Below are 54075 nucleotides of genomic sequence, written 5' to 3' on the forward strand. Positions count from 1 at the left end.
GCCACGCCGATCCACCGGTCGACGAAGGTCAGCCCAACGGCCGCTATGTAGACGGCGAGCGAAATCCTTCCCTTGCGATCGCGGCCGATTGCCTTGGCGAATGCGGTGTCCGGCCCATGCAGCCGATGCAGCGCAATGACCAGGATGCTGTAGGCGGTCGCACACATTACAAGGTCAAAACCATAGACCGCGACCGGAACCGCGGCGAAATGGTTCTCGCCCATGAAGGCGGTCGTCACCGGCATCAGGGACAACCAGAACAGCAGATGCAGGTTCGCCCACAGCACGCGGCCGTCGACACGCTGCACGGTATGGAACATGTTGTGCAGATTGTTCCAGTAGATGCCGACATTGATGAACGAAAGCACGTAGCACAGGAAGACCGGCCACTGCGGCAGCAGCGCCGAAAAATCCTCGCCTTCCGGTACCTTCAAGTCCAGCACCATGATGGTGATGATGATCGCCACCACGCCGTCGGTGAATGCCTCGACCCTGCCCTTGCCCATGATCACCACCTCGGTCCGCGACGAATTGCCGAAAGATAGTAAATCGTTAGCGGATGTTGGCATGCCGATAAACGGCGTACGCAAAATTCCTCAACCATATCAGGGGAAACTTCCACCCGGATCGGTGATCGTGGTGATTGGCCTTGGTAACTTGTTGACTTTTCCCTGCCCTGCCTCTCCCCTTGCGATGCAGTCCCGGCCGAAGCAGTCGAACGGCCGGCGCTCGAATGGAGGGACTGATGAGATTTCGATTTCTGCTTGCGATAGCGACCATTCTGGCCGCCGTCTTCGGGACGTCCGCCGCGGCCTTCGCCTACGGCGTCCACACCACGACGAGCCTCAACGTGCGTACCGGACCTGGCGCGGGATACGCCAAGGTCGGGACGTTGCCGGCCGGTCTCAGGGTCGACGTGACCGGCTGTCAGCCGGGCTGGTGCAGGATCCATGGCGGCGGTGTCAGCGGCTGGGCCAGTTCCGGCTATCTCTCGCGGACCCAAGTCGTGCATCCGCCGGTTATCATCGTGCGCCCGCCGCATCGGCCGCCGCACTGGCATCATCGGCCCCATCACCGTCCTCCCCACCACCGCCCGCCGCACAAGCCGCGTCCCGGCAAGTGCAAGATCGCACCTGGTTTCTCCTGCAAGTAGGCCCGGTTTTTTCTGCAAACAGGACTGATTGCGCCTAGTACGGCAAGGATGCCGTGATGGATCGGGGCCGCTGGCCCCGAGCCATTTTTTGCGATCATCGGCTTGCCGGCCGGGCAATGCCCACCGTGGTGTCAGGAGCCTGGCCGTCCACCGGAACGTCGGCGGTGAGGACGCGTTAACGTCGCGACCCCTGAACCTGGTGACGAGGTTGGCCATGGCCTTTCGCGATCTGACGCAAACTCAGAACGAAGCCGGCAGCGACGTCCTCGCGATCCCGACTGTCGCGGCGATGATCGCGGTGCTGTTTGCCGGCAGCACGGTGCTGACGCCTCTCTATATCGTCTACAAGCAGCAATTCGGCTTTTCGCAAATCACCTTGACGCTGATCTACGCGGTCTATGTCGTCGGCAATCTCGGCGCCCTGCTGGTGTTCGGCAGCGTTTCGGATGTCGTCGGGCGCCGGCCGGCGGCGCTTGCAGCCATGATCGTCGCCGTCATCAGCGCGGTTGTGTTCCTGTTTGCCGGCAATGTCGCGTCGCTCGATGTTGCGCGGATACTGAGCGGACTTGGCATCGGCGTGGGCGCCGGGACGGGAACCGCGTGGATCGCCGAGCTTCTTCCAGAGGCCGGCAGGTCGCGCGCCAGCGTCATCGCCACCAGCACCAACTTTCTCGGCCTCGGTTTCGGGGCGCTTGTTTCGGGGCTGCTGGCCCAATACGAGCCGTGGCCATTGCGTCTGGTCTTCATTGTCTACCTGGCGACGCTCGCGGTGGTGACGATCATGGTCTGGCGCACGCGCGAAACGGTGATGAAGCCAGGCGGCCTTGGCAAGGTCTCCATGCGGCCGCGGCTTTCCGTGCCGGCGCAGATCCGTTCGCGCTTCGTGGCGCCGGCGGTGACCGGCTTTGGCGCGATGGCGTTGGTCGGCTTCTATGCGGCGGTGGCGCCGAGCATTCTGGCGCAGCAACTGCATGAGGCCAACCACGCCGTGGCCGGTGCGCTGTTCTTCGAACTGGCGATGGTCGCGGCAATCAGCATCGTGGCGCTGGCGCGGATGGGGAGCAGCAAGGCGATGCTGGCCGCGCTGGCCTTGATGATCCCAAGCGCCGTGCTTGTGGTGGCGGCGCAGATGCTGGCCTCGATGGCGCTGATGATCGCGGCGACCGCCTGCTGCGGCGTGGCGGCAGCGCTCGGCTATCGCGGCGGCCTGCAAGTGGTGAACGAGATCGCGCCGCGGGATCGCCGCGCCGAGGTCGTGTCCAGTTTCTTCATCTGCTGCTTTGTCGGCAACGCCTTGCCTGTCATCGGCATCGGCGTCGTGTCGACTTATGCCAGTGCTGTCGTCGCGAGCCTGGCCTTCGCGGCCATGATCATCGCGTTCGCGCTGGTGGCGCTCGCCTTCGGGCTCGGACAGAGGCGCTGAGACCGCCGCGCCAGCCCGGCAAGGCACGCCGGCAAGGCGGGCCGGCATCAGCCGTTCGGCGTTTCAGGCGCCATGTTCGCGCGCTGGCGCGGCACGCCAAGCCCGGTGTCGGGCGGCTCGCCGGCAGCCGGCCTGTTCTCGATCATGTGCAAGCTGCGCCAGCCGCCGAAGCGGTAATAGATCGCGGCCAGGATCAGAGACGTGATCGAACCGGCCGGAAAACTCCACCACAGCGCTTCCTCGCCGATCACGCCGCGCATGTAATAGGCAAAGCCGGTGCGCACGACGAGCACCGAGATCACCAGGATGATCAGCGGCGGCATCACGGCACCCGTGGCGCGCACCGTGGCGAACAGCACGATGGTGATGCCGAACAGGATGAACGACCAGGACGCGGCCGTGTTGATATGCGCGGCGATATCGATCGCCGCGCTGTCGCTGCTCAGGAACAGGCTCAGGATCGAACGGTCGAAGACCCATAGCAGCGCGACGAGGGCGCCGGTCAGGACAAGGTTGAAACCGACGCCGGAGGCGGCGATGCGGCCGATCCGGTCCCAGCGACCGGCGCCGACATTCTGCGCCGCCATGGAAGAGACCGCGGCGCCAATGGCGAGCGCTGGCATCTGGATGTAGGTCCAGAGCTGCGCGGCGATGCCGTAGGCGGCGGCGACCTGCGAACCGTAGGAATTGACGATGCCCATCACCGTCAGGGCCGCCGCCGAGATGACGATCATCTGCAGGCCCATCGGCACGCCCTTGAAGACGACGATGCGCAGCAGCGCCGGATCCGGGCGCAGCAGGACGAGATTGGCGCCGGCCAGCCGCAACGGATGCTTGCGCGCGTAGAGCACGATGAGGATGGCGACGACGCTCACGGTCTGGCCGATCAGGGTCGAGGTGGCGGAACCGGCGATGCCGAGTTCAGGAAACGGGCCGATGCCGCGGATGAGCAGGGGATTGAGCACGATGTCGAGCACGACCGCCAATGCCATGAAGATGAAGGGGGTGCGTGAATCGCCCGCACCGCGCAGCACGGTCATGACGAAGGACAGAAGGTTCATCATCGGCACGGCGACGAAGATGATGCGCAGGTAGGAGCGTGCGAGCGGCAAGGCGTCGGCCGGCGTGCCGAGCGCGCCCAGGATGGCATCGACCCAGATCCAGCCGCAGACCGCGAACACCACTGAAACGAGGAAGAAGAAGGTGGCGCTGGTGCCGACGATGCGGCGCGCCTCGGGCAGGTCGCGGGCGCCGACCGACTGCGCCACCAGGATTGTGGCCGCCATGCCGATGCCGAACACCGTGCCGAGGATCAGGAACAGGACGAGGTTGGCGTTGGACGTCGCGGTCAGCGCCGACTCGCCGAGGAAGCGGCCCACCCAGACGGCGTTGACCGAGCCGTTCAGCGATTGCAGCACGTTGGAGCCGAGCACCGGCAAGGCGAAGAGCAGCAGCGTGCGCGGGATCGGGCCGCTGGTCAGGTCGCCGGTACGCCGGCGTGCGGGCATTTTTTCGTCCATGGCGGGCAACCTGGCAAATGTGACTCTGGCCCGCCACGATATCGCAGGCCGGACCGAGATGCACCCTGCGCCGAGGCGCAGTGACCGTCGATCGGTCAGGCTCGCCGGAATGGAATTCGATCGGCAAGAACGCGTCGTCCGGCTGCGTGCGCTTATGAACCAGGACATCATCGACCTCCCGCTCATGTCTTCGTGCGGCCCAACCTGTCGGCAGCCGGCAAGATCATGGCCGTGTCGAGCAGGACGGCCGAGCCGATCGATGCCGGCGTGCCGAAGGACGCGGAATTCCTGAAGTAGGGCTTCGCGACCTGCTCAAGCGGACGCGCCAGGCGCGCCCGCTTGAGCAGTGGTCGTTACTTCTTGCCGAGACCTGGCAGCGTGACCTGATAGACCAGGAACATGGTGTCGACATCGGCGCCGTCGTCGGCCTTGTAAGGCGCGCCGACCTGGAAGCCGTCCTGGGCGAGGAAGTCATTGTCGTTGCCGACGAACAGGAAATAGTCGTCGGGCAGCTTGGGATCGAGGACGCTGACCAACGACATCGCTTCCCACTTCTCCGAAAGCTCGTTGTGGTCCTTCGCGCCGCCATTGTGCAGGCCGAAGTGGCCAAGCGCGGTGGCGTCGTTGATGTCTATGAACGGCGTCAGCTTGGCCGGCGTCACCGAGGGATCAAGCACGCCCTTGGGCGCGACCGGCTTGTCGGCCGCATCGAAGGCGCCGCCCGCGATGTCGGTCGCGCCGGAGACGTCGACGATGTTGATCTGGCGGTAGAGCGAAGCGTCACCCTTCTTCAGGCCCTGGCCGTTGCCGCTGTCGCGCGCCAGCATCAGGAAGGACGTGGCCGAAAGCGCCACGATCTCGCTCTGCGCGGCGATTTTGGTCTTGCCCTTGGCATCCTTGAACACCGGCAGCGGCACGACATATTCATGCGCGAGCTTCAGATGGGCGAGGTCGGAGGCATCATAGACCAGCGCCCGCGTGTTCTGCCGTGTCGAGGGTGAATCGCCGCCATCCTGCCTCGGAGCCGACTGCAGCACAGCGATCAGGAACTTGCCGTCCGGCGTGATCCCCATGCCTTCGAGGCCCTGATTGTTTTGGCGCCCGGTTTCGGGATCCTTCGGATCAGGGTCGGCGGCGCCCGGCCCGGGATTGTCGGAGGAGAAGTTCGGCGCTCCCTTGCGCATCGGCACGAGGGCCGCAGGCGGCTGGGTCGCCGACATCAGGCGGCCTTGCGCGGAGAACCTGTAGATGTTGGGGCCGTACTCGTCGGAGATGAACATCGAGCCGTCCGGCAGCCGTACGATGGCTTCATTGTCGAGCGCGAGCTTGCCATTGGTGGCGACGGGCAGCATCGGCATGTCGCCGGCCGCGGCGCGTACGTCCGACAGCGGATCGAGGCCGGTGGCATCGGCGCCCGTGTCGTCTGTGAGAAGCATGGTGTCGGCAAGCGTCGCCTTGACGCCCGTCTGCTCCTGGCCGGCGGCGGGAGCAGCGCCCGGCGCGACAGGCGTGAACTCGATGGTGATGGTGTTGAGGCGCGGCCGGTAGTCGGTGGTGCCGGCGACATTGTAGCCACGGTCGGGCAGTAGCCAGAGCGATCCCTTGTAGGTGCCGGCATCATGTGTCCAGCCCGAAATGTCGATCGCCATGCCCGAGCCCGAGCCGAAGGTCTCGCCGAACTTGTCGCGCTGGTCGGCCGGGATGCGGCCGACGCCGACGAGGCCCTTGTTGATGTAGGCCACGCCATCGGCAAGCGCCGGGGTGAGGGCGGTGAACAAGGCCAGCGCGACGCCGAGCGAGGCGGTTCGGTGCAGGTGTTTCATGGACAATCCTCTTTATGACGAAGCACGCCGGAGCGGCCGAAGGAAAAATCAAAAAGAGGTGCCGCATCGATGATGCCGCGCGTGCCTCCTCGAAAGCGATCTAAGGCGTCAACATGATGCTTGCGTGACAGTGGGGCGACACGGGTCAGCCGGTATCTCCATGTGCTGATAAAAAACGCTGGAGAGCGGGAATTGGTGACCTCCCATGGAGCGTCCCTGGCATAATAGGCACTTATGTCTAGTACGGATATGATGCCGGCTTCGAACTGACCGGGAGGGGAAGTCTTGAAGCCGCACTGTCGCGCCGTGGTCATCGGGGGCGGCGTTGTCGGCGCCTCGGGCGGCTACACGATCGGCAAGAGCGTCGCGCTGGCGTTGGTGGACGACGATTTCGCCGGGGAGGGGATGGCGCTTTGCGTGCACATTGTCGGCGTCGAACGGACGGCGCGGGTCATCGCGGCTTCGCCCTACGGTCCCCAGGGCAGGGCGATGCGGCAATGAGGAGGAGTTTCTGATGGTCGATGACGCTGCACGGGATACGAGGCGCGAACGCCGGCGCGGACGCATGGGCGAGGCAGGCAGCGAATCAAGCCGTAAGCCCAATTACCGGTCGCTGAAGAACCCATTCCTGCCGCAGCCGATCTTTTCCGACGACCAGGTGGCGTCGATCCACGGCACGGCGCTGCGCGTGCTGGAAGAACTGGGCATCAAGGTGCTGCTGCCCGAGGCGCGCGAGGTGCTCGCCCGCGCCGGCGCCCTGGTCGACCCCGACACCGACATGGTGCGTATAGGCCGCGACATGGTGGCGGCAGCCTTAGCCTCGGCGCCGCGATCGATCCACGCTTATGCCGGAGCGCGCGATCGCGACCTGTTGCTCGAACTGGGCTCGATGACATTCCTGGCCGGCTCCGGCGCGCCCAATGTCACCGACCTCGAGCGCGGCCGGCGGCCCGGAACGCTGGTCGCCTTCGAGGAGTTGATCAAGCTGGTGCAGCATTTCGACGTCTTGCACATGCTGGGGCCGTGCATCGAACCGCAGGACATCGACAATCGTTTCCGCCACTATGCCGTCAACCGGGCGCAGCTGACCCTGTCGGACAAATTCCCGTTCGTGTTCGCGCGTGGCACGCCGCAGGTCGATGATAGTTTCGAGATGATCAGGCTGGCGCGCGGGCTGTCCGAGGACGAGTTCCGCTCGGGCGCGCATTGCTACACCGTCATCAACACCAACTCGCCGCGCCAGCTCGACATTCCGATGGCGCAAGGCATCATCGATTTCGCCAAGGCCGGCCAGGTCCTGATCATCACGCCGTTCTGCCTGGCCGGTGCGATGGCGCCGATCACCGTGGCCGGCGCGCTGACCTTGCAGCATGCCGAAGCGCTGGCCGGGCTGACGCTGGCGCAGATCGTGCGGCCGGGCGCGCCGGTGGTCTATGGTTCCTTCTCCTCCAATGTCGACATGAAATCGGGCGCACCGGCCTTCGGCACGCCGGAGCACGTCAAAGCCACACTGGGCGCAGGCCAATTGGCGCGCTTCACCGGTCTGCCCTGGCGCTCGGGGGGCGGCAGCGCGGCCAACATTTCGGACGCGCAGGCCGCGCACGAGACGCAGTTCGCGCTATGGGGCTCGGTGCTGTCGGGCGCCACCGTCTGCATCCACGCGGCCGGCTGGCTGGAAGGGGGCTTGAGCGTTTCCCTGGAAAAGCTGGTCACCGACATCGAGGCGCTGCAGACGGTCGCGGAACTTTGTGCGGCGACCCCCGGCGACGACGACGCAATAGGCTTCGAGGCGATCGCCGAAGTGCAGCCGGGCGGCCACTTCTTCTCGGCCGGCCACACCATGGTGCGCTACCGCACCGCCTTCTACGAGCCACTGGTGGCCGACTGGTCGAATTTCGGCAACTGGACGCAAAGCGGCTCGAAGACCGCCACCGAACGCGCCACCGGCATCTGGAAGCGCACCCTTGCCGATTTTGAGCCGCCGGCCGCGGCGGCCGCCACGTCAGGCGTGCTCGACGCGTTCATCGCGCGGCGCACGGAAGAGGGCGGCGCTGCGCCAGTGTCGTGAGATAGTTCGCGGATCCATCATCCCGAATTGTGGCCGTGATCCCGGAACCCGCGGCGCGTCCCGCGCATTCATGGATGCGGGCCAATGCCTGGCTCCATCCGTGAGCCGTTGAGGGAGGACGACATGGGTTTCGACCAGTACCACGAACCGCCGGAAGAATTGTCGCAGGAAGTGCGGACCTTTGCCCGCATGATCACCTCGCTGATCGAGGAGGCGGAAGCGATCAGCTGGTACGAACAGCGCATGTCGGTCGAGAAGAACCCGCAGGCCAAGGCGATCATGAAGAACGCGCAGAGCGAGGAGTTCAAGCATTTCGGCATGGACCTCGAATTCCTGCTGCGCCAGAAGACGGACTGGCGCGTGGAACTGAAGGAAATCCTGTTTACGACGGGCGATATCGTGAAGGCCGGGGAGCGGGGCGAGAAGAAGGTGGATTGAGGCGGGACGTTAGCCTTCGAGGCTGGCAGCCTCACACTGGCAGCACAAACCCGTCCAGCACGCGCTTCTGGCCGGCCTTGTCGAAGTCGATGGTCAGCTTGTTGCCCTCGATGGCTGAAATGTTGCCGTTGCCGAATTTCTGGTGGAAGACGCGGTCGCCGACGCTGAAGGCGGACGGCGTGTCGGACACGGATTTGGCGACCAGTTCACCGTCTATGGTGCGGCCTTTGACGCTGGTGCGGCCGGCGCCGTAGCCGGAGTCTGTTTCACCATAGCCGATGCGTTCGACCTGATGGCCCGAACGCGTGCCCCAGTTGCGGTCGGTCGCCTCGGTGCGGTTGGCCTGCGCACGCTGCCAACCCGGCGTCGAATAGGTGTTAGAGAAGGCGCCGGATTTTTCCCCGCCGCCCGAAGTGCCGCCGATATTGTCGAAGCGCGAAGCGCCATAGGGGTTCTGTCTTCCTGCCCCCTGGCCGCCGCCGCGGCCGGATGCGAACGAGCCGCCGCCATAGGGATTGCCGTAGCCGCCATAGGAGTTGCCGGCTTCGGCGACCTCGACATGGGCTTCCGGCAGTTCCTCGAGAAAGCGCGACGGGATGGTCGATTGCCAGAGCCCGTGGATGAGGCGGTTGGAGACGAACCAGATATGCAGGTTCTTCTTGGCCCGCGTCAGCCCGACATAGGCGAGCCGCCGCTCTTCCTCGAGCCCGGAGCGGCCGCCTTCGTCGAGTGCGCGCTGATGGGGAAAGAGGCCTTCTTCCCAGCCGGGCAGGAAGACGGTCTCGAATTCGAGGCCCTTGGCCGAATGCAGCGTCATGATGGAGACGGCATCGAGCCCGGCATTCTGCTCGGCATCCATGACCAGCGCGACATGTTCGAGGAAGGAGCGCAGCGATTCGTACTCCTCCATCGAACGGATCAGTTCCTTCAGGTTCTCAAGCCGCCCGGGGGCTTCCGCCGAGCGGTCGTTCTTCCACATGTCGGTGTAGCCGCTCTCCTCGAGAATGGTCTCGGCAAGTTCGGTGTGCGGCGTGGTTTCCAGCGCCTTTTGCCAGCGTTCGAAATTGGCAGCGACCTCGCGCAGCGCGGCGCGCGGTTTCGGCTTCAGCTCGTCGCTTTCCGCCAGTGTACCCGCCGCCTCCAGCATCGGGATGCGCAAGGCGCGCGCGGTGTCGTGGATCTGGCGGATGGTCGCTTCGCCCAAGCCGCGCTTGGGCACATTGACGATGCGCTCGAAGGCGAGGTCGTCGGTGCTGTTGGCGACGACGCGGAAGAAGGCCAGCGCGTCGCGGATTTCCATGCGCTCGTAAAAACGCGGACCGCCGATGACGCGGTAGTTAAGGCCGAGCGTGATGAAGCGGTCCTCGAAGGCGCGCATCTGGAAGGACGCGCGGACCAGGATCGCCATGTCGTTCAAATTGTGCTTCTGGCGCTGGTAGGCCTCGATGGTCTCGCCGATGGCGCGGGCTTCCTCCTCCGAATCCCAGGCGGCGTGGACGTTGACCTTGCCGTCCTCCGGATCGTTGCGGTCGGTGAACAGCGTTTTGCCGAAACGGCCCTCATTGTAGGCGATGAGATGGGAGGCGGCGCCCAGTATGTGCGCGGTCGAGCGGTAGTTGCGCTCCAGCCGGATGATGGTGGCGCCCGGAAAATCCTTGTCGAAGCGCAGGATGTTGTCGACCTCGGCACCGCGCCAGCCATAGATCGACTGGTCGTCATCGCCGACGCAGCAGATATTGACTTTGTTTTCGCTCACGGGCTGTTCCGCGCCTGCCGGCGCGGGCCCTCCGCGGGGGCCTCGCAACGGCTCGGACGCCCGGTCGGGCTTGCGGCCTTCGGCCGAAACTGTTGATTCGTCCTCTGGAGTTGCGGGTCTATAGCTAGCCGCTTCCGTTCTATCCGAAACACCGGAAAAACTTGGAACGCGCCCACCCGGAGAACCACTTCGCGCTGGTTGTGATCCGCTCGGCCTCTGCGCCAGAAGCCGCAGCCACATGTACTGGGCGGTGTTGGTGTCCTGGTACTCGTCGACGAGGATGTATTTGAACCGCCGGTGATAGTCCTTCAGCACATCGGGATTGGCGCGGAAGATGCGGATCGGGTGGCAGAGCAGATCGCCGAAATCGCAGGCGTTCAGCGTCTGCAGCCGCTCCTGATAGGCCTTGTAGAGCTCGCGGCCCTTGCCGTTGGCGAAGCTGCGCGCATCGCCCTCGGCGATATCGGCCGGACCCTGGCCCTTGTTCTTCCAGCCGTCGATCATCTGGGCGAACTGTTTCGCGGGCCAGCGCTTGTCGTCCAGGCCCTCGGCCTGGATCAGCTGCTTGATCAAGCGCACGACGTCGTCGGTGTCGAGGATGGTGAAGTCGGACCTCAGGCCGGCAAGCTCGGCGTGGCGGCGCAGCAGCTTCACGCCGATCGAGTGGAAGGTGCCGAGCCACGGCATGCCCTCGACATTGCCTTCGCCGATCAGGATGCCGATGCGCTGTTTCATCTCGCGCGCGGCCTTGTTGGTGAAGGTGACGGCCAGGATCTGCGAGGGGAAGGCCCTGCCGGTGGCAAGGATGTGGGCGATGCGGGTGGTCAGCACGCGCGTCTTGCCCGTGCCGGCGCCGGCCAGCACCAGAACCGGGCCTTCGGTGGTCTCCACGGCCAGCCGCTGCTCGGGATTCAAGCCCCTGAGATAGTCGGGCGCATTGTTTTGGCCGCCGCGGGCAGCCATGGCGCGCGCGGCAATGCCCGACGGGGCCGTGGGCCGCGCATTGGGTTCGTCGAAAAAGGGCATGTCTTCGGAAAAGCCGGACATCTCCCCCGAATGTAGTGATTCGGGAGGGAAAGACCAGAACTGTCTACGTTTTGTTCCGGTAAAGTGCCCGATACGGCGGCTTCACCGATATGGGAACCGCCGTTGTGGAACAATCCCAGGCGGAACGAGGTTGCTGCCCGCGGGCTCGCGACCTACGCTTGACAGGCGCCGCGGTCGGGAGAAAGTTGCCGGGGCAACACGCAATGCGGGTTGCCCTAGGCCGCCCCACGCGCGCAACAGTCGAAGGAGTATCATCTTGGCTGTCACCATCACCTCCCTCATTCTCTTCCTCCTAGGCCTGGCGCTTGGCGCCGGCGGCATCTGGTTGGCTTCGCTGGGCGGCAGTTGGTACTACATCATCGTCGGTCTCGCCTTCCTGGTCGCCGCCTGGCTGCTCTACCGGCGCCGTTCGACGGCGCTCTGGCTCTACGCGGCGATCGTGCTCGGCACGCTGGCCTGGGCGGTCTGGGAAACCGGCTTCGACTGGTGGGAGCTCGGCCCGCGCGGCGGCATCATCGTGCTGGTGGCGTTGTGGCTGCTGACGCCGTGGGCGCGGCGCGGCCTTGCCGGTCCGGACGGGCGAGCACCTTTGATCCTTGCCGTGCTGGCATCGCTGGCGGTGGCCGGCTATTCGATGACCACGGACCCGAAGGACATCGGCGGCGCGCTCGACACCGACAAGGTGATCCCCAACGCCAATCTCGGCGGCGATGTGCCGGCGGGCGAATGGCACTATTACGGGCGCACGCAGTTCGGCCAGCGGTATTCGCCGCTCGACCAGATCACGCCGGAAAACGTCGCCAACCTGAAGCCGGCCTGGACCTATCGCACCGGCGACGTCAAGGGCCCCGACGATGTCGGCGAGACCACCTATCAGGTGACACCGCTCAAAGTGGGCGACACGCTCTATATCTGCACGCCGCACAACTTCGCCATCGCCGTCGATGCGGCGACCGGCAAGGAGAAGTGGCGCTACGATCCCAAGATCAAGCTCGACAAGGACCGCCAGCACCAGACCTGCCGGGGCGTCTCCTATTATGCCGACGCAGCGGGCGCCGCCGGCCAGCCCTGCGCGGCGCGCGTCTACCTGCCGACCTCGGATGCGCGGCTGATCGCGCTCGACGCCGCCAACGGGCAGGTTTGCCCGGCCTTCGCCGAGGGCGGCACGCTCAATCTGTTGACGGGCATGCCGTATCCGAAGTCGGGCTATTACTACTCGACCTCGGCGCCGCTGATTGCCGGCGGCAAGATCATCGTCGGCGGGGCGGTCAATGACAATTATTCGACGCAGGAGCCGTCCGGCGTCATCCGCGCTTATGATGCGAGCAGCGGCAAATTGCTGTGGAACTGGGATTCCGGCAATCCGGACCAGACGACGCCGCTGCCGGCCGGCCAGACCTACACCGCCAACTCGCCCAACATGTGGTCGACGCCGAGCGCCGACGAGAAGCTCGGCCTGCTCTACGTGCCGCTCGGCAACCAGACGCCGGACCAGCTCGGCATGGGCCGCAGCGCCAATGTGGAGAAATTCTCCTCCTCGATCACCGCGCTGGACCTCAACACCGGGCAGTTGAAATGGGTGCGCCAGACCGTGCACCATGACCTCTGGGACATGGACGTGCCGGCGCAGCCGAGCCTGATCGACATCACCAAGGCCGACGGCTCCGTGGTGCCCGTGCTGGTCGGGCCGACCAAGCAGGGCGACCTCTATGTGCTCGACCGGCGCACCGGCGAGCCGGTCATCCCTGTCAAGGAAGTGCCGGCGCCCGGCGGCGCCATCGAGGGCGACCACACATCGCCGACGCAGCCCGCGTCCGATCTTTCCTTCAACCCGCCGCCGCTGACCGAGCACGATATGTGGGGCATCACCATGTTCGACCAGCTGGCGTGCCGCATCGCGCTTCACAAATTGCGCTATGAAGGCCGCTACACGCCGCCCTCGCTGCAGGGATCGCTGGTTTATCCCGGCAATTTCGGCACGTTCAACTGGGGTGGCGTGGCGGTCGATCCGGTGCGGCAAGTGATGTTCGGGATGCCGACCTATCTTGCCTTCACGTCGCGGCTGGTGCCGCGCGCCGACGTGCCGCCGCCGGGCGACACCAAGGGCAGCGAGCAGGGGCTGAACCGCAATGACGGAGCGCCCTATGCGGTGGTGATGGGACCGTTCCTGTCGCCACTCGGCATTCCGTGCCAGGCGCCGCCCTGGGGCTACGTCGCGGGCGTCGATCTTCGCACCGGCGCGATTGCCTACAAGCACCGCAACGGCACCGTCTACGACATGACGCCGCTGCCGTTGCCGTTCAAGGTCGGGGTGCCCGGCATTGGCGGGCCGATGATCACCGCCGGCGGTGTCGCCTTCCTGGGTGCCGCGGTCGACGACTATCTGCGCGCCTACGAGCTGACGTCAGGCAAGCAGCTCTGGCAGGCGCGGCTGCCGGCCGGAGGGCAATCGACGCCGATGACCTACACCGTCGCGGACGGACGCCAGTTCGTGGTCATCGTCGCCGGCGGCCACGGCTCGGTGGGCACCAAGCCGGGCGATTACGTGATGGCCTACGCGCTGCCGAAGTAGGCAGGCGGGGTTACCGGGTCCGGCGAGCCGACGATCAGCCGAGCCCCAGATGGCTCTTTAGGCTCGGCACCGAGCCAAGCACTTGGTTGGTCAGATCGGGGCCTGCGGCCGCCTCGGCCTGCTGGACAAGCGTCTCGCCAGCCTTCTGGATCTGCGCCAAGTCGAGGCCGGAGGCCTTGAGCGCGGCGAGGCCGTTGACCAGCGCGCCGGCCTTCTCGCCGAGAACGCCGCCAAGCGCGCCCTGCAGCGACGACAGGAAGCCGCCACCGCCGCCGGCCGGGGCGGCCATGACGTCATATTTCTGCGCCAGCGCATCGGCGCCCGGAATCTTGGCGAAGAAGGAGGAGGCGCTGGTGCCTTCGGCCTCGTGCTCGAGCACCGAGAAAATGGTGCCGACGACCTTTTCGGTCGTGGCCTGGTCGAGACCGGCCTTCTGCGAGACGGTGTTCACGATGTCCTGAACGTCCATGACTTCACCTCAACCTTGGGTTTTCGTGTTCGCGGGCTGGCGCTTGCGGCTGCGGACCCTGACCATGGACTTGCGGCTTGCCGCGACAACAGCCGCGCGCATCGCCAGAACGGCCGCCACGGCTGCCACGAAGGCGGTTGCCAGGATCGGCGAGGGCATGGTCATCGGCATTGTTCCTTTCAGATCGGGCCTATAGGACCGTGACCGCCGAGGGCGGCCGGCCAGCCAGTTTCCCCCACTATTGTGGCAGCGCCATCAAGATTTGTCACCGATGACAAAAACGTGATGATCTTCAGCCGACTGACCGGCGGCCGCCAAGGCAGCGAGATGTCACGCTCCGGTGACTGGACGATGAGAGGCTCGCCCCTATCTTGCGACCGGCAAGGACACCGCAGTCGCGACGAGATCGAGGAAGCCCATGGCCGACGTCACCACCAAACCCGTCATCACCCAGGCGATGATCGATGCCTATGACGAATACACGCATCTGACGCTGGATCGCCGCCGCTTCATGGAGCAACTGACCAGGCTTGCCGGATCGGGCGCGGCGGCGGCCGCGATCGCGCCGATGCTGGCGGCGAACTCGGCCCAAGCGGCGATCGTCGCCGACAACGATGCCCGCGTGAAGGGCGAGGATATCACCTATCCCGGCAGCGGCGGCGAGATGAAGGGCTATCTGGTCAAACCCGCAAACCAGGCCGGCAAGCTCGGCACGGTCATCGTCATCCATGAAAACAGGGGGCTCAACCCGCATATCCGCGACGTCGCCCGGCGCGTGGCGCTGGAAGGGTTCGTGGCGCTCGCGCCGGATTTCCTGTCGCCGCTCGGCGGCACGCCCACTGACGAGGACAAGGCGCGCGACATGTTCGGGAAACTCGACCCGGCGCAGACCGTGGCCAATGGCGTGGCGACGGTCGCCTTCCTCAAGGCCGACGGGGACGGCAATGGCAAGGTCGGCGCCATCGGCTTCTGCTGGGGCGGCGGTACGGCCAACATGCTGGCCGTCAATGCGCCCGACCTTGCGGCGAGCGTCGCCTATTACGGCATGCAGCCGAAGGCCGCCGACGTCTCGAAGATCAAGGCCGCGTTGCTGCTGCACTATGCCGGCCTCGACGAGCGCACCAATGCCGGCATCGATGCGTTCACGAAGGAACTCGACGCCGCCCATGTCGAATACACGGTCTATGTCTATGAAGGCGCCAACCATGCCTTCAACAACGACACCTCGGCGGCGCGCTACGACAAGAAGGCGGCCGACCTCGCCTGGGGCAGGACGATCGCCTTCCTCAGGCAGAAGCTGGCATGACCATCGCCTTCAGGCCGCCGGCGCCCAGATCGTCTTGAAGGCCGGCGACAGGGTGAAGCCCGCCGGGCGCTCCGATTTCGGCGGCGGGCGCCGCACGCCTTCCTGCAAATAGCGCAGGGCAGAGGTCAGCCCGTTCATCGTGTAGGGCTTGGCGATGACGCCGATCGCACCGGCGAAGTGGTCGGGGATGCGCTTCGGGTTGGCGGTCATGAAAATGACCATCGAGTTCTTTCTGTCGCCAATATATTCGGCGACGTCGATGCCGGTCGGGCCGTCGGTGAGATGGATGTCGACAAAGGCGATATCGGCCTGCGTGGTATCGACCATGTCCTTTGCTTCGGCGAGCGATGTTGCCCAGCCGACGACGCTGTGCCCGGCGTCCTCGACCAGGCTCTCCAACTCCATGGCCAGCAGCGCCTCGTCCTCGACGATCAGGACCTTGAGCGGTTCAATCATGACAGGTTCCCTTTGTGCTGTGGTCCATTGGGCATCGAGATGACAACGCGAGTGCCGGGACCGGCATCGCGCCACTCGATGTCGGCACGCAATTGGCGGGCAAGCGACTTGATCAGCCGCATGCCGAAGGAGGCGTCGCCATTGGCGCCCGCCATGCCGACGCCGTCATCCGAGACCTCGATGTTCAAATGGCCGTCCGGCTGGCTCATCTTGATGCCGATGCTGCCCGATCTCGTGCCGTCGGGCCTTTCCTTGAAGGCATGCTTGAGCGCGTTGGTGACGAGTTCGTTGACCATCAGCGCTACCGGCGTCGCCTTCTCGGCCGGGACGACGACGGGCTCGAGATCGAGTGTCGGATTGATTTCCGAACGTCCCGAAGCCGTGAGCAGGTCGGAGATGAGATCCTTGGCGAAGTCGGAAACATCGAACTTGCTGACATCCTTGGACTGGTAGAGCCGGCGGTGCACGGTGCTGAGCGCCTCTATGCGCTCCAACATCGTGCCAAGCGAGCGCTTGAGGTTCGCGTCGGAGACGGTGCGGCTCTGCATGAGGATAAGCGAGGAGATCATCTGCAGATTGTTCTTCACCCGATGATCGACCTCATGCAGCAGCGTGGTCTGCGCCTCAAGTGCCGCTTCGAGCTCAGCCGTGCGTTCCTTGACGGCCTTTTCGAAACGTTCCTTGTCCGCGGTGATGCGATTTTCCCAGAGCTTCCGGTCGGAAACATCGAGTTGCGAGGCGAAGAAGAACTGCATTTCGCCTTTGTCGTTGGAGACGGGGCTTATGTAGAGCGCGTTCCAGAAGGTCGATCCGTCCTTGCGGTAATTCAGGATATCGACACTGATGTCGGTTTCATCGGCGATCGCGGCGCGTATCTGAGCGATCGCTTCCTTGTCGCTCTCCGGCCCCTGCAGGAAGCGGCAGTTCCTGCCGAGAACCTCGTCGCGCTCATAACCCGTCAGGCGCAGGAAGGCGTCGTTTGCAAAGACGATCGGATTGTCCTGCCGGCGCGGATCGGTAATGATCATCGACATGCGCGTGGCGCGGATGGCCGCCGCGAAGGGGTCGCCCTTGCCGTGCTCGACATGAAGGTCGTCGGTCATGTGCCATGCGTCCGCCGGCTCCCTGGTCCGTTTCCGTTCCATAGCGTCGCTCCAAGCCATTTTCGCGGGAGACAACGGCTCAAAGTAGAATTTGGTTTCAATCTCGGCTGGCCTGTCGCAGTTCGTCGCAGGCGGGAACCGATGGAGGCTTTCCGCAACCGACCGCGAGGAAGGGGTTTCCCAGCTAGCCAGCCGAGGCCGGCCTGTGAAGCGCGACGCCGGCCACGACCAGCGCGATGCCGAGGCAATCGGACGGACCGGGTACCTGACGCAGCACGACGACGCCGATCAGCGTTGCGGTGACCGGCAGCAGCGACAGCATCAGCGCGAAACTCGCGCGCGGCAACCGCGCCATGGCGAGCTGGTCGCATACGTATGGAATGACCGACGAGCAGATGCCGACGCCGATGGCGGCGACGAGCAGCGGCGGCGACAAAAAGGCGGACAGGGCGTCGGCGAAGCCAACGGGCAGCACGACGACGAAAGCGACCGCCATGGCCGCACCCAGGCCGGCGATGCCGTCGCCGGCGCCCGCGCGGGCGACACGGTGTCCAAGCACGATGTAGCCGACAAAGAGCGCGCCGTTGAGGAAAGCCCAGACCAGCCCGACCGGGTCGCTTGCCCATTTGACATCGATCAGCAGCAAGGTGCCGGTCACGGCGATGGCAAGAGCGGCCAGATTGCGGGTGCTCCCGAGGCCGGCGAGCGCGACGCCGATGGTGCCGACGAATTCGATCGCCGCAACCAGCGAGATCGGCAGGCGGTCGAGCGCCAGGTAGAACGAACAGTTCATCACCGCCAGGCAAGCACCGAAGGCAACGAGCAGGAGCCGCGTCGGGAGATCGGCGCTGGCGAAGGTTCGCCATGGGCGGGTCAATGGCGCGAAGACCAGCGCCGCGGTGGCTATGCGCAGCCAGGCCATGCCGAGCACGCCGACTTGCGCAAAAAGCAGCACGGCGAAGGCCGGGCCGAGATAATGAAAGACAGCGCTGACAGCGAACCAGATATGAGGCGGCAATCTTGTCGCGAGCCCGGCGAGTGCGGGGCCGGCAAAGGCCGGGGTGGCAGCGGCAGGGCTGGTATACGGGGCTTGCCTCTGGTCATCCATGGGATCAGTATCGTAGCCAATCCTCCCTATTCATATGGATGATGACCAGCGTGACCAATAATTCGTTTCCCGGAAGCAAGGAGTTTTCCATGAAACGCCTTCGAAACGAAAATGCCGACATCGACGCGGCCGACATGAAGATCCTGCGCCTGCTGGAAGAGGACGCGCGCATCAGCACCGCGGAGCTGGCCCGTTCCGTCGGCCTGTCTGCGCCGAGCGTGGCGGAGCGCATCAAGCGGCTGCAGGAGAACGGCGTGATCGAGGCCTATTGCGTCAGGATCAACCCGGCGGCGCTTGGCCTGAAACTGTCGGCGTGGCTGCGCATCCGGCCGGTGCCTGGGCAATTGTCAGTCGTGGCCGAGATCATCCGTGAGTTGCCGGAGATCGCACAATGCGACCGGGTGACCGGAGAGGACTGTTTCATCGCGCTGGCGCATGTCGGCTCGGTCGCCGAACTCGAACGGGTGATCGACCGCATCATTCCCCATGCGATGACCAACACGGCGATCATCCAGTCGTCGCCAGTGATCGCGCGCTCACCGCTGGCGGCGATCAGGCAACGGCGCTAAGCGTGGCCGCGCTTCAGGCGGGCGCGCTTCAGGATGCTGCGCCAGCGGATCATGTCGAACGGGATCGGTTCGTTGTTGTTGGCGATGTGAAAGATCTCGTTGTCGACATTCTTGAGCGAACGCCAGAAATCGTAGTCCGATATGCGCGGATCGGCCGCCAGCCTGTCCACCTCGACCTTGATGTCGGTTTTCATGCACGTTCCTCGAACCGGCTTCGCCGCGCCGCCCGCTAAAACAACCCTGTGCGGACGTTTTCGACCGCTCCGCTGAGTCGTTCAACGGCTCAGATGGCTTGTTCCCGTTAAATCCTCAGTAAGGTTAATGCGGGTGCGAGGTGGCTTCAAGCACGCGTGCCAGCCGATTTGAGGAACCCGGCGATTTTGGATCGCGGGTGTGGCTTTGAGGCCAGACCCGGTCGCCTGGGCTTCGCCCTATTTGCGCTTGATGCCGATCGAACGGCCGGCGCGCTCGGGCATCGGGAGCACGGAGTGGGCGGCGCGCATGGCTTCGATCCTGGCCAGTACATCGGCCGGAAAGGGCGCCACCTTCGGCCCCGACATGTCGACATGCAGCGACAGGGTCTCGGACGTGGCGGCGAGCCAGCCGTCGACATGGCGGATTTCCTGATAGGCCCGCAGCCGCTTCTCGTCATGGTCGATGAGCTGGAAGGAGACCGCGACCTTGTGGTCGAGATGCAGTTCCCTGACGTAGCAGACATGGGCTTCGGCGGTGTAGATGGTGAGCCGCCGCTCTTTCACATAGTCCAGACCCATGCCCATCGCCTCGAAGGCCTCGTCCGAGCAGCGGTCGAACAGCACGTTGTAATAGGCCATGTTGAGATGGCCGTTATAGTCGATCCAGTCCTTCTCGATGCCCATGGGCCTGGAGACGAAGGGGGCGGGAATGGACATCGAAACTTCCTTGTTCTGGTGCTGGACAGAGTAGCCGGTGAGTGTCTTTACATTCTGACGCAATTTCGGATGGAAACCGCTTCACACTTTTCCTGAAATTGCTTTAGGCATCCATACTCGCATAACAAGCGTGGGCGCTGGTCCATTCGCGGAGGAATTCATGGCTCTGAGCGACCTCAATCCGGTCGAACGCAACGAGGAAGGCATCGCGGCGGTGCTCGGCATCCTCAAGCAGCGGCTGGGCGAGCGCTTCCAGACCGGACAGGCCATCCGCTCGCAGCACGCGCATACGACCACCTATATTCCGACGCAGGCGCCCGACGGCGTCGCTTTCCCGGAGACGACGGCCGAGGTGCAGGAAATCGTGCGTGCCTGTGCAGCGCATCGCGTGCCGGTGATCGCGTTTGGCGTCGGCTCGTCGCTCGAAGGCCACACCAATGCGCCGGGTGGGGGCATTTCGGTCGATACGTCGCGGATGAACCGCATTCTCTCGGTCAATCCGCAGGATCTCGACTGCACGGTGGAGCCGGGCGTCACGCGCGAGGATTTGAACCGGCATCTGCGCGACACCGGCCTGTTCTTCCCGATCGATCCGGGCGCCAATGCCTCGCTCGGCGGCATGGCGGCGACGCGGGCGTCCGGCACCAATGCGGTGCGCTACGGCACGATGCGCGAGAACGTGCTGTCGCTGACCGCCGTCATGGCCGACGGCGAGATGGTGACGACCGGCAAGCGGGCGAAAAAGAGCTCGGCCGGTTATGATTTGACCCGGCTGCTGGTCGGCTCCGAGGGCACGCTGGGCATCATCACCGCGCTGACCCTAAAGCTGCAAGGCATTCCGCAGGCGATCTCGGGCGGCGTCTGTCCCTTCCCGAGCGTCGAAGCGGCCTGCAACGCCGTGATAGCGACGATCCAGATGGGCATTCCGGTGGCGCGCATCGAACTGGTCAACGCGCTGCAGATGCGGGCGATGAAGACCTATTCCAAGCTCGATTATCCCGAGAGCCCGTGCCTGTTCGTCGAGTTTCATGGCAGCGACGCCGGCGTTGCCGAACAGGCCGAGACCTTCGGGGCGATCGCGGAAGACAATGGCGGCGGGCCGTTCCTGTGGACCAGCGTTGCCGAGGAGCGCACCAAATTGTGGAAGGCCAGGCACGACGCCTACTGGGCGTCGCTGACCTTGCGGCCGGGCGCCAAGGGGCTGTCGACCGATGTCTGCGTACCGATCTCGCGCTTTGCCGAATGCGTCATGGAAACCGAGGCCGACATTGCCGAGATGGGACTTATCGCGCCCATCGTCGGCCATGCCGGAGACGGCAATTTCCACGTGCTGGTGCTGATGGATGTCAACGATCCCAAGGAAATCGCGCTGTCGGAAAAATTCGTGGCACGGCTCAACATGCGGGCGATCGCCATGGAGGGTACCTGCACCGGCGAGCACGGCATCGGGCAAGGCAAGATCGGGTTCCTGCGCCACGAACTCGGCCATGGCGTCGACATCATGCGCACGATCAAGCAGGCGCTCGATCCGCAAAACATCATGAATCCGGGCAAGATATTGCCTGACGCGGGCTAAGGGCATCGCGAACAGCGCGTCTTGACCGCGCCGCCATTCGGGTCGAGGCTCCTCAAGTGGCAAACCTGGAAAGACAGGCGTGCCGGCTGAGGAGAATTTTTATGGCCATTTCACGCAAGGAAGAAGCACGCGCGCTGAGCGCCGATGAAAAGGAATTGGTGGGGAAATCGCACCATCCGGCGGTGCAGGAGCTTTCCGACTCCGACCTTTCCGGCCTGGTCAAGCTGTTGCGGGAACGGCGTGACAAGGCGCAGACCGAAGCACATCGCCGGCGGCGCGAAATACGCGGCAAAGGCGCGGCGAAAGGTACGGCACCCTCGAAGGCCGACGGCGGTTCACAAATTAAGCTCGCGGTGCTGGCCATGGCGATGCGGCGGCTGAACGGCGAGGCCGAACGGCGCCGCCAACTGGCGGCTCGCATTTCGCTGGTCGACAATGCGCGCAAGGCGCTGGCCTTGAAGCAGAAAGCTCCGGAGGGTCCCACGCACAATTCGCGCACCGCCCACGAGGGCATGCGGGCCGTGGCCAACCAGAAGGTTCCAAATCTTGTTCGGCCGGCCGAATTCGGCCGCCAGCGCAAGGCGGCCAAGGTGGCGCAGGCGAAACGCGACGCACGCTAAGGGAGCGGTTAGGCCCGCCAACCGCCGCTCTATCCTACAGTGGGAAGCTGCTCCCGGGCGTCCTGCGCAAGCGTCTGCAGCATGGGGCGGGTCGGGGCGAAGAAGGTCGTGCCGGTGTGCGGCGTGGAGACATCGAGCAGCCGGTCGTATGCACCCGGCGGGTCGCCGACATACATGCGCTGCAGCATTTTCTCGGTGACCCAGAGATATCTGCTGTAGCCGATGAAGTAGGTGCCGAATTCGTTCTGCCCGGGCCTGCCGAACGGCATGTTGTCGCGCAATATGTCGTGTTCGTTGCCGTCGGCATCGACCACGGTGGCCAGCGACTTGTGCGATTTGCGCGGCGCGTCGTCATCATCGATTTCGATGTTGTCGATCTTGGTGCGGCCGATGATCGCCTCCTGCTCGGGCGTGGGAATGCGCGCCCAGGCCTGCATGTCGTGCAGATATTTCTGGACCACGACATAGCTGCCGCCGGCGAAATCGGCATCCTCGTCACCGACCAGCGCCGAGGCGGGCAAATCGAGGCCGGCCGGGTTGGCGGTGCCGTCGACGAAGCCGAGCAGGTCGCGGGCGTCGAAATAGCGAAAGCCGATCACTTCGTCGACGACGCTGACGCCGGGACCAAGCCTGTCGAGCAGGATACGCCCGAATTCGAAGCACATGTCGGGCCGCTCGGCGCGGATGTGAAAGAGCAGGTCGCCCGGTGTCGTTGGCGCCGAATGGACCGCGCCCTTGATCGGCGCGAACGGCTTCAGTTCCAGCGGCCGCCGGCCGGGGCTGAGCCGGTCCCAGAGATCGCGGCCGATGCCGGCGATGCAGGACAGGCGCCCGCCGAGATCGCGGAATCCGACAGTCTTGACCAGATCGTCGAGTTCGCCGAGCACGGAACAAACCCTGGCCAGAGCCGGCTGATCGCCGGCGACGGTGCCGACAAGGAAAATCGCCGACTGCGATAGCGGGGCATCGACACTCTGCGCATCGATCGGCACGCGATCCCAGTTCTTGCCCGACATCCGAGAATCTCCGCTTTTCCCGGATTTGTTTCAGATCGTCCGACATGACGCAACACGGGATGAATTGCCTCTTTATCGACACGCGGATGCGGGTAGAGTGCGGCGGAATTGCAATCAACCTGTTCGGAGCTGATGCTCGCACGCCTGTTCGTGATCTTCGGTGGCCTGTTCGTGCTGGTGCTGCTTGCGGCGCTGGTGGTGCCGCATTTTATCGACTGGACCGGCTACCGCGCCGAGTTCGAGCGAGAGGCAAGCGCCATCCTCGGCCGCAAGGTGACCGTGCAGGGCGACGCCACGGCAAGGCTGCTGCCGTTTCCCTCGGTGACCTTTTCCAAAGTCGCCGTCGCCGGTGGCCCCGACGGTCAGCCGGCCATGACCGTCGAGACGTTTTCGATGGACGCGGAACTGGCACCCTTCCTGCGCGGCGAGGTGCTGATCTTCGACATGCGGCTGGTGCGGCCGAAGGCGACCATCGACATCGCCGCCGACGGAACCGTCGATTGGGCCATGCGCCCGTCCTCGCCCTTCGACCCCGGCCAGGTCTCGATCGAGAAACTGACTGTGACGGAAGGGCAGATTGAACTGCGCCACGCCGCCGGCGGCCGCAGCCACATCTTTTCGGAGATCAACTCGACCATTTCGGCCAAGTCGCTGGCCGGTCCGTGGCGCATGGATGGCACGTTGCGGCTGGACGGGTTGCGGACCACGGTCGCGGCGTCGACCGGCAAGGCCGAACCCTCCGGGCAGATGCGGTTACGGGTGAAGGCGGATCCCGACGCCTATCCGCTGGTCATCGAGACCGACGGCAATGCCGGCATCGTCAACGGTGCCGCCGTCTATTCCGGCCAGTTCAAGATTTCGGGCGCGGACAAGGATAGCGCGGGCAAGAATTCAGCCGAGTTGCGCGGCACGGACGGCGAGACGGTGAAAGTCAGCACCGGCAAGTCCGATCCGGGCTTCCGGCTTAACGGCAAGTTCTCGCTCGATCACCAGAAGCTTGGCGTCGACGAATTCCGTTTCGAGACCGGTCCGCTCGACAATCCCTACACCGCCGATGGCAAGGCCTCGGTCGATCTTGGCCAGAAACCGAGCTTCGCCATCGAGGCCAATGGCGCGCAGGTTCAGTTCGACGAGGCGGTGGGTGCCCAGGCGGGTACGGGCCTGACGCTGGATCAGCGCATCGCCGGGCTGGAGCAGGCGCTGCTCGATCTGCCGAAGCCGACCATTCCCGGCACGGTCGAGGTCAAGTTGCCGGCGGTGGTGGCCGGCGACACGACGGTGCGCGATGTTCATCTTTCGGCCGAGCCGGTCGGTGACGGGTGGTCGGTGAAATCGCTGGCCGCGACCTTGCCCGGCCGCACCAAGCTGGAAGCCGATGGCAAGGTCATGCTCAACGTGCAGGGCCATTTCGGCTTCACCGGCTCGTTGCTGCTGGCCGTGGCGCAACCCTCGGGTTTTGCCGCCTGGCTGTCGAAGGATGTCGACGAGGCGATCCGCCGTCTGCCTGCCGCCGGTTTCAAGGCCAAGGTCGATCTCTCGCAAAATCATCAATCCTTCAGTGATCTCGAACTGATCCTCGGCAAGGCGAAGTTTTCCGGCCGCATTGATTCCAGCCAGCCCGAAGACGCAAAGCCATCGGTGCTGATGCGGCTCGAGGGCGGCGATCTCGATGTCGATGGGCTGGCGGCCTTCGCCTCGATCTTCGTCAGCGACAAGGGAGCCAACCGTTTTGCCGACAGCGACCTCGATTTCCAGATCAAGGCCGGCCCTGTCAGCGCCGGCGGCTTGACCGCCGACACGGTCGATACCGCGCTCAGGCTGCGCGACGGGCTGCTCGAAATCGACCGGCTGTCTGTCGGTGGACTGGCCGGTTCCTCGATCAGCGCCACCGGCCGCATCAAGGATTTTCCTGCGAGCCCGACCGGCAAGCTCGACGCCTCGGTGGTGGCAGTCGACCTCAAACCGCTGATCGATGTCGCAGCACGGCACTATCCGGACAATGCCGTGCTGAAGGAGCTCGCAGACCGCGCCGCGGCCTATCCCGACTTGTTCCAGGACGCGCGCGTCGACCTCGTGGCCAGTGCCGCCGACAATGGCGACGGCACCACGGGCCTGGCGGTGAGCGGGCAAGGCAAGGCCGGCGGCTCGTCCTTTTCGGCGTCGCTGTCGGGAAAGGGCGCGGTGGACAGGCTTGCCGACGCGCCAGTGACACTGACTTTCAACGCCAGGAACCCGGACGCAACCGCCTTGCTCGCGCTCTACGGCCTGCCGGCGCTGCCGCTCGGCATGCTGGGTGAAGCAAGCACCGACATCCAGGCCAAGGGTACGCTTTCCGGCGGCCTGGCGACGAGCTTCAGCCTTGCCGGCAATGACTTCAAGGCCGGCTTCGAGGGGGTGGTCGCCGACACGCCGCAAGGCCCGACGGCCAAGGGCAAGATCAACCTCGACGCCTCCGACATCGAGCCGTGGCTGATGACGACGGGCATCGGCCTGCCCGGCATGGGCGCCGGCATGTCGACATCGCTGGCCGCGCAGGCCGATTACGGCAATGGCCTGCTGGTGCTCTCCGGGCTCAGCGGCGCCATCAACGAGGCGGCTGTGTCCGGCGACATCAACCTCGATGTCAAGCAGGGGGTCGACGGCAAGGACGGCGTGCCGCATCTGGCTGGGGCGCTGGCGCTCGACGAACTCGACCTCGATCCGATGGCGGTGGCGCTGTTTGGCGATTCCGCTTTTCTCGTGGACAAGAACGGGTCCGGCAAGAGCGACAATGCCGACAAGAATAACAGGGCCGACAAGAATGACAGGGCCGACAAGAATGACAAATCCGGCGCGTGGCCGTCGGCGCCGTTCAGCCAGAAGTCCAGCCTGCCATTCACGGCCGATCTCGACCTGACCACGGCTTCGCTGACCGTCGGCCCGCTCGCCACCGCCTATGACGCGGCCCTCTCGCTCAAGCTCGACCCGGAAGGCATTCGGGTCACCGATCTCAAGGCCAAATTCCTCGGCGGGGCGCTCTCCGGCCTGTTCGAGCTGAAGAACAATGACGGTACCGGGCTTTTCACCGGTCAGATGAAACTGGCGGGTGCCGATCTGGCTGATGTCTTGCCGGATGCGGGCATCGGCGGCAGCGGCGATTTCTCGACGACGCTGTCGACCAGCGGCAAATCCGTCGACGCGATGATTGCCGCTCTATCGGGATCCGGCACGGCGACGCTGAAGGGCTTGCGGATCGCCGGCGTCAATCCTGACGCGTTCGGCGCTTTCCTGGCCAAGGCGGATGCGATCGGACGCGATATCGACGCCGCCAAGACGGCTGGCTTCGCGCCTGACATCGCCGCCGACGGCAGCTTCGCCGCCGGGAATGCCGAGGTCGCCTTCACGATTGCCGGCGGCACGCTCAGGGCGCCGCCGATCAGTCTTGAAAACCCGGCGGCGACCTTGTCGGCCGACATCACGGCGGACCTCAACGCCAGCACGGTTTCCACCAAGGGCGCGATCACCTATCGGCCTGGCGACGAAGCGCTGGTCGGCTCCGAGCCGGCCGTGAATTTCACCGCCGAGGGGCGGTTCGGCGCCGTGAAACGGCAGTTCGACAGCGAGCCGCTGGCGCAATTCCTGACCCAGCGTGCGCTGGAAAAAGAACAGCAGCGCGTCGAGGCGATGCAGGCCGCGCTGCTGGAGAAACAGCGGCTGCGACGCGAAGTGCGCTATTACGCGGCCCTTCAGGATGCCCGCGACAAGGCCGCCGAGGAGCTGCGCCAACAAGAGGAAGCGGCGCGCCTGAAAGCCGAGGCCGACGCCAAGGCGAAAGCGGAGGCCGACGCTCAGGCCAAGGCCGAAGCGGATGCCAAGGCAAAGGCCGACGCGGAAGCAAAAGCCAAGGCGGATGCCGAGGCCAAGGCGGCGGCGGAACAGCAGGCAGCGGACGAGGCGGCCAAGGCGCAGGCCGAGCAGGAGCGCCAGAAGGCGGAGGAGGCGATGCGCATTGCCTCCCAGGAAAAAGCCAGGCTCGAAGCCGAGCGCAAGGCGGCGCAACAGGCACCCAAGGCCGAGCAGGTGCCCGCCAACGACAATCCGCCTCCAGCCAAGCCGAAAGCCAATCCATTCACGGTCGACAATCTGTTGAAGTCACTGCAGTAGGCAGCAGGGCTAGGCTTTCCGGTTGGTCACCCGCCGGGCAATCGTCTCAAGAACGAACGTTTCGGCGCCGTCGGCGACGTATCTGGCGTGGCGGAAATCGCGGATGGCGGCAAGCTTGCCGCCCTGCCAACCCAGCAGGATGAAGTATGCCGGCGCTGCCGTCGGGTCGTTGGGATCGCGCACGAGGATTGCCGGACGGTCCTCGACGAAACCGGACTGGAAATGCCAGTCCCGCACCCGGGAATAATTGCCGAAATAGGTGGCCACCTCCTTGCGGCCGTTGAGCCTTGCCCTGGCCACCAGTTCCAGCCGCACTTCGTCGGCCAGCATGTCTCGCACGGCGTCGAAGTCGCGGGCGTTGAAGCGATCGACATAGGCGTCGAGCAACAGGCGCTCCGACGCACTCAGCCTGGGAACAGGACGATCGTCCTGTTCGTCGGCGAGCTCACGCAGCCGGCCACGGCCACGATGCAGCGCTGCCTTGATCGCGGGGATGCTGGTGTCGAGCATGGTGCTGATTTCCCGCAGCGAATAGCCCAGCACATCCATCATGATGACGCTGCTTCGCTGCGCGACGGGAAGGCGCATGAAACTGTGCAATCCGGCTGCCGCGGCCTGCCGGTCGGCGATGGAATTTGCTGGGTCGGCGATCATGTCCGGCTCCTCCTCGGAGAAAGTCTTCTCACGGGCGCGGCGGCGCAAAAAGTCGAGCGCCGCATTGTGGGCGATGCGAAACAGCCAGCCTTCGGGATTCGCGATCGGCGCGGTGCCGGCCAAGGCCTCGAATGCCTTGGCCAGCGCCTCCTGCACGACGTCCTCGCCATCGACGACCGAGCCTGTCATCCGGGCGCAGTAGCGATGCAGTTTGGGGCGCAATTCGCCGAACAAGCGGTCGAAAGGCTCTGGGATCTCGCCTGGACTGTTCATGCGCCGGCCGTTCTCGACATGGTTCTATTCAGGCTACTCGTCCAGCATCCGATAATGGCCCACCACTGTCATCACGTCACGATGCGGAGGGTCGATGCAGCGATCCCTGATGCCACTCTGAAAAGCCTGGAAGGCGGCAAGTCCTGTGATGAGGTCGGCATGCCCGTCGGTTTCGGTCTCGACGAGATGGACGAAAGTGCCGTCGCCGGAGCGCCAGGTCATGTAGCGAACGCCTTCCGGCGATTTGCCGCGCAGTTCCTCGAACACTGCCTTGACCAGGCGCTCGTTCTCGTCGGCCCGGTCCGGCTTCGTCTTGTAGCGTATCAAATGGCGTTTCATCGCATTGGCTCCCTTGGCTGTCGCCTGTCCAAGACGCCGCGGCCAGCCCAGAGGATTCGGATTCCGGAAAAAATAGTTCGTTATCGGCCCGCACGGATGCTGGACGTCAGTCCTGGCTCCGGTCGAGCAGGCGCCGCAGCATGGGTTCGATGCGCGAGAGCTCGTCGAGATGCGCGGCCGACAGGTCGGCCAGGCAATCGTCGGCGCGTTCGGTCAGCCGCAGCAGCACGCGGCGGTGGTCGTCCTTGTCCTGGTCGCGTGCGACCAGTCCTGCCTCGCCGAGGCGGTTGACCAGTTCGACGGCGCTGTGGTGGCGGATGCGCAAGCGTTCCGCCAGGTCGCCGACCGTCACCGGCCCGCCGCCGGGATATCCCTTGATCGCCAGCAGCGCCTGGTGCTGGCGCGGGGTCAGGCCGGCGTCCTCGGCCTGCACCTGGCTGAATTCGAGGAAGCGGCGGATGAGGTAGCGGAACTCGGACAGCCGCTGGTAGTCGGATTGCCTGATGGCGGGGCGTGGTGTCTTGGGCTGCGTCATGTCGGAGATGTCTTCGTTTTCTGGTGAAAGCTCAAACGAAATTTCAAGCGAAAGCCGCTTGAACAGATATATCGTGTTACGATACATACCCGGCCGACAATCGGCTGGCCACTTCGACCGTGCCGCAGAACCCAGACACGGCCGCCGCCAGGAAGCAAAGCCACCATGAAGACCCATAACTCCAATCCCGATCATCTCCGGGACTTCACCACGGATGCCCGAGTGCTGCTCGTCGCCGCGATAGCGGTGGTGGTGGCGACCGCCGGGCTGTTTGCCGGCATCGCGCTTCTGAAGCTGATCCGGCTCGCCACCAACATCGCCTATTTCGGCCAGTTCTCGCTTGCCGAGCTGAAGCTGCAGGATACGCCGCTCGGGCTTGCCGCCGTCATCGTTCCGGTCATCGGCGCGCTGATCATCGGCCTGATGGCGCGCTACGGCAGCGAGAAGATCCGCGGCCACGGCATTCCCGAGGCCATCGAGGCGATCCTGCTTGGGCGCTCCAAGCTCGACGCCAAGGTGGCGATCCTGAAGCCGCTGTCGTCGGCGATCTCGATCGGCTCGGGCGGGCCGTTCGGCGCCGAGGGTCCGATCATCATGACCGGCGGCGCCATCGGCTCGTTGATCGCGCAGATGCTGCCGGTCTCGGACAACGAGCGCAAGACATTGCTGGTGGCGGGAGCGGCGGCCGGCATGACCACCGTGTTCGGCACGCCGATCGCTGCCATCATGCTGGCGGTCGAATTGCTGCTGTTCGAATGGACGCCACGCAGCTTCATCCCCGTCGCGGTTGCGGCCATCGTGGCCGAGGTGGAGCGCACCATGCTGCACATGCCAGGGCCGATCTTTCCGTTCGCGGGCAACATGGCGGTTTCCTTCGTCGGCCTTGGCGGCTGGGTGCTGGTCGGCATCTGCGCCGGCCTGTTGTCCGGACTGCTGACGCAGATGGTCTATGCCTGCGAGGACGGCTTCCAGAAGCTGCCGATCCACTGGATGTGGTGGCCGATGCTCGGCGGCCTGGTGGTCGGCATAGGCGGCTTGATCGACCCACGAGCGCTCGGCGTCGGCTATGACAACATCGCCGACATGCTGGACGGCCGCACGATCGCCACCGCGGCGCTGCTGCTGCTGGTGGTCAAGGCCATCATCTGGTCGGTTGCGCTCGGCTCGGGAACTTCGGGCGGCGTGCTGGCGCCGCTGTTGATCATGGGTGGCGCGATGGGGGCGGTGCTTGCCGGCATCCTGCCGGCGGCGGACCCGGGCTTCTGGGCACTGCTGGCCATGGCCGCCACCATGGGCGGCACGATGCGCGCGCCGCTGACAGCCACGTTCTTCGCGGTCGAGCTTACCGGCAACACGCATGTGCTGGTGCCGCTGATCGCGGCTTGTGCCGCGGCGCACGCGGTCACCGTGCTGCTGATGAAGCGTTCGATCCTGACCGAGAAGATCGCCAGGCGGGGGCACCATCTGGTTCGCGAATATCGCGTCGACCCCTTCGCGCTGACCAGGGTGCGCGAGGTGATGACGGCGCAGGTCGAGAGCGTGCCGGCAACGATGACGCTGCATGGTGCGGCCGCCTTCCTGACCGCGCCGGAAACCCGGCATCCGAGTTTTCCCGTGGTCGATGAAAACAGGCAGGTGCTTGGCCTCATCGATCCGCCGGCGATCCTGCGCTGGCGCCGTGCCGGCAAGCACCGGACGACGACACTCGGCGAGCTGCTGGCTGGAAGCAAGGTGACGCTGGCCCATCCCGACGAATATCTGGAAGGCTTGTCGGACAAATTGCTGACCGCCAATGTCTCGCATCTGCCGGTCGTGGCGCGTGAGGATGGAAGGTTGGTCGGCTATGTCGGCTGGAAGGATCTGATGCGCGTGCGCTCGCGCAAGCAGGCCGAGGAACGTGAGCGCTCCACCTTGCTCGGCTTCGGACGCGGGAAAAAGGCGGACCCGGTCGAGCGTGCGTAAGTTCAGGCGCTCGTCGCGCGCTTCGCCCACTCCAGGACATGCAGCCTGAGCGCCGAGGACAGGTTGGTGTCACGGGGCCGGGTCTCGTCGATTTCGGCGACAAGGGCGGCGAGCGTCAGCTTCCTGGTCGCCGCGATGGCGACGAGATCGTCATAGAAGGGCTTTTCGAGGGAATAGCTGGTGCGATGGCCGCGAATGGTCACCGAGCGTTTTTCGACGGCGCTCATTGATCGTCAGGCAGGGTGGGCTTTTCGCGATGATGGCCCGCGACAAACCTTTCGCTCTTGTCGGCGATCAGGCGGTCGCGTTCCTTTTCGGCCTTGGTGCGACCGTGCAAGGCGCGATTCTGGCTGGCCGTTTGTGCCTTGTCGTCCCGCGCCTTCCGCTTGCGAGCCTGGCGGAGATTGACGATGTCGGCCACGGACCGCGAGCCTACTTCTTGCGGAAGGCGTCGAGCGAGACCACTTCGGCGCCCTTGGCGCCGGCATCCGCGGCGGTTGCCTTCTTCTCCGCTTCGGCGGCGGCCTTCTTCTCGGCCTTCGGCTTCTTCTCTGAGACGATGGTCAGCGGCTCAGGCGCCGGTGCTGCCGGTTCCTCGTCGGGCTGCGCATCGGTCTTGACGTCGAATTCGAGCTCGAAATTGACGGAGGGGTCGTAGAAGCCGCGCACGGCCGAGAACGGGATTTCCAGTTTTTCCGGCACGTCGGAGAAGGAGAGACCGACCTCGAAACCGGTGTCGGTCACCTTCAGGTCCCAATACTGGAACTGGATGACGATGGTCATCTGCTCGGGATAGCGCTCGCGCAGCCGCGACGAGACGCGCACGCCCGGCGCGCCGGTCAGGAAGGTGATGAAGAAATGATGGTTGCCGGGGAGGCCGGTGCGCGCGACCTCTGCCAGTACCTTGCGCATGACGCCGCGCAACGCCTCCTGGGCCAGAATGTCGTAGCGGATATGGTCGTCGGCCATGAGGTGGTCGGGTTCCGTTGAATCGTCCGCATAGCTGTAATCAAGCTTGGGCGCGGCGTAAACCTGATATAGACCGCCGCCGCGCCGAAGCGAGGACTATTGCAAACGATTTGATCGGCAAGGCGGCTTGGCGGCAACGCCAAATGTTATGCGTTAGCCAGCGCAGCGTGTCTTTTGAGGCTGGTCGGGGAAGGGCGCTTGCCGAAAGCGCGCAGGAAGGTGCGCACGCCTGATGTCGCCGATTGCACCACCTCGTCCTCGCCTGGCGTGCCGCCAAGCATGAAGGTGGTCTGCAATTCGGCATTGACGAGGCCGAGGAACTGGCGAGCCGCGACGTCGGGATCGTCGATCGCGAGATAGCCGCCATAGGCGAGGCGGGCGAAGCGGGCGGCGATCGCCGGCCATGTCCTGCCGGGTCCCTGTTCGCGCCATTCGGCAAAGAGCTCGGGATAGCGCTCGCCCTCGGTCTGGATCAGCTTGCGCAGGAATTTTCCGTCGCGGTTGCAGATGCAGTTCTGATTCAGGCGCACGGCAAAACCGATCAGGTCGGCCTCGAGATCCCCAGGCTGATCGGGAAAGGTGGCGATGGTGGCGAAAATGCCGGCGTTGCAGCGCTCGGTCAGGTCGCGCACGACCGCGATGAACAGTTTTTCCTTGTCGCCATGGTGGTTGTAGACCGTCTGGCGCGACACGCCGGCCTCAACCGCGATCAAGTCTATATTGGCGCCGGCGAAACCTTCGCGGCAGAACACGCCGGCAGCGGCGTCGACGATCGACAGGCGCTTGGCCTCGTGGCCGCGTGGCGGGAAAGTGTCAGGAGAAACGCCCGGTCTCATGAAAATCTATATAGAGGTGATTGACGATTTAGACAAGACTGTCTAAATTTGTGGACACGATATAATGGGATTTCGCTCCGGAGACGAATAAATTTGCTCCAGGAGTAGGAAACCCACGGGATGGAACGTCCTAGGGTCAGACGTCGCCTGGCGGCGGCAACCAGATTCGAAAGAAGCCAATATCATGAGCCCCAAATTCCTCCGCATCGCGGTCGTGCTCGGCCTGCTGTCCGCCATCGGCCCGTTCGCCATCGACATGTATCTGCCCGCTTTGCCGTCGATCGGCACCGATCTGCATGCTGGCACCGCCGCCGTGCAGATGAGCCTTTTGATCTTCTTCCTGTCGATGGGCTTCGGCCAGATCGTCGTCGGGCCGATCTCCGACATGGTCGGCCGCAAGCTGCCGCTCTATGGCGGCTTGGCGCTGTTCATGGCCGGCGGCATCGGCTCGGCAATGGCGCCGACCATCGAGTGGCTGATCGCCTTCCGCTTCCTGCAGGGGCTTGGCGCCAGTGCCGGAATGGCCATTCCGCGCGCGATCGTGCGCGACCTGCACACCGGCAATGAGGCCGCCAAGCTGATGTCGCTGCTGATGCTGGTGTTTTCGGTGTCACCGATCCTGGCGCCGCTGACCGGCAGCCAGATCATCGAGAATTTCGGCTGGCGCGCCGTGTTCTGGACCGTGACCGGCGCGGCGGTGCTTGCCACCATCCTGCTCGCGACCTCGCTCAAGGAGACACGGCCGGCGGAAGAACGCGTCGGGTCCTCCTTCGGTACCGCCCTTGCCGGCTACCGCTTCCTGATGGGCGACCGTAATTTCCTCGGCCTGGTGGCGATCGCCGGCTTCGGCATTGCGAGCTTCTTCGTCTATCTGTCGAGTTCGTCCTTCATCCTGATCGACCATTACGGGCTGTCGCCTTCGGTCTACAGCGTCTTCTTCTCGATCAACGCGGTTGCCTTCATCGGCATGTCGCAGTTGACGGGCCTGCTTTCCGAACGGTTCGGACTGAAGCGCGTGGTGTGGGTGGCGGTGACCGGCTACGCGACGACGATGGTTGTGCTATTCGCGATCATGGCGACTGGCGTCGATCGGCTTGACGTGATGGCGGCCCTGCTGTTCGTCGGCTACGGCTTCCTCGGCTTGGTCATCCCGACCACATCGGTGCTGGCCATGGAAGAGCATGGCGAGATCGCCGGCACGGCGTCGGCGCTGATGGGCACGCTGCACTTCGCCATCGGCGCGCTCGCCATGGGCGTCGCCGGTGTGTTCTTCGACGGCACGCCGCTGCCGATGGTCGCTGGCATCACGCTCTGCGCGGTGATCTCGTTCGCACTGGCGAAGGTCACTCTTGGCCGTTCGCGCGAAGCGGTCGAAGCGCCGGCGGAATAGGAAATCCTCAATGAACCAGGAGAGGCCGGGTCGATCCCGGCCTCTTTGTGTCGAAGCCGGCGTTTGCCCCGGGTTGACGACCGCGCTCTGGCTGCTGACGCTCAGCTGAGTTCCTGGGCGAGGCCGATGAGAAGCCCTTCAGGCCCACGGATGTAGCAGAGCCGATACACGTCCTTGTACTCGACCACTTCGCCTACGAGTTGCGCGCCGCGCGTGCGGAGCCTTTCAAGCGTGTCGTCGATGTCGTCCACGGTGAACATGACGCGGAGGTAGCCCAGGGCGTTGACCGGGGCGGTCCGGTGATCCGCGACGACAGGCGGCGCGAGGAAGCGGGAGAGCTCCAGCCGGCTGTGGCCGTCCGGCGTGCGCATCATGGCAATCTCGACATGCTGGTCGCCCAGTCCGGTGACGCGTCCGGCCCATTCTCCTTCGACCATGGCTCGCCCTTCGAGCTCTAGGCCGAGTTCGCGAAAGAAATCGATCGTCCCTCCGAGGTCTTCGACGACGATTCCTACATTGTCCATCCGCTTGAGCGCCATATTTTCGATCTCCAGGGGGTGTCGTTTCAGTTTACAAGGTATCGCCTGGTCCAACAACGCACAGGAAAGGCCGGACCCGTCCGACCCTCTTCATGTCCGCGATGTCAGCGGCAATCCAGCAGCATCGAGGAGGAAGCGTACACGCTCTTCGACTGGCGCAGGCGGCAAGGTCACCAGTTCGTAGCCGAGTTCGGCATAGACGCCGGCCACGGACTGGCAAGTGCGCTCGGCCTCGTCGAGGGTTTGCTTGCGTTCTTCGTCCTGGGTGAAGATCTCCGGCCATGGCGGGGCGACGAAGACGCGACGCGCATAGCGGAATTCCGCGGCGGCACTGGTGAGGTGATCCGGCACCGGCAGGCCGCAGAGCCTGAGATAGCCGATCGTGTCCGGCACGCCGCGATCAAAGAAGACCGGACCGGCCAGCTCGCGGGCCGCACGGTACGAGCGCATTTCCCACGACAGCATCAGTTCGGCGAACAATGCGCGATCGCTCCAGGGCAGGGGGGGCCACCAATGGCGGATTGGTCGCGAATGATGCCGCGCCCGGCCTCGGCGGATGTCGCAAAGCCCGCCTGCCGCAAGGCTTCGATCAAGGTGGTCTTGCCGGAACCGGGGCCGCCGGTCAGCACGAAGAATCGATCGGAATTGTTTTGCATTTTGTCCATGGAGAAAGGGCACGCAACGCAGCGGCTTCGCAGCCGTGGACGTGCGAAGTCTTGACGGCAGGAACCGTTGTGCGTCACGCAAAATGAAAGGGGGAGAAGTGGAGGTTTCTGTTGCCAGGTACCTCCGAACCCCGCCTAGAAGTGCGAACCCCTAGGGCTTGATTTGAAGCTATCGCACTGCATTAAGCAGCGAGACGTGCTTCCGCATAGTTGTCGTTGGCAACTATAAGTTTAGCCCGATGACGGTGGTACAATGCCGGGCAAAAGTACGATCTTTACACCTTCGTCGATCCTATTTCGCCCCCAGCAAAAACCGCTCTGTCCTCAACAGCGGCTTTTGGTGGAGGCGCCGGGTACCGCCCCCGGGTCCGAACGGCTTATTTCATCGCCCATTTATCGCCATAGTCGGTCAAGCCGACAAAACGAATATAGGGGGGCTTGCGCGGAAATGAAAGGCCGCAATGGTGCTTTGTCCCTGTGTCAAATTGCGACGCCAAGGGTTGACTTGGGCGCGGTCTCAACCGAAGCTTTGCGAGCGGTGAGGAGTTACCGACCTAGCGCACAAGTTGCGAAGCGCGCCACAGCCCTCATCGACCGGATCCGTGGCGCCGACGAGGGGAATTCTGATGGCCGACTATCTTGCGGATGTGAAGAAATATGACGCCGCGGCAAGCGCCGATGCGGTCGAAAAAATCGTCAAGCACCTGGGCATTGCGCTGAGGAACCGCGATTCCTCGCTGGTGTCCTGCACGGATCCGAAGGAATTGGCGCGGGTCAAGGAGAGCTGGGTGGCCAAGAAGCTCGGCGTCAGCGACGGGGCGAAGGCCGACGCCGCGATCGAGAAGACCTGCAAGGCGATGCACGCCGACAACACCAAGAACCGCGTGACCTTCTACTATCTGGTGGCCAAGGACCTGGGCAAGCTCGGCTCTCTTTGAGACCTTTGGTTACTCATTCTGGCGGCCGGCTGGCGATTTCCGCGCTTCCGGTTCGCCGGAGAGGATTCTGGGCAGGCTTCGTTCCCTGCTGAATGGGGACGATCTCAGACAAGCGTGGCGTCGGCGCCCATATGCGCTATGATCGACGAATTCCCGAATCGAGCCCGGAACCGATGCGCCAGTATCTCGACCTCCTGCAGCATGTGCTGGACAACGGCGCCGATCGCGGCGACCGCACCGGCACCGGCACGCGCTCCGTCTTCGGCTACCAGATGCGCTTCGATCTGGCTCGCGGCTTTCCGGTCACCACCACCAAGAAGCTGCATCTGAAGTCGATCATCCATGAACTCCTCTGGTTCCTGGCCGGCGACACCAACATCAAGTACCTGACCGACCACGGCGTTTCAATCTGGGATGAATGGGCCGACGAGAATGGCGATCTCGGCCCGGTCTACGGCAGGCAGTGGCGATCCTGGCCAGACGGCCATGGCGGCTCGATCGACCAGATCGCCAATCTTCTCAAGGAGATCCGCCGCAATCCTCAATCGCGGCGGCTGATCGTCTCGGCCTGGAATCCCGCCGAGGTGGAAGCCATGGCGCTGCCGCCTTGCCACTGCCTTTTCCAGTTCTACGTGTCCGAGGGCCGGCTTTCCTGCCAGCTCTACCAGCGCTCCGCCGACATCTTCCTCGGCGTGCCGTTCAACATCGCGTCTTACGCGCTGCTGACGCTGATGGTGGCGCAGGTGACAGGGCTGAAGCCGGGCGATTTCGTGCACACGCTTGGCGACGCGCATCTCTACTCGAACCATTTCGAGCAGGCGCGCGAACAGTTGCGGCGCACGCCAAAGACCCTGCCGACGATGTGGATCAATCCTGAGGTGAAGGACCTTTTCGCCTTCCGCTTCGAGGATTTCCGGCTGGAAAACTACGTCGCCGACGCGTCGATCAAGGCGCCCATCGCGGTCTGAGCCGCGGCTTTTCAGTCGATGCCGACCATCACTTCCGAGGCCTTGACCACGTCGTAGGCCTGCTTGCCCTTTTCGAGCTTGAGGTCGGCGACAGCTTCATTGGTGATCGAGGCGGTGACGATGATGCCGCCGCCGATGTCGATGCGGACATGCGAGGTGGTGGCTCCCTTGACGATTTCGGTGATCGTTCCCTCGAGCACGTTGCGGGCGCTGATCTTCATTGCAGTTCCTTTCGCGGCGGCGGTCTTATCAGAACAATCATGCAGCGCCGGATCGAGTTTCAGCCGGCCGGGCCTTCCCTTGTTATATCCATGCGGATATATCGGTCTACAGGCTTCGAGCCAACCGGAGTTTGAACCCAGGGAGAGTTTTCGATGACACGCAAAGGTTTCGGGTTGAGGATGATCGCCATTGGCGGCTTTGCGGCGACATTGATGGCGGCAATGCCGGCAGCGCACGCGGAAGACAAGGTCGTGGTGTTCGCGGCGGCCAGTCTCAAGGATGCGCTCGATGCGGTGAACAAGGCCTGCGAAGCCGATGTCGGCGAGGCCGCGACCGTTTCCTATGCCGCGAGTTCGGCATTGGCCAAGCAGATCGAGGGTGGGGCGCCGGCCGATGTCTTCATCTCCGCCGATCTAGACTGGATGAAATATCTCTCCGACAAGAAGCTGACCAAGCCCGACACGGAAGTGAAGCTGCTGGGCAACGAGATCGTACTGGTGGCGCCGAAGGATTCGACGGTCGAAACCAAGATCGAGAAAGGCTTTGACCTCGCCAAGCTCGTCGGCGACGGCAAGCTTGCCATGGGCGATTTCAAGGCCGTGCCGGCCGGCAAGTACGGCAAGGCGGCATTGGAATCGCTCGGCGTCTGGTCCTCGGTCGAGGGCAAGGTGGCGCAGGCCGAGAATGTCCGTGCGGCGCTGAAGCTGGTTTCAACTGGTGAGGCCGCCCTCGGCATCGTCTATGCCACCGACGCGCACGCCGAAAAGGGCGTCAAGGTGGTCGGCACCTTCCCCGAGGATTCACATCCGCCGATCATCTATCCGGTTGCCCAGACCGCCGATTCGAAGGACAAGGATACGCTGGCCTTCCTGAAGTGCCTGCAGTCCGCCAAGGCTGGCGCGCTCTTTAGGGAACAGGGTTTTACCGTGCTCACGCCCAGCAACTGAGTCGGCGAGCAACTGAGTTCGAAAAGGCCCGATACCGCACTATGAGCTGGCTGCTGGACCTCACTCCCGACGAATGGAATGCGGTCCGGCTGTCCATCAAGGTGGCGACGGTGGCGATGCTCGCCAGCCTGCCGCCGGGCATAGCGATCGCGCTGCTGCTTGCCCGGGGGCAATTCTGGGGCAAGACGCTGCTCAACGGGGTGGTGCACCTGCCGCTGATCCTGCCGCCCGTGGTGACCGGTTATCTCTTGCTTTTGACGTTCGGCAAACGCGGCCCGGCCGGGGCCTTCCTCGCCGAACATTTCGGCATCGTCTTCTCGTTTCGCTGGACGGGTGCCGCCCTTGCCTGCGGTGTCATGGGCTTTCCCCTGATGGTGCGGGCGATCCGGCTGTCGATCGAGGCGGTGGATCGCAAGATGGAGGCGGCGGCGGGAACGCTCGGCGCCAACCCGCTGTGGGTGTTCGGCACCATCACGGTGCCGCTGATCCTGCCCGGGCTGATCGCCGGCGCCATCCTGTCCTTCGCCAAGGCGATGGGCGAGTTCGGCGCGACGATCACTTTCGTCTCCAACATTCCTGGCGAGACGCAGACGCTGCCGTCGGCGATCTACACTTTTACCCAGGTGCCGGGCGGCGACGAAGGGGCGCTGCGACTGACGCTGATTTCGATCGTCATCTCGATGGCGGCATTGGTCGCATCGGAAGTGCTGGCGCGGCGGGTCGGGCGGCGGATGGACATCGAATGAGCGTCCTTGTCGACATTGGCCACCGGCTTGGCGATTTCGCCATCGATGCCCGCTTCGAGAGCGCCGGACGGCTGACGGCGCTGTTCGGGCCGTCCGGTTCCGGCAAGACGACGCTGATCAACATGATTGCAGGGCTGATCCGGCCGGACAAGGGGCGCATCGAGGTCGACGGCCGCGTGCTGGCCGACACTGGTGCCGGCATTTTCGTGCCAAGGCACAAACGCCGCATCGGCATGGTGTTCCAGGATGCGCGCCTGTTTCCGCATATGAGCGTGATGAGCAATCTGCGCTACGGCCGCTGGTTCACGCCGGCGGCGGAACGCTATGCGGACATGGACGCCGTTGTAGAATTGCTGGGCATCGGCCCGCTGCTTGGGCGACGACCGGCAAAACTCTCGGGCGGCGAGAAGCAGCGCGTGGCGATCGGCAGGGCGCTGCTGGCCAGCCCCAGACTGCTGCTCATGGACGAGCCGCTGGCCTCGCTCGACGAAGCGCGCAAGGCCGAGATCCTGCCCTATATCGAGCGGCTGCGCGACGAAACGAAGATCCCGATCGTCTATGTCAGCCATTCGGTCGCCGAGGTGGCGCGGCTGGCGAGCGACGTCGTGATGCTGGCGCGGGGCAAGGTCACGGCTAGTGGCCCGACCGACGCTGTCATGCAAAGGCTCGACCTGTTGCCGGTGGAAGAGCGCGGCGAGGGCGGCGCCGTGCTGGACACGAAGGTGCTGCGTCACGAGGAGGCTTTTGGGATGACCGTGCTCGGCTCGGCCGCCGGCGAGATCCGCGTGCCGCGTCTTGGGATGAAGGCCGGGGCTCCCGTGCGTATCCGCATTCGCGCTCGCGACGTGATGATCGCCGCGGAGAAACCGACGGGCCTCAGTGCCCTCAACATCCTGCCCGGCACGATCGTCGCGATCAGTCCCGGCGAGGGGCCGACGGTCGAAATCGGCATCGACTGCAATGGGGCAACGGTGCTCGCCCGCATCACGGAACAGTCGCGGCAGGCGCTGAAGCTGCGGCTCGGCGGCAAGGTTTTCGCGGTGGTCAAGACCGTGAGCTTCGATCGGGGAAATACCGGCGCCGGTCTGCCGCTCGACGTCGATGGCTGACAGCGGCGGTGATCGGCGCTATATTGTTTTGGAATAACGGTCGCCGAAGCTGAAGCGGTCGCGGAGGAGCAACAATGCCGTCGCTGAGCTTGCGGATAAATCTCGATCCGGACGGACGGATCGGTCCTGGCAAGATTGAGCTTCTGGAGCACATCGCCACCTTCGGTTCGATCTCGGCCGCCGCGCGCGGCATGGAGATGTCCTACAAGCACGCATGGGACCTGGTCGAGGACATGAACCGGGTGTTCGGCAAGCCGCTGGTGGCGGCGCAGACCGGCGGCCGCAAGGGCGGCGGCGCGCAACTGACGACCGTCGGCCTGGCCGTGGTCAGCCGTTTTCGCGCCATCGAGCGCGCGGCGAGTGCGGCCGCGGCAACGCATATGGACGCGTTGCAGTCGGAGATTGAGGCGGGATAGGGGAGTAGTGAGTAGTGAGTAGTGAGTAGTGAGTAGTGAGTAGTGAGTAGTGAGTAGTGAGTAGTGAGTAGTGTAGTGAGTGCAGCCTAGTCCCTACTGACTACTGACTACTCACTATTCCACTACTCCGGCTTTCGCAGCAAATACGTATCCATGATCCAGCCTTTCTTCCGGCGAGCTTCGTCGCGGCGCCTTTCGATCTCGGCGCCGACATCGCCAAGGCGGCCGGAGATGATGATCTCGTCGGGCGTGCCGAGATAGGCGCCCCATTGGATGAAAAGGTCCCGGTCTGCCAGCGTGTTGAAGGCGCATTTGCCGTCGAGCATGACGACGGCGCTGCCGGCATTGTCCGGCATGCCTTCCTCGGTCAGGCGGCGGCCGGTGGTGATCAGCACGGGATCGCCGATGCGGTTCAGCGCCGTTTTGTGGCTGGCTGCCAGCGCCTGGACGGCCGTTATGCCGGGAATGACTTCTAGGTCGAATGCAACATTGCCCCTCGAGCGCACGCGCTCGAGGATGCGCAGAGCGCTGTCGTAGAGCGAAGGATCGCCCCAGATCAGGAAGGCGCCGCAGCCACCCCCGGAGATCTCGTCGCGGATCAGTCCCTCGTAGATGGCGGCGATGGCTTCATGCCAGTCGTCGACGGTCGAGCGATAGGAAGAGGTTGGTTCGGCGCGCACCGGCACGTCGAACTCGACCCGGCGTGAGGCCGGGTTGGTGACGAAGCGGTCGCAGATGCCGCGCCGCAGGTTGGCAAGATCGGTCTTGTCGGTGCCCTTGTCGGGAATAAACAGGACGTCCGCCCTGTTCAGCCCTGCTATGGCCTGGACAGTCATGTGGTCGGGATTGCCGGCGCCGATGCCGATGACGAGAAGCTTGCGCATGGCGCGAACTCCTGCCTCATCGGAACCTGTTAGTCCAGACCGCGTGCGTGTCCAGACCGCCTGCGTGTCCAGACCGCGTGCGTGTCCAGACCGGTCACGCACGCCCAGCAAGCGGAAGGGCTTTGAAACGCCGCATCGAAACGGCTAGGGTCATTCAGGCATTCCAGCCGAGGGGGCTTCGATGTTGCGATCTGTTCTGGCTTTAGCGTTGGCGCTTTCGGCCGCGCCCGCAATGGCCAATGATTCGGTTGCCGAGCTTGGCACCGGCGGCCTGATCCTGTCGCGCAGCGATGCCGTGGCGATGCAAAGCGAGGATCTTTTCATCTCGCCCGAAAAGGTGACGGTGGACTACGTCTTCCACAACAACACCGACAAGGATGTCGAGGCGATCGTCGCCTTCCCGATGCCCGACATTTCGGGCGATCCCGAAGAGATGCCGGCGATCCCGGAAAACCAGAGCGATAATTTCCTCGGCTTCGAGGTGACGATCGACGGCGTCGCGGCCAAGCCCCAACTCGAGCAGAAGGTGCTCGCGCTCGGCATCGACATCGGCGCCGACCTCAAGGCGCAAAACGTGCCCTTCAACCCGTTCGGCGACGCGGCCAAGGCGGCGCTGGCGAAGCTGCCGCAGGGGGTGGCTGACGACTGGGTCAACCGCGGCATCATCATCGGGGATTCCACAGCCGACAGTGGCCAAAAACCGGTCTATTCGCCGTTCTGGCAATTGCGCTCGACCTATTGGTGGCGCGCGGCCTTTCCGGCCAACAAGGACGTTCACGTCTCGCACCGCTACAAGCCCAGCGTGGGCGGCACATCCTCGGTCAGTTTCTTCAATGAAGGCCAGTTCCAGAACTCATACGCGGCCTACAAGAGCCGCTACTGCATGGACGACACATTCGAGAATGCGGTGCGCAAGGCGGCGAAGGACAATCCGGACGGCTATCCCAAATTCTACGAAAGCCGCATCGCCTATATTCTGACCACCGGCGGCAACTGGGCGGCGGGCACCATCGGCAAGTTCAAGCTGACCATTGACAAGGGCAACCCGAAAGCCCTGGTCTCGTTCTGCGGCGACAACGTCAAAAAGGTCGGGCCGACGCGTTTCGAGATGAAGGCGAACGATTTCTATCCCGAGCACGACATCGACATCCTCCTGCTTGTCCCGTCGGACAGCAATGGCGGGGATGCAAACTGATGCATGTCGCGATCCATGTCGCCATTGCCGAGAACGGCGTGATCGGGCGGGACGGCGGGTTGCCCTGGCGGCTCTCCACCGACCTCAAGCGGTTCAAGGCCGACACGATGGGCAAGCCCATCATCATGGGCCGCAAGACCTATGAAGGCATCGGCCGGCCGCTGCCGGGCAGGCTGAACATCGTCGTCACCCGCGACAAGGCCTGGCGTGCCGAGGGCGTCGAGGTGGCGCATACGCTCGAAGCCGCGATCCAGCTGGCAACCGTGCGCGGACGCCGCATGACGGGCGTCGACGAGGTCTGCATCATCGGCGGCGGCGAAATCTATGCCCAGGCGCTGCCGCTGGCCGAGCGCCTGCACGTGACCCATGTGCTGGCCGCCGTCGATGGCGACGCGCATTTCCCGCCGATCGACCCTGATGCATGGCAAGTGGTCAGTTCGCGGGAGATTGCGTCAGGAGAAAAGGACAGCCATGCGACGCGCTATACGGTTTATGAGCGCCGCCGCGAGATAGTTTGAAGATAAAGGACGACAAAGGGTCGCTACCGGCCCAAAACGGATGAAGTCGGCGGCGCATCGCGTTGAAAGCGCGCCGTGGCGTCCCTATAGAAGAACGACACTGGATTTGCGCCGTAACCGCGGCGCTTGAGGGAATTCCAAGCGAAAGGACATTCATGCCCTGGAACGACAAAGGTGGCGGAGGCGGCGGCCCGTGGGGTGGCGGCGGTAACAATCAGGGACCCTGGGGGCAGGGACCGAAGGGGCCAAGCGGCCCGCAGGGGTCGCCTCCCGACCTCGAGGACATCATTCGCCGTGGCCAGGATCGGCTGCGGCGCGCGCTGCCCGGCGGCGGTGGCGCCAGTCCGGCGGTGTTCGGCCTGATTGCCGCGGTGCTGGTTGTTCTGTGGGCCTTCCAGGCGGTCTATACCGTGCAGCCCGACGAGGTCGCGGTCGAACTGCGCTTCGGCAAGCCGAAGGCCGAGCTTTCCCAGCCAGGCCTGCATTTCCACTGGTGGCCTCTCGAGACCGTCGAGACGGCGAAGATTTCAGAGCAGCTTGTCGACATTGGCGGCGGCAATACCAGCGGCAACGGGCTGATGCTCTCGGGCGACCAGAATATCGTCAATGTGCAGTTTTCGGTGGCCTACCAGGTCTCCGATCCCCGCGCTTACCTGTTCGACGTCTCCGACCCGGACGGCATGCTGCGGCAGGTTGCCGAGAGCGCCATGCGCGAAGCCGTCGGCCGCCGGCCGGCGCAGGACATTTTCCGCGACGATCGCCAGGGCATCGCGGCCTCGGTGCGCGAGATCATCCAGACGACGCTGGACGGCTACAAGGCCGGTCTCAACGTCAACGCCGTCTCCATCGAGGATGCGGCACCGCCACGCGAGGTGGCAGATGCGTTCGACGAGGTGCAGCGCGCCGAGCAGGACGAGGACAAGTTCGTCGAGCAGGCCAATCAGTATTCCAACCAGAAGCTCGGCCAGGCACGCGGCGAGGCGGCCCAGGTCCGCGAAGACGCGGCCGCCTACAAAAACCGTGTGGTGCAGGAAGCCGAAGGTGAGGCGCAGCGCTTCATCTCGGTCTACGACGAATATGCCAAAGCCCCCGATGTCACGCGCAAACGCCTTTATCTGGAAACCATGGAGAGGGTTCTGAAGGACTCGAGCAAGGTCATCGTCGAGCAGAACAACGGACAGGGTGTCTTGCCTTATCTGCCGCTGCCCGCATTGCAGCCGAAACCGCCAGCACCGGCCGCGCCCGCCGCGAACACGGGAGGTACCAAGTGATGGCCAACCGTCTTCCCATCGTCGTCGCCGTGGCGGCGGTCGTCCTGTTCCTGATCTATTCCTCGGTCTTCGTGGTCAATGCGCGCCAGCAGGCGCTGGTGCTCCGCTTCGGTGAGATCGTCGACGTCAAGAGCGAGCCCGGTATCTACTTCAAGGCGCCGTTCTCGTTCTTCGACGCGGATACGGTGCAACTGATCGAAAACAGGGTGCTGCGCTTCGACCTCGACAACATCCGTGTCCAGGTCTCGGGCGGCAAATTCTATGAAGTCGATGCCTTCATCGCCTATCGCATCTCGGATCCGCGCGTCTTCCGGGCCGCCGTGTCCGGTCAGATCGAACTGGCCGAAGCGCGGCTCAGGACGCGTCTCGACGCTGCCCTGCGCCGCGTCTACGGTCTGCGCGATTTCGAGGCCGCGCTTTCCGAAGAGCGTGCCGTGATGATGCGCGAAGTGCGCGATCAGCTCAGGCCCGACGCCACGTCGCTCGGCTTGCAGATCGAGGATGTTCGCATCCGCCGCACCGACCTGACGGCCGAAGTTTCACAGCAGACCTACGACCGCATGAAGGCGGAACGCCTGGCGGAGGCCGCGCGGCTGCGGGCACGCGGCAACGAAGCGGCACAGCGCATCACGGCGCGCGCCGATCGTGAAGTGGTCGAGATCGTTGCCGAAGCGCAGAAGGAGTCCGAGATCCTGCGCGGTGAGGGCGAGGCGCAGCGCAGTGCCACCTTCGCCGATGCCTACAAGCGCGATCCCGCCTTCTTCGACTTCTACCGGTCGATGAATGCCTATGGCACCGCGCTGGACAACACCGGGACGACCATGGTGCTGTCGCCGAGTTCGGAGTTCTTCCGCTACTTCCGCGATCCCGACGGCAAGGAAGGACCGGCGAAACCGACGGCGCCGGCTGCGCCGGCAGCGGCACCTGCCGCGCCGATGACACAACCCAGCACCGGCCAGTAACGGCCGGTGCAGGATTTCTTCGCGGCGATAGGCCTGGTCCTCGTCATAGAGGGCCTGGTCTATGGCGGCTTTCCCCGCCTTGCGAAGAAGCTCGCGGGCGAAGTTCTGTCGATGCCGGAGAATGCGTTGCGGATCGGCGGGCTGGCGGCGATCGCCATTGGTGTTGGCGTCGTCTGGCTGGTGCGGGGCGTGTAGAGGCGGCGGTTTGCGGAATAACGCTCGATTTACACTCCACCGATAGTCATAGCCGCAAACGTGCCGTATTTCTTGCCATCATGGCGCGACACGGCGTTTTCGTCGAAGCGCTTTTCTCTTTTAGAAATGCCGGGAGGCTTCTCGATGACATCCAACACCCTTTTGGACGCCGCTCGACGGACATTGGTCGCCGGCGCGGCAGCGCTGGTCCTGGGCGCCGTCGCCGTTCCGTCCTTCGTGGCCCCGACATTCGCCGCCGACGGACCGGCCTCGGTCGCCGACCTGGCGCAAGGCGTGCTTGGCGCGGTGGTCAATATATCGACCTCGCAGACGGTGAAGGGCACGGAAGGGCCGGGCGCGGTGCCGATGCCGCAACTGCCCGAAGGCTCGCCGTTCCAGGATTTTTTCGACGATTTCTTCAAGAACCGCGGTGGCGAAAAGGATGGCGGCTCGCAGAAGGTGCAGTCGCTCGGTTCGGGTTTCGTCATCGACGCCGAACAAGGCATCGTCGTCACCAACAACCACGTGATCGCCGATGCCGACGACATCGAGGTCAATTTCTCCGATGGCGTGACCTTGAAGGCGACGCTGGTCGGCACTGACACCAAGACCGACGTCGCGGTGCTGAAGGTCGATCCGAAAGGCCACAAGCTGACAGCGGTGAAATTCGGCGATTCCACCAAGATGCGCGTCGGCGACTGGGTGATGGCGGTCGGCAATCCGTTCGGCCTCGGCGGCACGGTCACGGTCGGCATCGTCTCGGCGCGCAACCGCGACATCAATTCAGGCCCCTATGACGACTTCATCCAGACCGACGCCGCGATCAACCGCGGCAATTCGGGCGGACCGCTGTTCAACAGCGCCGGTGAGGTCATCGGCATGAACACGGCGATCATTTCGCCGTCCGGCGGTTCGATCGGCATCGGCTTCTCCATTCCCTCGCAGCTCGCCTCTGGCGTCGTCGAGCAGTTGCGCCAATATGGCGAGACGCGGCGCGGCTGGCTCGGCGTGCGCATCCAGCCGGTGACGGACGACATCGCGGAAAGCCTCGGCATGGCGACCGCCAAGGGCGCGCTGGTGGCCGGCGTCATCAAGGGCGGACCAGTCGACAACGGCACCATCCAGGCCGGAGACGTCATCATCAAGTTCGACGGCAAGGACATCCATGAAATGCGCGACCTGCCGCGCGTCGTCGCCGAAAGCCCGGTGGGCAAGGCCGTCGACGTGCTGATCGTGCGCAAGGGTGTCGAGCAGACGGTGAAGGTGACGCTCGGCCGGCTTGAGGATGGCGAGAAGCTGGCCAGCGGCGAGAATGGCAATACCGACCAGGACAAGGGCGCTGACAAGGCTCCGGCCGTCTCGACCGCCTCGGTACTTGGCATGACGGTCGGCGAACTCAACGACGAGACGCGCAAGAAGTTCAGCATCGCCGGCGATGTCTCCGGCGTCGTCATCACCGACGTGGCCAAGGACTCCGCCGCCGCGGAACGCGGTATCCAGCCTGGCGAGGTGATCACCGAGATCGCGCAGGAGTCGGTCGCCACGCCCAAGGACGTCATGGAACGGATCGGCGCGCTGAAGGAGCAGGGCCGCAAGAACGCGCTCTTGATGCTGGCGTCGAAGACCGGTGAGTTGCGCTTCGTTACGATCCGGATGGATTGAAATTTCAATCCGGCGATTTGGAAAGGGCGGCTAACCCGCCGCCTTTTTTCTTGCCTGCCAGTCCTCGCGCGACAGCCGGTAGAGCACATGCCGCTTGAGCGCGGGATGGCTGTCTGGAATGCTGGGGTGGTCGAAATCGCTCGATGGGTCGGCTGTCATGCCGAGGCGTTTCATAACGGCGGTCGAGCGGTGGTTTTCCGCCACGGCGAAGGAAACGATCTCGTCGACCGCCAATGTCTCGAAGCCGTAGGCCAGCCATGCCTCCGAGGCCTCGGTGACATAGCCCTTGCCCCAGAATTCGGGAGCCAACCGCCAGCCGATCTCGATTGTGTCGGCCGGCAGCGATGGTACATCATCGGTCGCGAGGAGGCCGACGAAACCGATGCATTCGCCGGTCGCCGCAATCTCGGCCGCGGCGAAGCCGTAGCCGTCCTCATCGACCCAAGCGCGGAACTCATCCATCTTGGCGTCGGCGGCGGCACGGTCGCGGCGAAACGGGAAGAACTCCATCACGCGATCATCGGAATTGATGCGATGGAACAATTCGCGGTCGCGATCCTCCCAATTGCGCAGGATCAGGCGTTCGGTACGGATTGGCTTCATTGGACGAATTCTTCCTGCCGGTAGCCCTGCAGATAGAGCAGCGCAGTGAGGTCGGCATGGTCGATCCGGACTTTTGCCTGCGCCGCGACGGAAGGCTTGGCATGCAGCGCGACACCGGTTCCGGCCAGGCGGATCATGTCGAGATCGTTGGCGCCGTCGCCGACGGCGATGGCATCGGCCGGCGTTAGGCCAAGACGGGCACAGATTTCGAGCAGCGCCTCGGCCTTGGCGGCGCGGCCGAGGATCGGCTCGCCGACCAGCCCGGTGAAGCGTCCGTCCTGGTCGAGAAGGCGGTTGGCGCGGTCTTCCTGAAAGCCAAGCATCGCAGCGATGCGCGTCGTGAAAACCTCGAACCCACCCGAGACGAGCGCCGTCCAGGCGCCGTTGGCGCGCATGGTTTGGACCAGCGCGCGGCCGCCCGAGGCCAAGGTCAGCCGATTGGCGACGATATGGTCGACGACGGCGGCATCGAGCCCCTTGAGGAGCGCCACGCGCTCGCGCAGCGCCGGCTCGAAGGCGATCTCGCCGTTCATCGACCGTGCGGTGATCGCCGCGACATGATCCTTGACGCCGATCTCGTCGGCCAACTCGTCGATGCACTCCTGGTCGATCATGGTCGAGTCCATGTCGGCGAGAAGGATTTTCTTGCGGCGTGTTTCAGCCTGCTGGACGATCACGTCGACGGGCTCAGCGGCCAGTGCGGTACGAAGGCTCGCGGTCGTTTCATCGGCCTGCGCCGCTGGCGGCAGGGCAATGTCACAGGCAATGCCTTCGGCCAGCCATACGACAGCGCTTGCGCCCACCGACCGTGAGGCCATATTCGCAAGCGATGGCGACAGAGCGCGATCGGCGGGACGGGAAACAAGCGTGGCAATGAGCGGCATCGAGAATTCCGGCACGGATGCGGGCGAAGGCCGCGTGAAGAACGCGATCCTGATAGCCGGGCCGACCGCCAGCGGCAAGTCGGCGCTGGCGCTTGAACTGGCCGAACGCACAGGCGGCGTCATCGTCAACACCGATTCCATGCAGGGCTATGCGGTTCTCGACGTGCTGACGGCCCGGCCGCAGGCGGCCGAGCTCGCACGAGCGCCGCATTTTCTCTATGGGCATGTCCATCCCGGCACCGCCTACTCGACCGGCGCCTGGCTGCGCGACGTTATGAAACTCATTGATGACGGGACGCTCTCGCGGCGGCCAATCTTCGTCGGTGGCACCGGCCTCTACTTTCGTGCGCTGTCTGAAGGGATTTCGGAAATGCCTGATATTCCGCAACGGATACGCGACCGCTGGCGCTACGAATTGAAGGAGCAAGGCGCGGTCAAGCTGCATGCCTTGCTGCTACGCGAGGATTCGAGCGTCGCCATGCAGTTGAAGCCAACCGACAGTCAGCGCATCGTGCGGGCGCTCGAGGTGCTCGACGCCTCCGGCCGGTCGATCTTGGACTGGCAGGCAGAGCGCGGCCTCCCGCTCATCGACAGGCCGAGCGCGCATTTCCTGGTCGTCGAGCCGGATCGGGCAGCATTGGTTGACCGCATCGAAAGGCGTTTCGACCAGATGCTGGACAAGGGCGCGCTGGAGGAAGTCAAGCAGCTTGCGGCCCTTCGTCTGGATCCAGACCTGCCGGCGATGAAGGCGATCGGGGTTCGCGAGCTCCAGGCCGCGATCTCAGGGCAGTCGAGCTTTCCCGAGGCGATCGAGCGCGCCAAGATCGCGACAAGGCAATATGCCAAGCGGCAAGCCACCTGGTTTCGCCATCAGCTGGGGCCGGAATGGCAGAGACTTCGCCCCGGTGACGATCTCGAAACCACGATCCAAACACTTGTTGCTAATGCAACTTAAAAAGTTGCCCCTGAGGGAAGGGTTCTCGCCGAAGTTGTCGGAATTAACGCTCCGTAAGTCGGTCCCTGCGATAAGGTCATGGGGTATTTTTCCATCGGGGAGCAGATGCGTTTCCACAAAGCGGAATCCGCTTTTTTCGTCTTTATCTTCGTGATCCTGGCTGCTGGCCTGGTGACCCTGCACGCCTATGGGCAACTGCAATCCTTCGCCACTGAACTCCATACGGCCTCCGGCCTGGACAAGGTCATCTACCTCAACAAGCTCCTGTTCGCGACTGGCGTACTGCTCGCCACCGCGCTGTTTTTCGGCATCTTCTTCATCTATCCGCTGATCCGCAAGCAGGCGACCGAAGAGGGCAAGTTGCGCGCCATGACGGTGTCGCTCAGCGCCCGCTCCGAAACGCTCGAGCATGCCGCCCTGACCGACGGCCTGACCGGCATGCAGAACCGGCGCTATTTCGACGACGCGCTGAAGGAATATCTCGAGGAGTTCCGGCGCATCGAAAAACCGGTCGGGCTGATGATCCTCGATCTCGACCATTTCAAGCAGGTCAACGACACGCACGGCCACGATGTCGGCGACGAGGTGCTCAAGGCTGTCGCCAGATGCCTCAAGGACATGACACGTTTCCACGATGTGGTGGCGCGCCTGGGTGGTGAGGAGTTCGCCGTGGTCACGCCCAACATGGAGGCGGCCCTTCTGGCCAAATTCGCTGAGCGCATCCGCAAGGCGATCGCCAACATGTCGATCCTCTCCGGCAACAATGTCCGGCTCAAGATCACCACCAGCGTCGGGCTTGCCGTCTGGGATCGCAAGGAAACGGCGGAGGAATTCTATCGCCGCGCCGACCGCCAGCTCTACGAAGCCAAAAGGCAAGGCCGCAACCGCGTCTGCGCCTAAGATCCCATCACTGAATTCGTGATGCTGGCCGCTTGATGCCGGCTTCTGCGCTTCCGGCCTTCGCCGGCCGAAGCACTTATGAGACGTTGCGCTTTAAGGCTGCGGCCGGCGAAGGCCGATGCTCGCGGACCAAAACACCAATCGGCTCAGCCTGACCAACTCCCTGACGGGCTTCGCCCAAGCTTTCCGACGAAGACGGGATAGGCCGCTTGCACGGATTCTCGGGACTATTCATGGAGGCCTGACGCTCAGCTCAATCGTTCTGCGGGCGCAGGCCGAAGGTGGCGGGTTTGAGGCCGTAGCGTGTGTCGAAATCTTCGTCCGACTGCACGCGCGCCGCCGCCGGCGCTTTGCGGTAGTCGGGGTCGCCCGCCTGCCGGCCGGAATCGACCACCTCGGCGAAAGCCATCGCCTGGCTCTGCGGTTTCGGCACGTTACGCAGCCGCTCCACGATCGCCACCAGGTCGACCTCGCCGGCCTTGGACGTCACGTCTTCCTCGCGCTTGGCCGTGCCTGGAAGCAGGTGAGCGGGCAGTCTTTCGAATTTCAGCCGCATGGTCGTCGCCACGCCTTCGCCGAAGGCGATCGCTTCGCGCTGGCCCATGGAGGACAGGAACGCGAGCGTGGAGGCAGAAGAGTCGGCGATTGCCGAGCGGATGATCGCCTGGTCCTGCTCGTTGGCGAGCCGCATGGCGAAGAAGGTCGAGCACTGCGAGAGAATGGTCGGGTCGAGCTCGCCGGGGCGCTGGGTGACGACGCCGAGATAGCAACCATATTTGCGGCCTTCCTTGGCGATGCGCGACAGCGCGTGCCGGGTCGGCGCGAAGCCGAGACGCGCATCGGCGGGCATGTAGCGGTGCGCTTCCTCGCATAGGAACAACAGCTGCAGCTTGCCTTCGCTCCACAGAGCAAGGTCGAAGGCCAGACGCGCCAGCACCGAGCAGACGGAATTGACCACTTCCGACGGCATGCCGGCCATCTCGAAGCAGGTCACCGGACGGCCATGATGCGGCACGCGGAAGATGTTGCCGATCGTTTCGTGGATGGTGTCCTCGATCAGGCGCGAATTGAACATGAAGCGGTAGCGCGGATCGGCCGCCGCCGATTCGATGCGTGTCTTCAGCGATTTGAGGGTCGGACGATCGGTCTTGCTTTCGAGCATGCCCATGCGCTCGTCGATCTGCTTGAGCAGGTCGGCGATGCGGTAGGGCACCGGCGTATCGGCGGTCAGCGCATCGCTGCCGCGCCTCAGGTAGGCGCCTGAACCGGGGTTGCGATAGAGGTTCTTGGCGAGCGGAATGAGGTCGCGAAGGGCATCGATCTCTTCCGGCACCGTCTCGCGTCCGCGAAACAGCACTTCGGCGAATTCCTCCATCGTGAACATCCAGAACGGCAGGTCGAGCGTCTTGGAATCGACCCTGACGCAATATTCTGGCAGCGAGGCCGCGAACTCGTTGTGCGGATCGAGGATCAGGATGCGCAGGTCCGGTCGCGCCGCGATCGACTTGCGCAGCAGCAGCGACACCGCTGTCGACTTGCCGACGCCGGTCGTGCCGACAATGGCGAAGTGGCGCGCCAGCGTGTCATCGATGGCGATGTTGGCGGCGATCGCCTCGTCCTGCGCCAGCGAGCCGATGGTGATCGAATGGCGGCCGGCCAGGTCATAGACCGCCTGCAGGTCGCGGGTGCGGATGCGGTGCGCGACAGCGCCGATATGCGGATAGATGGTGATGCCGCGGTCGAAGATCGGCTTGGCCCCGGGTTCGGCGCCGTCACGGACTTCGCCGATCAGCTCGATGCTGACCTCGATGGCGTTCTTGCCGTCACTGTTCCAGGCCAGATCCGACTTGCCGATCGCGTAGACCAGGCCGACGGTTCGCGTCGTGCCAAGATTGATCGAGATCATCTTGCCGACCGTCCACAGGCCGGTGATCGCGCCGTCGGCGTCGTCGGCATAGGCGCTGATGGTGGCGCGCGCACCGTCGCATTGCACGACATTGCCCAGGATGCGCTTGTCGTGCTGGTCGGCTGTGCGGCGCTCCTGCGATGTCGGTTCTCCGACCGAAGCTTCGCGTTCGACATACATGGACAGGCCAATCCCCATTTCCCTTGAGGCCGTACCCTACAGAAACGGGGTTAAGGTCGGATGAGGTCGGATGGTGTAGAGAGGATTAAGGTCCTGGTGAAAATTGCTTTGAAATGGCTCTTCACGCACTTATTGGTTTCGTTATAATGGACGAATGGATGATATAGCGAACGACATTTCCTCGACCATCGGCAGGCGTATCCATACCGAAAGGACCATGCGGGACTGGTCGCTGGCCGAACTCGCCGAACAGTCCGGTGTTTCCAAGGCAATGCTGAGCACGATCGAGCGTGGCGTGACCAGCCCGACGGCGGCACTTCTGGTGCGCATAGCGGCGGCCTTCGGCATGACGCTCTCGACCCTCATCGCACGGGCGGAATTGCAGGGCGGCGGGCTGCTGCGCGCAGCCGGCCAGCCAGTGTGGCGCGACCCCGACACAGGCTATGTCAGGCGGCATTTGTCGCCGGCCTGCGACATGCCGCTCGAACTGATCAAGGTCCATCTGCCGGCGGGCGCGAAGGTCAGCTTGCCGGCGGCTTCCTACGCCTTCATCAAGCAGCAGATCTGGCTGATCTCGGGAAAACTCGAATTCACCGAGGGTGACCAGGTGCACAGGCTCGAACCGGGCGACTGCCTGGCGCTCGGAGCGCCGTCGGATTGCACCTTTCATGCGCTGGAGCCGGGCGCCGATTATCTCGTCGCCCTGGTCAGGAGCTGACGTCATGGCACGACGGCCAAAGCGCTCCCACAATGGGGGGCCGCCTCTTGACGACTACAAGGGGCCGCCATGGGGCAAGGGCGATCCATACATCTTCCTGGCCTGGCAGGCCGCGCACGCCAATGCATGGAAGGCGCCGAGCCGCGAAGTCATGCTGATGCGGATGGACAAGGCCGAACGGCTGGGGCTGACCTATGAGGAGTACACGCTCGAGATCCTGGAGCGCGGTCGGCATCTCAAGGAAGAAGACACCGAACGCATCGGCGCCATCAAGGCCGCGCGCAAGCGGCGGCGTGTGCGCCATCTCGACTGAAGCGGCGCTGTCGACCCATCAATCGTTTCCAGAGGACCAGGTATGAACGTCATAGAAATCGGGCCGTTGACCGCAAGCCGGGAAACACTCGCACAGCTGACCGATCTGCTGGTCGAAACGGTTGCCGCCGGCGGATCGGTCAGCTTCATGCATCCGCTGGCGTTGGATGTTGCCAGCGCGTTCTGGGAGACGTCGCTGGCCGCGGCGGCACGAGGGCAAAGAATGGTGCTTGGGGCATGGGACGGCGGCGCTCTGGTCGGCACCGTCACCCTGCTGCTCGACTGTCCGCCCAATCAGCCGCATCGGGCCGAGATCGCCAAGCTGATGACATCGGTCGGGCAGCG

At 64.3% G+C, this 54075-nt stretch carries 55 protein-coding genes, 1 other RNA gene and 2 pseudogenes (2 of these 58 only partly in view); 31 read left to right on the forward strand and 27 right to left on the reverse strand.

Translation table 11 applies throughout. The features are described 5' to 3' along the window. Nucleotides 1-506, reverse strand: partial view of a TMEM175 family protein gene (locus tag MESAU_RS16770; protein ID WP_015317233.1) — the 5' portion only. It extends 70 nt beyond the left edge of the window; 506 of the gene's 576 nt are visible here — the first part of the coding sequence; it begins with the start codon at nt 504-506; its stop codon lies beyond the left edge, outside the window. A 239-nt stretch (nt 507-745) separates the two neighbouring features. On the opposite strand from MESAU_RS16770, the gene MESAU_RS29635 reads away from it, so the two are divergent. Together MESAU_RS29635 and MESAU_RS16780 are read left to right on the forward strand one after the other, a co-directional pair. Next, complete coding sequence (locus MESAU_RS29635; protein WP_015317234.1) at nt 746-1153, forward strand: SH3 domain-containing protein; 408 nt, start codon at nt 746-748, stop codon at nt 1151-1153. Nucleotides 1154-1367: 214 nt separating this feature from the next. After that, the gene (locus MESAU_RS16780; protein WP_015317235.1) at nt 1368-2576 is read left to right on the forward strand and encodes an MFS transporter; all 1209 of its coding nucleotides are present in this window, start codon (nt 1368-1370) and stop codon (nt 2574-2576) included. A 47-nt stretch (nt 2577-2623) separates the two neighbouring features. Here the strand turns inward: MESAU_RS16780 and MESAU_RS16785 are convergent, their stop codons facing one another. Beyond that, entirely contained in the window at nt 2624-4096 is a 1473-nt protein-coding gene (locus MESAU_RS16785) for an MATE family efflux transporter (RefSeq protein WP_015317236.1), read from the reverse strand. Nucleotides 4097-4194: 98 nt separating this feature from the next. Between MESAU_RS16785 and MESAU_RS32400 the strand changes: the two are divergent. Then, nucleotides 4195-4274: pseudogene (locus MESAU_RS32400) on the forward strand (L,D-transpeptidase); the annotation flags it as partial. 175 nt (nt 4275-4449) lie between these two features. Here the strand turns inward: MESAU_RS32400 and MESAU_RS16790 are convergent. Next, nucleotides 4450-5919 (reverse strand): esterase-like activity of phytase family protein, encoded by a 1470-nt coding sequence (locus tag MESAU_RS16790; protein ID WP_015317237.1) that lies wholly within the window; start codon nt 5917-5919, stop codon nt 4450-4452. 285 nt (nt 5920-6204) lie between these two features. On the opposite strand from MESAU_RS16790, the gene MESAU_RS16795 reads away from it, so the two are divergent. The 3 genes from MESAU_RS16795 to MESAU_RS16805 all read left to right on the forward strand — a co-directional run bounded on the left by MESAU_RS16795 (nt 6205) and on the right by MESAU_RS16805 (nt 8425). Beyond that, nucleotides 6205-6420 (forward strand): glycine cleavage T C-terminal barrel domain-containing protein, encoded by a 216-nt coding sequence (locus MESAU_RS16795; protein WP_041163426.1) that lies wholly within the window; start codon nt 6205-6207, stop codon nt 6418-6420. 13 nt (nt 6421-6433) lie between these two features. After that, nucleotides 6434-7987, forward strand: coding sequence for a trimethylamine methyltransferase family protein (locus tag MESAU_RS16800; RefSeq protein ID WP_015317238.1), 1554 nt, complete (start codon nt 6434-6436; stop codon nt 7985-7987). 123 nt (nt 7988-8110) lie between these two features. Further along, nucleotides 8111-8425: a ferritin family protein gene (locus MESAU_RS16805; RefSeq protein ID WP_015317239.1), complete on the forward strand. Its 315-nt coding sequence runs from the start codon at nt 8111-8113 to the stop codon at nt 8423-8425. A 31-nt stretch (nt 8426-8456) separates the two neighbouring features. On the opposite strand, the gene MESAU_RS16810 is transcribed toward MESAU_RS16805, so the two are convergent. After that, nucleotides 8457-11228 (reverse strand): ATP-dependent helicase, encoded by a 2772-nt coding sequence (locus MESAU_RS16810; RefSeq protein WP_015317240.1) that lies wholly within the window; start codon nt 11226-11228, stop codon nt 8457-8459. 256 nt (nt 11229-11484) lie between these two features. On the opposite strand from MESAU_RS16810, the gene MESAU_RS16815 reads away from it, so the two are divergent. Further along, nucleotides 11485-13800, forward strand: coding sequence for a glucose/quinate/shikimate family membrane-bound PQQ-dependent dehydrogenase (locus MESAU_RS16815; protein WP_015317241.1), 2316 nt, complete (start codon nt 11485-11487; stop codon nt 13798-13800). A gap of 34 nt (nt 13801-13834) precedes the next feature. Here MESAU_RS16815 and MESAU_RS16820 read toward each other — a convergent pair whose 3' ends face one another. Next, nucleotides 13835-14269, reverse strand: a complete 435-nt coding sequence (locus MESAU_RS16820; protein ID WP_015317242.1) for a hypothetical protein — start codon at nt 14267-14269, stop codon at nt 13835-13837. A gap of 9 nt (nt 14270-14278) precedes the next feature. Next, nucleotides 14279-14434 (reverse strand): hypothetical protein, encoded by a 156-nt coding sequence (locus MESAU_RS31510; protein WP_015317243.1) that lies wholly within the window; start codon nt 14432-14434, stop codon nt 14279-14281. A 253-nt stretch (nt 14435-14687) separates the two neighbouring features. Between MESAU_RS31510 and MESAU_RS16825 the strand changes: the two genes are divergently transcribed. Continuing rightward, nucleotides 14688-15575 (forward strand): dienelactone hydrolase family protein, encoded by an 888-nt coding sequence (locus tag MESAU_RS16825; protein WP_015317244.1) that lies wholly within the window; start codon nt 14688-14690, stop codon nt 15573-15575. Nucleotides 15576-15584: 9 nt separating this feature from the next. On the opposite strand, the gene MESAU_RS16830 is transcribed toward MESAU_RS16825, so the two are convergent. The 3 genes from MESAU_RS16830 to MESAU_RS16840 all read right to left on the reverse strand — a co-directional run bounded on the left by MESAU_RS16830 (nt 15585) and on the right by MESAU_RS16840 (nt 18242). After that, complete coding sequence (locus MESAU_RS16830; protein ID WP_015317245.1) at nt 15585-16031, reverse strand: response regulator; 447 nt, start codon at nt 16029-16031, stop codon at nt 15585-15587. After that, entirely contained in the window at nt 16028-17134 is a 1107-nt protein-coding gene (locus tag MESAU_RS16835) for a sensor histidine kinase (protein ID WP_167331122.1), read from the reverse strand. Before MESAU_RS16835 ends, MESAU_RS16830 begins: the two co-directional genes overlap by 4 nt. A 184-nt stretch (nt 17135-17318) precedes the next feature. Then, the gene (locus MESAU_RS16840) at nt 17319-18242 is read right to left on the reverse strand and encodes an EamA family transporter (RefSeq protein WP_015317247.1); all 924 of its coding nucleotides are present in this window, start codon (nt 18240-18242) and stop codon (nt 17319-17321) included. 89 nt (nt 18243-18331) lie between these two features. Here MESAU_RS16840 and MESAU_RS16845 point away from each other — a divergent pair, with 89 nt between their 5' ends. Further along, nucleotides 18332-18811: an Lrp/AsnC family transcriptional regulator gene (locus tag MESAU_RS16845; protein WP_015317248.1), complete on the forward strand. Its 480-nt coding sequence runs from the start codon at nt 18332-18334 to the stop codon at nt 18809-18811. On the opposite strand, the gene MESAU_RS16850 is transcribed toward MESAU_RS16845, so the two are convergent. Beyond that, the gene (locus MESAU_RS16850; RefSeq protein WP_015317249.1) at nt 18808-19005 is read right to left on the reverse strand and encodes a hypothetical protein; all 198 of its coding nucleotides are present in this window, start codon (nt 19003-19005) and stop codon (nt 18808-18810) included. The genes MESAU_RS16845 and MESAU_RS16850 overlap by 4 nt on opposite strands. Before the next feature lie 237 nt (nt 19006-19242). Next, a complete protein-coding gene (locus MESAU_RS16855) occupies nt 19243-19722 on the reverse strand; it encodes a thioesterase family protein (RefSeq protein WP_015317250.1) in 480 nt (159 codons plus the stop codon). Between the two features lie 160 nt (nt 19723-19882). On the opposite strand from MESAU_RS16855, the gene MESAU_RS16860 reads away from it, so the two are divergent. Both MESAU_RS16860 and MESAU_RS16865 read left to right on the forward strand, forming a co-directional pair. Further along, on the forward strand, nt 19883-21298 hold the full coding sequence (locus MESAU_RS16860) for an FAD-binding oxidoreductase (RefSeq protein WP_015317251.1): 1416 nt from the start codon (nt 19883-19885) through the stop codon (nt 21296-21298). 101 nt (nt 21299-21399) lie between these two features. Continuing rightward, the gene (locus MESAU_RS16865; RefSeq protein WP_015317252.1) at nt 21400-21918 is read left to right on the forward strand and encodes a hypothetical protein; all 519 of its coding nucleotides are present in this window, start codon (nt 21400-21402) and stop codon (nt 21916-21918) included. Nucleotides 21919-21947: 29 nt separating this feature from the next. Here MESAU_RS16865 and MESAU_RS16870 read toward each other — a convergent pair whose 3' ends face one another. After that, a complete protein-coding gene (locus MESAU_RS16870; protein ID WP_015317253.1) occupies nt 21948-22934 on the reverse strand; it encodes a Dyp-type peroxidase in 987 nt (328 codons plus the stop codon). Between the two features lie 132 nt (nt 22935-23066). Between MESAU_RS16870 and MESAU_RS16875 the strand changes: the two genes are divergently transcribed. After that, nucleotides 23067-27077: an AsmA family protein gene (locus tag MESAU_RS16875; protein WP_015317254.1), complete on the forward strand. Its 4011-nt coding sequence runs from the start codon at nt 23067-23069 to the stop codon at nt 27075-27077. Nucleotides 27078-27086: 9 nt separating this feature from the next. On the opposite strand, the gene MESAU_RS16880 is transcribed toward MESAU_RS16875, so the two are convergent. The 3 genes from MESAU_RS16880 to MESAU_RS16890 all read right to left on the reverse strand — a co-directional run bounded on the left by MESAU_RS16880 (nt 27087) and on the right by MESAU_RS16890 (nt 28878). Beyond that, nucleotides 27087-28004 (reverse strand): sigma-70 family RNA polymerase sigma factor, encoded by a 918-nt coding sequence (locus tag MESAU_RS16880; RefSeq protein WP_015317255.1) that lies wholly within the window; start codon nt 28002-28004, stop codon nt 27087-27089. Nucleotides 28005-28037: 33 nt separating this feature from the next. Continuing rightward, on the reverse strand, nt 28038-28343 hold the full coding sequence (locus MESAU_RS16885; RefSeq protein ID WP_015317256.1) for a hypothetical protein: 306 nt from the start codon (nt 28341-28343) through the stop codon (nt 28038-28040). 106 nt (nt 28344-28449) lie between these two features. After that, nucleotides 28450-28878: a MarR family winged helix-turn-helix transcriptional regulator gene (locus MESAU_RS16890; RefSeq protein ID WP_015317257.1), complete on the reverse strand. Its 429-nt coding sequence runs from the start codon at nt 28876-28878 to the stop codon at nt 28450-28452. Nucleotides 28879-29043: 165 nt separating this feature from the next. On the opposite strand from MESAU_RS16890, the gene MESAU_RS16895 reads away from it, so the two are divergent. Further along, complete coding sequence (locus tag MESAU_RS16895; RefSeq protein WP_015317258.1) at nt 29044-30840, forward strand: chloride channel protein; 1797 nt, start codon at nt 29044-29046, stop codon at nt 30838-30840. A 2-nt stretch (nt 30841-30842) separates the two neighbouring features. Here MESAU_RS16895 and MESAU_RS16900 read toward each other — a convergent pair whose 3' ends face one another. The 4 genes from MESAU_RS16900 to MESAU_RS16915 all read right to left on the reverse strand — a co-directional run bounded on the left by MESAU_RS16900 (nt 30843) and on the right by MESAU_RS16915 (nt 32645). Then, entirely contained in the window at nt 30843-31067 is a 225-nt protein-coding gene (locus MESAU_RS16900) for a ribbon-helix-helix domain-containing protein (RefSeq protein WP_015317259.1), read from the reverse strand. After that, nucleotides 31064-31261 (reverse strand): DUF4169 family protein, encoded by a 198-nt coding sequence (locus MESAU_RS16905; protein WP_015317260.1) that lies wholly within the window; start codon nt 31259-31261, stop codon nt 31064-31066. The genes MESAU_RS16900 and MESAU_RS16905 overlap by 4 nt, the downstream gene beginning before the upstream one ends. Before the next feature lie 11 nt (nt 31262-31272). Continuing rightward, nucleotides 31273-31809, reverse strand: a complete 537-nt coding sequence (locus MESAU_RS16910) for an SspB family protein (RefSeq protein WP_015317261.1) — start codon at nt 31807-31809, stop codon at nt 31273-31275. Between the two features lie 146 nt (nt 31810-31955). Next, nucleotides 31956-32645 carry a TetR/AcrR family transcriptional regulator gene (locus MESAU_RS16915; protein ID WP_015317262.1) on the reverse strand — a complete coding sequence of 230 codons (690 nt, stop codon included), beginning with the start codon at nt 32643-32645 and terminating at the stop codon, nt 31956-31958. Nucleotides 32646-32829: 184 nt separating this feature from the next. Here MESAU_RS16915 and MESAU_RS16920 point away from each other — a divergent pair, with 184 nt between their 5' ends. Continuing rightward, the gene (locus MESAU_RS16920) at nt 32830-34035 is read left to right on the forward strand and encodes a multidrug effflux MFS transporter (protein WP_015317263.1); all 1206 of its coding nucleotides are present in this window, start codon (nt 32830-32832) and stop codon (nt 34033-34035) included. 101 nt (nt 34036-34136) lie between these two features. Here MESAU_RS16920 and MESAU_RS16925 read toward each other — a convergent pair whose 3' ends face one another. From MESAU_RS16925 to ssrA, 3 genes and pseudogenes are all read right to left on the reverse strand, one after another. Next, on the reverse strand, nt 34137-34574 hold the full coding sequence (locus MESAU_RS16925) for a VOC family protein (RefSeq protein ID WP_015317264.1): 438 nt from the start codon (nt 34572-34574) through the stop codon (nt 34137-34139). A 90-nt stretch (nt 34575-34664) separates the two neighbouring features. Further along, nucleotides 34665-35230: pseudogene (locus MESAU_RS16930) on the reverse strand (AAA family ATPase). Nucleotides 35231-35336: 106 nt separating this feature from the next. Next, nucleotides 35337-35697: a transfer-messenger RNA gene (gene ssrA, locus MESAU_RS30280) on the reverse strand. Between the two features lie 168 nt (nt 35698-35865). Between ssrA and MESAU_RS16935 the strand changes: the two genes are divergently transcribed. Together MESAU_RS16935 and MESAU_RS16940 are read left to right on the forward strand one after the other, a co-directional pair. Continuing rightward, the gene (locus MESAU_RS16935; protein ID WP_015317265.1) at nt 35866-36177 is read left to right on the forward strand and encodes a DUF2853 family protein; all 312 of its coding nucleotides are present in this window, start codon (nt 35866-35868) and stop codon (nt 36175-36177) included. Between the two features lie 173 nt (nt 36178-36350). Continuing rightward, the gene (locus MESAU_RS16940) at nt 36351-37145 is read left to right on the forward strand and encodes a thymidylate synthase (protein ID WP_015317266.1); all 795 of its coding nucleotides are present in this window, start codon (nt 36351-36353) and stop codon (nt 37143-37145) included. 11 nt (nt 37146-37156) lie between these two features. On the opposite strand, the gene MESAU_RS16945 is transcribed toward MESAU_RS16940, so the two are convergent. Next, a complete protein-coding gene (locus MESAU_RS16945) occupies nt 37157-37366 on the reverse strand; it encodes a TOBE domain-containing protein (RefSeq protein ID WP_015317267.1) in 210 nt (69 codons plus the stop codon). 153 nt (nt 37367-37519) lie between these two features. Between MESAU_RS16945 and modA the strand changes: the two genes are divergently transcribed. The 4 genes from modA (at nt 37520) to MESAU_RS16965 (ending at nt 40585) form a co-directional block, all read left to right on the forward strand. Then, entirely contained in the window at nt 37520-38314 is a 795-nt protein-coding gene (gene modA, locus MESAU_RS16950) for a molybdate ABC transporter substrate-binding protein (RefSeq protein WP_015317268.1), read from the forward strand. A gap of 41 nt (nt 38315-38355) precedes the next feature. Continuing rightward, a complete protein-coding gene (gene modB / locus MESAU_RS16955) occupies nt 38356-39060 on the forward strand; it encodes a molybdate ABC transporter permease subunit (RefSeq protein WP_015317269.1) in 705 nt (234 codons plus the stop codon). Then, a complete protein-coding gene (gene modC / locus MESAU_RS16960) occupies nt 39057-40169 on the forward strand; it encodes a molybdenum ABC transporter ATP-binding protein (protein ID WP_015317270.1) in 1113 nt (370 codons plus the stop codon). Before modB ends, modC begins: the two co-directional genes overlap by 4 nt. A gap of 74 nt (nt 40170-40243) precedes the next feature. After that, nucleotides 40244-40585 (forward strand): winged helix-turn-helix domain-containing protein, encoded by a 342-nt coding sequence (locus tag MESAU_RS16965; RefSeq protein ID WP_015317271.1) that lies wholly within the window; start codon nt 40244-40246, stop codon nt 40583-40585. 122 nt (nt 40586-40707) lie between these two features. Here the strand turns inward: MESAU_RS16965 and cobF are convergent, their stop codons facing one another. Further along, on the reverse strand, nt 40708-41469 hold the full coding sequence (gene cobF / locus MESAU_RS16970) for a precorrin-6A synthase (deacetylating) (RefSeq protein WP_015317272.1): 762 nt from the start codon (nt 41467-41469) through the stop codon (nt 40708-40710). A 181-nt stretch (nt 41470-41650) separates the two neighbouring features. Between cobF and MESAU_RS16975 the strand changes: the two genes are divergently transcribed. The 6 genes from MESAU_RS16975 to MESAU_RS17000 all read left to right on the forward strand — a co-directional run bounded on the left by MESAU_RS16975 (nt 41651) and on the right by MESAU_RS17000 (nt 47272). Continuing rightward, nucleotides 41651-42664, forward strand: a complete 1014-nt coding sequence (locus tag MESAU_RS16975) for a DUF4424 domain-containing protein (protein WP_015317273.1) — start codon at nt 41651-41653, stop codon at nt 42662-42664. Further along, the gene (locus MESAU_RS16980; RefSeq protein ID WP_015317274.1) at nt 42664-43182 is read left to right on the forward strand and encodes a dihydrofolate reductase; all 519 of its coding nucleotides are present in this window, start codon (nt 42664-42666) and stop codon (nt 43180-43182) included. Before MESAU_RS16975 ends, MESAU_RS16980 begins: the two co-directional genes overlap by 1 nt. 155 nt (nt 43183-43337) lie before the next feature. Beyond that, nucleotides 43338-44453 (forward strand): FtsH protease activity modulator HflK, encoded by a 1116-nt coding sequence (hflK, locus tag MESAU_RS16985; protein ID WP_015317275.1) that lies wholly within the window; start codon nt 43338-43340, stop codon nt 44451-44453. After that, nucleotides 44453-45415: a protease modulator HflC gene (gene hflC / locus MESAU_RS16990; protein ID WP_015317276.1), complete on the forward strand. Its 963-nt coding sequence runs from the start codon at nt 44453-44455 to the stop codon at nt 45413-45415. Before hflK ends, hflC begins: the two co-directional genes overlap by 1 nt. 6 nt (nt 45416-45421) lie before the next feature. Continuing rightward, complete coding sequence (locus tag MESAU_RS16995; protein WP_015317277.1) at nt 45422-45610, forward strand: DUF2065 domain-containing protein; 189 nt, start codon at nt 45422-45424, stop codon at nt 45608-45610. A gap of 144 nt (nt 45611-45754) precedes the next feature. After that, entirely contained in the window at nt 45755-47272 is a 1518-nt protein-coding gene (locus MESAU_RS17000; RefSeq protein WP_015317278.1) for a DegQ family serine endoprotease, read from the forward strand. A gap of 30 nt (nt 47273-47302) precedes the next feature. Here the strand turns inward: MESAU_RS17000 and MESAU_RS17005 are convergent, their stop codons facing one another. Both MESAU_RS17005 and serB read right to left on the reverse strand, forming a co-directional pair. Beyond that, nucleotides 47303-47875: a GNAT family N-acetyltransferase gene (locus MESAU_RS17005; RefSeq protein WP_015317279.1), complete on the reverse strand. Its 573-nt coding sequence runs from the start codon at nt 47873-47875 to the stop codon at nt 47303-47305. Continuing rightward, nucleotides 47872-48759: a phosphoserine phosphatase SerB gene (gene serB, locus MESAU_RS17010; protein WP_015317280.1), complete on the reverse strand. Its 888-nt coding sequence runs from the start codon at nt 48757-48759 to the stop codon at nt 47872-47874. The genes MESAU_RS17005 and serB overlap by 4 nt, the downstream gene beginning before the upstream one ends. On the opposite strand from serB, the gene miaA reads away from it, so the two are divergent. Both miaA and MESAU_RS17020 read left to right on the forward strand, forming a co-directional pair. Then, the gene (gene miaA, locus MESAU_RS17015) at nt 48749-49714 is read left to right on the forward strand and encodes a tRNA (adenosine(37)-N6)-dimethylallyltransferase MiaA (RefSeq protein ID WP_015317281.1); all 966 of its coding nucleotides are present in this window, start codon (nt 48749-48751) and stop codon (nt 49712-49714) included. The two genes, serB and miaA, sit on opposite strands and share 11 nt — an antisense overlap. A 105-nt stretch (nt 49715-49819) precedes the next feature. Further along, nucleotides 49820-50614 carry a GGDEF domain-containing protein gene (locus MESAU_RS17020; RefSeq protein ID WP_041163809.1) on the forward strand — a complete coding sequence of 265 codons (795 nt, stop codon included), beginning with the start codon at nt 49820-49822 and terminating at the stop codon, nt 50612-50614. Nucleotides 50615-50867: 253 nt separating this feature from the next. Here the strand turns inward: MESAU_RS17020 and MESAU_RS17025 are convergent, their stop codons facing one another. Further along, complete coding sequence (locus MESAU_RS17025; RefSeq protein WP_015317283.1) at nt 50868-52700, reverse strand: ATP-binding protein; 1833 nt, start codon at nt 52698-52700, stop codon at nt 50868-50870. A 154-nt stretch (nt 52701-52854) separates the two neighbouring features. Between MESAU_RS17025 and MESAU_RS17030 the strand changes: the two genes are divergently transcribed. The 3 genes in view from MESAU_RS17030 to MESAU_RS17040 are tightly spaced (at most 42 nt apart) and all read left to right on the forward strand, a layout consistent with a single transcriptional unit that may run on beyond the window. Then, the gene (locus tag MESAU_RS17030) at nt 52855-53418 is read left to right on the forward strand and encodes a helix-turn-helix domain-containing protein (RefSeq protein WP_015317284.1); all 564 of its coding nucleotides are present in this window, start codon (nt 52855-52857) and stop codon (nt 53416-53418) included. Nucleotides 53419-53422: 4 nt separating this feature from the next. After that, on the forward strand, nt 53423-53731 hold the full coding sequence (locus MESAU_RS17035) for a hypothetical protein (protein ID WP_015317285.1): 309 nt from the start codon (nt 53423-53425) through the stop codon (nt 53729-53731). Between the two features lie 42 nt (nt 53732-53773). After that, a protein-coding gene (locus tag MESAU_RS17040; protein WP_015317286.1) for a GNAT family N-acetyltransferase crosses the window boundary here: on the forward strand, nt 53774-54075 show its 5' portion. The gene runs 229 nt beyond the window's last position; only the first 302 of its 531 coding nucleotides appear in the window; its start codon is at nt 53774-53776; its stop codon lies off the right edge, out of view.

Origin of the sequence: Mesorhizobium australicum WSM2073, from assembly GCF_000230995.2 — a bacterium.
Classification (GTDB): domain Bacteria; phylum Pseudomonadota; class Alphaproteobacteria; order Rhizobiales; family Rhizobiaceae; genus Mesorhizobium; species Mesorhizobium australicum.

Excerpts from the sequence above, each read along its gene's own strand:
- MESAU_RS29635 (WP_015317234.1), top strand. The coding sequence starts at position 746 with ATGAGATTTCGATTTCTGCTTGCGATAGCGACCATTCTGGCCGCCGTC.
- MESAU_RS16780 (WP_015317235.1), top strand. The coding sequence starts at position 1,368 with ATGGCCTTTCGCGATCTGACGCAAACTCAGAACGAAGCCGGCAGCGAC.
- MESAU_RS16785 (WP_015317236.1), bottom strand. The coding sequence starts at position 4,096 with ATGGACGAAAAAATGCCCGCACGCCGGCGTACCGGCGACCTGACCAGC.
- MESAU_RS16790 (WP_015317237.1), bottom strand. The coding sequence starts at position 5,919 with ATGAAACACCTGCACCGAACCGCCTCGCTCGGCGTCGCGCTGGCCTTG.
- MESAU_RS16800 (WP_015317238.1), top strand. The coding sequence starts at position 6,434 with ATGGTCGATGACGCTGCACGGGATACGAGGCGCGAACGCCGGCGCGGA.
- MESAU_RS16805 (WP_015317239.1), top strand. The coding sequence starts at position 8,111 with ATGGGTTTCGACCAGTACCACGAACCGCCGGAAGAATTGTCGCAGGAA.
- MESAU_RS16810 (WP_015317240.1), bottom strand. The coding sequence starts at position 11,228 with ATGTCCGGCTTTTCCGAAGACATGCCCTTTTTCGACGAACCCAATGCG.
- MESAU_RS16820 (WP_015317242.1), bottom strand. The coding sequence starts at position 14,269 with ATGGACGTTCAGGACATCGTGAACACCGTCTCGCAGAAGGCCGGTCTC.
- MESAU_RS31510 (WP_015317243.1), bottom strand. The coding sequence starts at position 14,434 with ATGACCATGCCCTCGCCGATCCTGGCAACCGCCTTCGTGGCAGCCGTG.
- MESAU_RS16825 (WP_015317244.1), top strand. The coding sequence starts at position 14,688 with ATGGCCGACGTCACCACCAAACCCGTCATCACCCAGGCGATGATCGAT.
- MESAU_RS16830 (WP_015317245.1), bottom strand. The coding sequence starts at position 16,031 with ATGATTGAACCGCTCAAGGTCCTGATCGTCGAGGACGAGGCGCTGCTG.
- MESAU_RS16835 (WP_167331122.1), bottom strand. The coding sequence starts at position 17,134 with ATGACCGACGACCTTCATGTCGAGCACGGCAAGGGCGACCCCTTCGCG.
- MESAU_RS16840 (WP_015317247.1), bottom strand. The coding sequence starts at position 18,242 with ATGGATGACCAGAGGCAAGCCCCGTATACCAGCCCTGCCGCTGCCACC.
- MESAU_RS16845 (WP_015317248.1), top strand. The coding sequence starts at position 18,332 with ATGAAACGCCTTCGAAACGAAAATGCCGACATCGACGCGGCCGACATG.
- MESAU_RS16850 (WP_015317249.1), bottom strand. The coding sequence starts at position 19,005 with ATGAAAACCGACATCAAGGTCGAGGTGGACAGGCTGGCGGCCGATCCG.
- MESAU_RS16855 (WP_015317250.1), bottom strand. The coding sequence starts at position 19,722 with ATGTCCATTCCCGCCCCCTTCGTCTCCAGGCCCATGGGCATCGAGAAG.
- MESAU_RS16860 (WP_015317251.1), top strand. The coding sequence starts at position 19,883 with ATGGCTCTGAGCGACCTCAATCCGGTCGAACGCAACGAGGAAGGCATC.
- MESAU_RS16865 (WP_015317252.1), top strand. The coding sequence starts at position 21,400 with ATGGCCATTTCACGCAAGGAAGAAGCACGCGCGCTGAGCGCCGATGAA.
- MESAU_RS16870 (WP_015317253.1), bottom strand. The coding sequence starts at position 22,934 with ATGTCGGGCAAGAACTGGGATCGCGTGCCGATCGATGCGCAGAGTGTC.
- MESAU_RS16875 (WP_015317254.1), top strand. The coding sequence starts at position 23,067 with ATGCTCGCACGCCTGTTCGTGATCTTCGGTGGCCTGTTCGTGCTGGTG.
- MESAU_RS16880 (WP_015317255.1), bottom strand. The coding sequence starts at position 28,004 with ATGAACAGTCCAGGCGAGATCCCAGAGCCTTTCGACCGCTTGTTCGGC.
- MESAU_RS16885 (WP_015317256.1), bottom strand. The coding sequence starts at position 28,343 with ATGAAACGCCATTTGATACGCTACAAGACGAAGCCGGACCGGGCCGAC.
- MESAU_RS16890 (WP_015317257.1), bottom strand. The coding sequence starts at position 28,878 with ATGACGCAGCCCAAGACACCACGCCCCGCCATCAGGCAATCCGACTAC.
- MESAU_RS16895 (WP_015317258.1), top strand. The coding sequence starts at position 29,044 with ATGAAGACCCATAACTCCAATCCCGATCATCTCCGGGACTTCACCACG.
- MESAU_RS16900 (WP_015317259.1), bottom strand. The coding sequence starts at position 31,067 with ATGAGCGCCGTCGAAAAACGCTCGGTGACCATTCGCGGCCATCGCACC.
- MESAU_RS16910 (WP_015317261.1), bottom strand. The coding sequence starts at position 31,809 with ATGGCCGACGACCATATCCGCTACGACATTCTGGCCCAGGAGGCGTTG.
- MESAU_RS16915 (WP_015317262.1), bottom strand. The coding sequence starts at position 32,645 with ATGAGACCGGGCGTTTCTCCTGACACTTTCCCGCCACGCGGCCACGAG.
- MESAU_RS16920 (WP_015317263.1), top strand. The coding sequence starts at position 32,830 with ATGAGCCCCAAATTCCTCCGCATCGCGGTCGTGCTCGGCCTGCTGTCC.
- MESAU_RS16925 (WP_015317264.1), bottom strand. The coding sequence starts at position 34,574 with ATGGCGCTCAAGCGGATGGACAATGTAGGAATCGTCGTCGAAGACCTC.
- MESAU_RS16935 (WP_015317265.1), top strand. The coding sequence starts at position 35,866 with ATGGCCGACTATCTTGCGGATGTGAAGAAATATGACGCCGCGGCAAGC.
- MESAU_RS16940 (WP_015317266.1), top strand. The coding sequence starts at position 36,351 with ATGCGCCAGTATCTCGACCTCCTGCAGCATGTGCTGGACAACGGCGCC.
- MESAU_RS16945 (WP_015317267.1), bottom strand. The coding sequence starts at position 37,366 with ATGAAGATCAGCGCCCGCAACGTGCTCGAGGGAACGATCACCGAAATC.
- modA (WP_015317268.1), top strand. The coding sequence starts at position 37,520 with ATGACACGCAAAGGTTTCGGGTTGAGGATGATCGCCATTGGCGGCTTT.
- modB (WP_015317269.1), top strand. The coding sequence starts at position 38,356 with ATGAGCTGGCTGCTGGACCTCACTCCCGACGAATGGAATGCGGTCCGG.
- modC (WP_015317270.1), top strand. The coding sequence starts at position 39,057 with ATGAGCGTCCTTGTCGACATTGGCCACCGGCTTGGCGATTTCGCCATC.
- MESAU_RS16965 (WP_015317271.1), top strand. The coding sequence starts at position 40,244 with ATGCCGTCGCTGAGCTTGCGGATAAATCTCGATCCGGACGGACGGATC.
- cobF (WP_015317272.1), bottom strand. The coding sequence starts at position 41,469 with ATGCGCAAGCTTCTCGTCATCGGCATCGGCGCCGGCAATCCCGACCAC.
- MESAU_RS16975 (WP_015317273.1), top strand. The coding sequence starts at position 41,651 with ATGTTGCGATCTGTTCTGGCTTTAGCGTTGGCGCTTTCGGCCGCGCCC.
- MESAU_RS16980 (WP_015317274.1), top strand. The coding sequence starts at position 42,664 with ATGCATGTCGCGATCCATGTCGCCATTGCCGAGAACGGCGTGATCGGG.
- hflK (WP_015317275.1), top strand. The coding sequence starts at position 43,338 with ATGCCCTGGAACGACAAAGGTGGCGGAGGCGGCGGCCCGTGGGGTGGC.
- hflC (WP_015317276.1), top strand. The coding sequence starts at position 44,453 with ATGGCCAACCGTCTTCCCATCGTCGTCGCCGTGGCGGCGGTCGTCCTG.
- MESAU_RS17000 (WP_015317278.1), top strand. The coding sequence starts at position 45,755 with ATGACATCCAACACCCTTTTGGACGCCGCTCGACGGACATTGGTCGCC.
- MESAU_RS17005 (WP_015317279.1), bottom strand. The coding sequence starts at position 47,875 with ATGAAGCCAATCCGTACCGAACGCCTGATCCTGCGCAATTGGGAGGAT.
- miaA (WP_015317281.1), top strand. The coding sequence starts at position 48,749 with ATGAGCGGCATCGAGAATTCCGGCACGGATGCGGGCGAAGGCCGCGTG.
- serB (WP_015317280.1), bottom strand. The coding sequence starts at position 48,759 with ATGCCGCTCATTGCCACGCTTGTTTCCCGTCCCGCCGATCGCGCTCTG.
- MESAU_RS17020 (WP_041163809.1), top strand. The coding sequence starts at position 49,820 with ATGCGTTTCCACAAAGCGGAATCCGCTTTTTTCGTCTTTATCTTCGTG.
- MESAU_RS17025 (WP_015317283.1), bottom strand. The coding sequence starts at position 52,700 with ATGTATGTCGAACGCGAAGCTTCGGTCGGAGAACCGACATCGCAGGAG.
- MESAU_RS17030 (WP_015317284.1), top strand. The coding sequence starts at position 52,855 with ATGGATGATATAGCGAACGACATTTCCTCGACCATCGGCAGGCGTATC.
- MESAU_RS17035 (WP_015317285.1), top strand. The coding sequence starts at position 53,423 with ATGGCACGACGGCCAAAGCGCTCCCACAATGGGGGGCCGCCTCTTGAC.